Raw genomic sequence first — 44,910 nt, 5'->3', positions numbered from 1 at the left:
GTTGCCAAAAACGTCGCCCGACATGTCGCCAATACCGACGACGGTGAACGGTGTGGTTTGCGTGTTGACCGACAAGGCGCGGAAATGCCGCTTGACAGACTCCCAGGCGCCGCGCGCCGTGATGCCCATTTTTTTGTGGTCGTACCCGACCGAGCCACCCGACGCAAAGGCGTCGCCCAGCCAGTAGCCATACTCGGCCGACACGCTGTTGGCAATGTCCGAAAACGAGGCAGTGCCTTTGTCGGCCGCCACCACCAGATACGGGTCATCCGGGTCATGACGAACCACCTTGGTCGGTGGCACCACCTGGCCTTGCACCAGGTTGTCGGTCACGTCCAGCATGCCCGATAGCAGAAGTTTGTAGCAGGCGATACCCTCGGCCCTGTAAGCATCACGGTCACTGGCAGGTGGCGCCTTCTTCAGAACAAAACCGCCCTTGGAGCCCACCGGCACGATGACGGTGTTTTTCACGTGCTGGGCTTTGACCAAACCCAATATCTCGGTGCGGAAGTCTTCCGGCCGGTCTGACCAGCGAAGGCCGCCGCGGGCGACTTTGCCAAGGCGTAAGTGCAGGGCCTCCACGCGCGGCGAACAGACCCAGATTTCGAACAAGGGCTTGGGCTCGGGCACACCCGGCAACTCCCGCGGATTGAGCTTGAAGCTCAGGTAGGGCTTGCCGACACCGGCTTGCGTGGTTTGCCACGCGTTGGTGCGCAGGGTGGCCATCACGCTGGCATAGAACTGACGCAGAATTCGGTCTTCATCCAGGCTCGCGACGCCGCTCAGGAGAGCTTCAATGCGTTGGCCAATTCGCTGCTGCACATCGCTGCGATCCGCCTCGCGCGACGGGTCAAAACGGACCTCAAACAACGCGCTGATTTCCTGCGAGATCAGGGCATTCTTGTACAAGGTCGCTTCGATGTAGCTCTGACTGAAAGCAAACCCCAACTGCTTGAAGTAGCGCGTGTAGGCGCGCAGCACAGCAATGGCGCGGGCGTCCAGACTGGTGTTGAGAACGAGCTTGTTCAGGTCGTCACTTTCCACCTCGCCCTTCCAGGCTTGAACAAACAGCTCCTCAAAGCGGGATTTGATGACGGAAAGCTCGGTGCCGGTCGGCAACTGAAGCCCCAAATCATGAATCCAGAACACTTCACTCTCCCCCCCGTGGCCATGGCCGCTGCTGACACGGTAGGGCTGTTCGTCCAACACGCGCGCGCCCATGCGTTCCAGCACCGGTAGGGAATCAGACAAAGCGACTTTGGAGATGGTGTAAATCTTGAAACGCAGCAGGCCTGCTGCAGCGTCCAGCGGACGGTACAACTTGACGGCCAGCGGCGAACTGGTCGTCAAGGCGGCCAGCGCCTGCCCATCTTCAGCCCCAGCCTGGGTCGAAAAATCTTCACGGTAAGCGGTGGGGAAGGCATTGGCAAAGCGATGCGCCAGCGTCAAGCCTGCGCCCTCGCCATGGGTATGCAGCAGCTCTTGCGTGCAATCATCTTCCCAGCGCTGCGCCAGCCGGGCAATGCGCGATTCAAGGGTACGCAGGTCAAGATCTTTGGGCACCTGCTCCTTGGCCCGCACCAGGTAGTGGATGCGCGCCATCGGGCTGTCGGTGAGCATCGGCGTGAACTCAATCGACTGTCCGTCCAGGGCGCTGGTCAACTCCTGACCAATCTTGACGCGCAACTCGGTGTTATAGCGGTCACGTGGCACAAATACTTGCACCGAGGTAAAGCGCCCAAACGGGTCATTGCGCAGGAACACGCGCGTGCGCTGGCGCTCCTGCAACCGCAAAATGCCAATCGCATGCTCAGCGAGCGTGGCGGCATCGGTCTGGAACAACTCATCGCGCGGGTAGGCATCCAGAATCGACTGCAGCGACTTGGCGGCATGGCTGTCGGGCACCACGCCCGCGGCGGCAGTCACCTCGGCGGCGCGACGGCGCACTTGCGGAATGTCGCTGACAGGCGCCGAGTAGGCAGTGGAGGTATACAAACCCAGAAACCGCGCCTCGCCCACCACCTGACCCGCAGCATCAAAGCGCTTGACGCCGATGTAGTCCAGCCAGGCGGGGCGATGCACGGTGGCGCGCGTCATGGCCTTGGTAATGAGTACCAGTTGGTCGGAGTCGAGAAAAGCCACGGCATCGGCTGGAAGTTCACTGACCGGCGTGTGAACCTCTCCACGCAGCACGCCCAGGCCAGATTCGGGAATGGCAACCAGAGTCACGGCATCGACATCACGCACCACCCTGTAGTCACGTGCCCCCAGAAAGGTGAAGTGTTTGGCTTCGAGCCAGCGCAAGAACTCAACGCCTTCTTGCTGATTGACAGATGACAGCGGCGACTGTGCCGAGGCATCGGCCAAGGCTTGCAGCCGACTGAGCATCGGTCGCCAGTCCTGCACAGCAGCACGCACATCACCGAGGATGCGCGCCAACTCGCTCGCCATTGCGGCACGATCGGCCTCACTCACAATGCGGTCGCATTCCACCAGAATGAACGACGCCATCGGGCTGGCAGGCTCGCCGTTGTGCGCTGCGTTGGCGGTCTTGATCAAGTGGCCTTGTTGATCGCGTTGCACACTGAGCAGCGGATGCACAATCCAGTGCGCGGTACGGCCGCTGCGGTTGACGGCCATGGTGACAGAATCGACCAAAAAAGGCATGTCGTCGTGAACAATCTGAATGGCGGTGTGCTCGCTCACATAGCCATCTTCCGCCAGGGTCGGATTGAATACGCGAATCCTGGCACCTTGCGGTGCGCACGGACTGTCCGCCAAGCGCCAGTGCGCGTTGGCAATAGCAAACAAAGTCGCCGGCCCACGGGCCTGTATCTCATCCGGGTCAGCGCTCTCGAAATAAGCCAATACGAAATCAGCGAGCCGGTCGGCAGCAGGCCCAGCATGCTCCTGGGTATAGGTCAGCAGCTCGGTAAGCGCAGGATGGATCATGGTATCTCCGGTTGAACTTTGGTGATCCAAATTCTAGGCCTGCAGGCCTGAGTTGAGTCATCTTTGGTCACTGGCTCATGGCGTTATGCAAGAGTCGCATCACCCCGGCCCGCCAACGATGCAACAAGCCAACGCTACTGCAACTGACCCTTGAGGGCGACCGGCAGCGACAAGGGCATCACAGCAATGCCTTCCTCAATGAGTGACTCGGTTTCGGCGCGAGTGGCCTGGCCGCGAATGCCGCGCTCCTTGGCCTCGCCGTAATATATCTTGCGTGCTTCCTCGGCAAAACTGTCGCCGACGTCATCGGTGTTGGCCACAATGCGGCGGGCGAGCGCCATCCAGGCAAGTTGCATTTCTTGCTCTGCGCCATCCGGCCGGGCGGCGTCCACCGCTGGTAATGGCTCGCCGCGACCACTGCCCAAGTTGAGGCGCGGTGCGCTCAGCCGCTTGCTGATCGATCCGTCGCCACAGACGGGGCACTCAACCAGGGCCCGCTCGCGCTGATCCAGGAAGTCATCTTCGGATGCGAACCAGCCTTCGAAAACATGCTGGTTACGACACTGAAGGTTCAAAACTCTCATGGCGCCATTATCCAGCGCGAACCGGCACCGCCGCTGGATGCCAGTTTAAAACCCAGGCACCAGACAGAACGTTCTGCAACCACAAGGCCGCCGTCAGGGTTTTGCCGTCCGTGATCGTGCCATCCCGGCACCATTGCAGCAACTCTGTCGGGCTGGCTGTAAACACATCCAGAAACTCACCTTGATCGAGTTGTCGCTCGCCAGACGTCAAACCGCGCGCAAACCAGATATCGATGAATTCCGTTGAGTAAGAAACGACCGGGTGCAGTACACCCGCCCTCGCCCACTCGGACGCCGTAAAGCCGGTTTCTTCCAGAAGCTCGCGCTGGGCGCAAAGTTGAAGGTCTTCACCTGAATCGAGCTTGCCCGCGGGAAACTCGACCATCACCTGGCCTACCGGGTAGCGAAACTGGCGCTCAAGCACGACTCTGATTCCACCCCCTGCATCTTCAAGAAGAGGAACGATCATGACGGCGCCAGGATGCACAATATATTCGCGAGTGGCTGTCCCCCCATCGGGAAGTTTGACAGTATCGCGAAACGCGTGAAGAAAATGGCCTTTGACCAGCTCTTCACTGCTGAGTTTCTCTTCGACTAAATGGCGATGATCCATGACAGGTCGCAAGACTTGATCGCGCCAATCAAGAGGCAATATACGCCAGCACTGCGCACAGTTTGCGAGTGGCGAGACTCGATCTGCTCAATTCCAGCAGGCAGATCTGACGCCAAGCCCTTTATCAGGTGCCCAGCATTTGGACGACCGCGTTGGCGCACAAAGTCATAAGGCCACCGGGCAGAAGACCCAGCAACAGCAACAGTGCGCCATTCAGGGTCAACACAGCGCGAACGTCCAGCGGAGCCGATACGATGTTGGTCGACGTTGGCTTGTCGAAGTACATCACTTTGATCACACGCAAGTAATAGAAGGCACCAATCAATGACATCATGACGGCGAACACGGCAAGACCGATGTTAAAGGCGCCACCGGAAGCCACCAAGGCCTGTAACACCGAAAGTTTGGCGTAAAACCCAACCATGGGCGGGATGCCAGCCAACGACAAAAGACAAACAGCCATCACGCCAGCATAAAGCGGGCTGCGCTCGTTCAGTCCGGCCAGATCAGCGATCTCTTCACTCTCGAAACCGTCACGAGCAAGCAACAGGATGACCCCAAAACTTGCCAGCGTTGTCAGCACATAAGTGATGACATAGAACATGGACGAGCTATACGCATTGGCGGCATAGTGAATATCACCATTCACCACACCCGACATCAAACCCAGCAAAACAAAACCCATGTGAGAAATGGTTGAGTACGCCAGCATGCGCTTGAGATTGGTCTGTGCAATGGCCGCCAGATTACCAATCAGCAGCGAACCAACTGACAAAACCATCAACATCTGTTGCCAATCAATCGCCAAGGGCAACATACCCTCAACCAATAACCGAATGCAGATGGCAAACGCCGCCAGCTTGGGAGCGCCGCCTATCAGCAGGGTCACGGCAGTAGGTGCGCCCTGGTAAACGTCAGGGATCCACATATGAAAGGGAACCACACCAAGCTTGAAAGCCAGACCGGACACCACAAACACCAAGCCGAACACCAAAACCTGATGCTTGATTTGGCCTGAATTGATCGCCTTGAACACCGCATTCACATCGAGCGACCCAGTGGCGCCGTACATCATTGACAGCCCATAAAGCAGAAAGCCCGACGCCAGCGCGCCCAACACGAAATACTTCATGGCTGCTTCAGTAGCAGTGCCATTGTCACGCCGCAAGGCTACCAGCGCGTAGCTCGACAACGTCAGCAACTCAAGCCCCAAGTAGATGACAAGAAAGTTATTGCCGGAGATCATGACAAACATGCCCAGCAGACTAAACATACTCAAGGAGAACATCTCACCGCCGCGTAACATGTCACGATCGCCCGCATAGGGTCGGCCATAAACCAAGGTCACCATCATGGCAATGGAGGCAAAGCATTTGAGCCAGTTGCCCATCGGGTCGCTAACGACCATGTTATTAAAGCCATAAACGGTCACACCGCCAACGGCATAACTCGCCTGCAACGCAGCAACGATGGCCAGTGTCAGCAGGGACAGCACGTAGGTCTGCGTGCGCCGTGGACTTTTCACGCCAAGATCGGCCAGCGCGATGACGCAAGCCATGATGAGCAGGATGATTTCGGGATAAACCGAAATCCAACTGAGTTTGTCGATCATGTTCTATCTCTTAATTCAATTTGGTCGATTCAGACTGATCAAATCAGCTTGGACAGCGCTACGTGCTTGAGCAACTCCATCACCGATGCATCCATCACATCGGTAAATGGTTTCGGATAGACACCCATATACAGGACCGCGATTGCCAGCAGGGTCAGCATCAAGAATTCGCGACTGTTAATGTCTTTCAAGGCCTTGACGTGATCATTGGTGACCGGGCCGAGGTAAACGCGCTTGAACATCCACAGGGTGTACGCTGCGCCAAAAATGAGCGCACTGGCAGCGCCAAAGCCTAACCAGAAGTTGGCCTTCACGGCGCCCAGGATCACCATCCACTCGCCAACAAAACCGGCCGTGCCAGGCAAACCGCAATTCGCCATTGCAAACAGCAGAGCAAAGGCCGTGAACTTGGGCATCTTATTGACCACGCCACCGTAACTGGCGATCTCACGCGAATGAACCCGGTCATACAGCACACCGATCGACAGAAACATGGCAGCCGACACAAAACCGTGCGCAATCATCTGCACCACGCCGCCTGACACGCCCAGGTCATTGAAGATGAAAAAGCCCAGGGTCACAAACCCCATATGTGCAACAGAAGAATAGGCCACCAGCTTCTTCATATCCTTTTGCACTAACGCCACCAGACCGACATAAACGACAGCGATCAACGACAAAGCGATCATCAACCAGGCCCATTCCCGCGCGGCATCCGGCGCAATCGGCAATGAAAATCGCAAAAAGCCGTAGGCACCGAGCTTGAGCATGATCGCCGCCAGCACCGCCGACCCGCCGGTTGGCGCCTCCACGTGCACATCCGGCAACCACGTGTGGACCGGCCACATCGGCACTTTGACAGCGAATGCAGAAAGAAACGCAAAGAACAACATGGTCTGCGCCGTGCCACTCAGCGGCAGTTGGTGCCACGTCGCCAAATCAAAACTGCCACCTGACTTGGTGTACAGGAAGATCAAGGCAATCAGCATCAGCAGTGAGCCAAGCAAGGTATACAAGAAGAACTTGAACGCTGCGTAAATCTTGTTCGGTCCGCCCCAGATGCCAATGATTAAATACATCGGGACCAGCGTTGCTTCAAAGAACACATAAAAAAGCATGCCATCGAGCGCACAAAACACACCAATCATCAAGCCGCTCAAAATGAGGAAGGCGCCCATGTATTGGTTGACGCGCCGGGTAATTGATTCCCAACTGGCAATGATGACCACAACATTGATAAATGCCGTCAGCAATACAAACCAGATTGAAATCCCGTCAACACCCAGGTGATAGTTGACATTGAAGCGCTCGATCCAAGGCGCCTTCTCAACGAACTGCATGGCAGCCGTGCCAAGTTTGAAACCGCCATACAAGGGCAAGGTGACAAGAAAACTGACAATGGCGCCGATCAGTGCGATCCAGCGCACGGTGCGCGCCTGATCATCTCGACCAAGTGCCAGCAGCACGACACCAAAAACAATTGGTGTCCAAATAGCCAGGCTCAACAATCCCATTTTTCTTATTCTCCTACTTGAGCCAGACGAAATACGTCATCAGCACAAAAACACCCAAGATCATGACCAGCGCATAGTGATACAGATAACCTGTCTGCACCCTCCGAATCACGCCGGATACCCAAGCGACCCCTTTCCAAGAGCCATTGACAATCGCACCGTCAATCAGGGCTTCATCGCCACCCTTCCACAAGCCGGTGCCCAGAGCCCGCATAGCACGAGCCAAAATATTTTCATTGAACCAGTCCAAGTAATATTTATTTTCAAGCAGCGTGTATATTGGCTGGAAGCGGCGTTTGATGGCCGCGGGCAATGCAGGATTGACCAGGTACATGTAGTAGGCGCTGGCCACCCCTGCCAGGGCAAGCCAGAATGGCATGGTCCTGAGCGCATGCAAAGCCATTTGCACGGGTCCGTGGAACGCTTTGGCCAGCTCCTCCATGGCAGCGTGCTTCTCCGCATCAATAAAGATGGCATCCTTGAAAAAATCACCAAACAACATGGGCTGAATGGTCATGAAGCCAATCACCACCGAGGGGATCGCCAGCAGGATCAGTGGCACCGTCACCACCCACGGTGACTCATGCGGATCGTGATGTTCGTTGTGGTGACCATGATGGTGAGCCTCTGGGTTCTGATCGAAACGCTCCTTGCCGTGGAACACCAAGAAATACAATCGGAAGGAATAAAATGCTGTCACAAAGACACTGGCCAACACCGCAAACGAGGCGAAGCCCGCACCGGGGAGATGACTCTCCAGCACCGCTTCAATAATGCTGTCCTTGGAATAAAAACCTGCAAAGAAGGGCGTGCCAATGAGGGCCAGCGATCCCAGTAGCGTAGTAATCCAGGTTACTGGCATGTACTTGCGTACCCCACCCATCCAACGGATGTCCTGGTTATGGTGCATGCCCATGATCACCGAACCCGCAGCCAAGAACAACAGTGCCTTGAAGAACGCGTGCGTCATCAAGTGAAAGACCGCCGCGGAATAGGCAGACGCCCCAAGCGCCACCGTCATGTAGCCAAGCTGAGACAGCGTTGAATACGCCACCACACGTTTGATGTCGTTCTGGATGACACCCAAAAACCCCATGAACAAGGCCGTGATGGAACCGATCACCATGACGAAGTTGAGCGCCGTGTCGCTGAGTTCAAACAGGGGTGACATACGCGCCACCATGAAAATGCCAGCTGTCACCATCGTCGCCGCGTGGATCAACGCCGAGATTGGAGTGGGACCTTCCATGGAATCTGGCAACCAAACGTGCAACGGAAACTGGGCCGATTTACCCATGGCGCCAATAAACAGGCAAATACAGATGACTGTAATGAGCATCCAGTTTGTGCCTGGGAAATTCAGTTTTGCCAAGTCATCCGCGCGGGCGAATGCTTCTGTGTAGTTCAGTGTTCCTGCGAAAGCAACAATCAATCCAATTCCAAGGATGAAGCCAAAGTCACCGACTCGATTGACCAGAAACGCCTTCATGTTCGCAAATATGGCAGTCGGTTTGTTGAACCAAAACCCGATCAACAAATAAGACATCAAGCCGACTGCCTCCCAGCCAAAGAAAAGCTGCAGCATGTTGTTGCTCATGACCAGCATCAGCATGGAAAAGGTGAACAGCGAGATATAGGCAAAGAAACGGTTATAGCCTTCGTCCTCTTCCATATAGCCGATGGTATAGATGTGGACCATCAAGGACACAAATGTCACCACGCACATCATCATGGCGGTCAGGCCATCAACGAGGAAGCCGATCTCCATTTTGAGTCCGCCCACCACCATCCAGGTATAGATAGTCTCATTGAAGCGGGCGCCGTCAATTGCCACGCTCTTGAGCGTCAGCGCAGAGAGAACAAATGCCAGTAACACGCCCAGAATGGTCAGCGAATGCGACATGCGACGACCGATCCAGTTGCCGCCGAACTTGGTACCAAGAACACCGGCCAGAACGGCACCGACCAACGGCGCCAGTGGCACCGCCAGAAGCGTTGAAGCGGAAAGGGTTTGACTCATCTTATTAACCCTTGAGCGTATTAAGTTCATCCACATTGATGCTTGACTTGTTGCGGAACAACAGCACCAAAATGGCTAGACCGATTGCTGACTCAGCAGCAGCAACAGTCAGGATAAAAAACACAAATATTTGCCCATGCATGTCTCCCAAATAGTAGGAGAAAGCCACGAAATTGGTATTGACCGCCAGCAGCATCAGTTCGATCGCCATCAACAGAACAATTAAATTTTTCCGATTAAGAAAAATACCAATCACTGACAGCGCAAACAACATGGCGCCGAGCGACAGAAAATGTCCAAGGGTTAGAGTCATTCCTTTTTCTCCGCATTCATACTTGCCGCGTCGTCCATCAGCGCCACCTTGGTGGCGTCCATCTTGAGCACGACCATCCGATCTTTGGCTTTCACCCGCACTTGGACGGATGGGCTCATCTGCTTGCTGTCCTTGCGCTGGCGCAAGGTCAACGCAATAGCTGCAATCATCGCCACCAGGAGAATCGCTCCAGCAATTTCGAGTGGGTAGACATATTGGCTGTAAAGAATCTTGCCAAGTTCACGGGTATTGGATAACTCAACACCTGCCTGACCGATTGCGACGGCGCCTTGCGGCTCATCCATGACGCGAAATCCACCCATTAATACCGCAGCCATCTCAAGCGCAATAACGACGCCGACCATGGCTGCTAACGGGAAATGTTTCCAAAAGCCTTCGCGCAAACCATCCACTTTGATGTCCAGCATCATCACCACAAAAAGGAACAGCACCATCACGGCCCCGACATACACCAAAACCAGCGCAATCGCCAAAAATTCAGCCTTGAGCAACAGCCAAATTGCCGCCGCCTGAAAAAATGCCAGTACAAGGTACAAAACGGCGTACACCGGATTGCGAGAAGTAATAACTCGGAAGGCGGCAAATAGCAGCACGATCGAGAAAAAATAGAAAAAACCCGTCTTGACGTCCATGTGTCGTTACTTTTTTCCGGTGTTCAAAAGGTGAGAGCTGCGCATGAGGTGGCTAGCGGTATTTCGCATCAGCCGCCCGGGCTGCCGCAATCTGGGGTTCGTAGCGGTCGCCCACCGCCAGCAGCATGTCCTTCGTGAAATAGAGGTCGCTACGGGATTCGCCGTGGTACTCAAGGATCGAGGTTTCCACAATAGAGTCGACCGGGCAGCTCTCTTCACAAAATCCACAGAAGATGCACTTATTCAAATCAATGTCGTAGCGCGTCGTTCTCCGCGAGCCATCGGCGCGAACCTCTGATTCGATGGTGATCGCCATCGCTGGACAAATAGCTTCACACAGCTTGCAGGCAATGCAACGCTCTTCACCATTTTCGTAACGGCGTAGCGCATGCAGCCCCCGAAATCTGGGCGACAGGGGTGTCTTTTCTTCAGGGTATTCAAGGGTAATCTTGCTGCGAAACGCATATTTGCCGGTCAGCGCAAGGCCTTTGAACAACTCGCCCAGCATGAAACTGGATAAGAAATCTTTCAACGAGAATCCACTCTCGTTTGCGGTTTCAATAGCACTTGAAGTAGGGGTAGACATATACAACTCGAATTACTTCCAAATGTTCCATGAGGTTTGCATCCATCCCCCAACAACAACCAGCCAAACAAGGGTTACCGGAATAAATATCTTCCAACCCAGGCGCATGATTTGGTCATAACGAAATCTCGGAAACGAAACCCTTACCCAGACAAACATAGTCACCACAAAGAACGACTTAAGGCCCAGCCAGATCCATCCCGGAATCCAGTTGAATAAGATGCTATCGATCGGCGACAACCACCCGCCGAGGAACATGATTGTGGCCAAAACCGAAACCAGCCATATATTGGCGTACTCTGCCATCTGGAACATCGCCCAGGACATACCAGAGTATTCGACCATGTGTCCAGCCACAATTTCGGACTCGCCCTCAATCACGTCGAAAGGAAGGCGATTGGTTTCTGCCAGACCAGAAACAAAATAGACCACGAAGATTGGCAACAGCGGCAACCAGTTCCATGACAGGAAGTTAAGACCAATCTCTGCAAAGTAACCCTTGCCTTGACCGGTGACAATATCTGTCATATTCAGACTGGCCGATACCATCAACACCACCACAAAGCAGAAACCCATCGCAATCTCATAGCTCACCATCTGGGACGATGCGCGCAACGCACCCAAAAATGGGTACTTGGAATTCGAAGACCATCCGGAGATGATCACGCCGTACACTTCCATTGAGGTGATCGCCATCAGGAATAGCAAACCAGCATTGATATTGGCTAACGCGATGTCCGGGCCAAATGGAATCACGGCCCATGCCGCCATCGCTGGCATCACGGTCATGACCGGACCCATGTAAAACAAGAATTTTTCTGCCGCCGCAGGTCTGAGCACTTCCTTGCCCATCAACTTCAGAGCATCCGCAATGGGTTGCAACAAACCCCAAGGCCCCACCCGGTTTGGACCCATGCGAATTTGGGCCCAAGCCAGTAATTTGCGTTCCCACAGGGTGGTGTAGGTCACAGCGCCCATGACGATCATCAAGACCAGCGTCACCTTGATCAGAGCCCAAACCACTGGCCAGCCAATTGCGGCCCACCAAGGAGCTGCCAGCAGCCCTTCCCCGAAAGCGAAAATGGTGTCGATCATGCTGCCACCTCCTGCACCATATCATGTGGTTTGGCGTCAGCCGTGAGTTGCAAGCTGGTCGCACGACGCACAATCCCATCCAGCTCATAGATTCCGACAAACGTCGGTGCTACTGCAGCAGGCGTGAGGTCAGCAACAGCTTGCGTTGTATTGTTCAAGATTGCATGAGACAAAAGGACCTCGCCTTCAACTGGCAATCCAGGTACACGACTGAGCACATCTTGCGATGACTCGAACTCAAAATCTGGAACCTCAAGCAAGTTGGCCAATACTCGCAATACCTTCCAGGCCGGGCGGGCTTCGCCCAAGGGCTTAACGACCGCATGAAAGCTCTGAACGCGCCCCTCGGCATTGACAAAGGTGCCTGATGTTTCGGTGAACGGCGCAATCGGTAATAGGACATCACTGAAAGCCATATTGACTTTGAACGGACTCAGCGTAACCACCATCTCTGCCTTGGACAAACCACTTAGAGCCAAGGTGGCTGCGGCTGAATCAAATTCGGGTTCGTTGTTTAACAGAAATACCGCTTTCAGATCACCACGAAGCATTTGCCCAGCATTCAGACCATTTGGTCCGGGCAGGGCGCCCGCGACTTGGACACCCACCGTGTTTGCGGCCTCCGTCAAGTAGCCAACCGTAGCGCCAGTTTGGGTACCAATCCAGTTGGCGAGCGCCAACAGGCTTGAAGCCCTGGCATGATGCGCGGCCGAATTACCCAACAAAACCGCTTTGCGCTCGCCACTCAGCAAGGATTGGGCGATGGCTTTGGCTGCGTCGTCAGCATTGCCGGACACGGGCGACTCAACGCCTTTCTCGGCAGCGACGGCCGCGGCCACATCGGCCAGTGCCTGCACCCAGTTACGAGCGTCACGCTGCATCGTATTGGCTACAGGCATCGCCCAGTCTTCTGCTTTAGAAACAATAGCATTCACTGCACACCCCTTGCGGGCAGCTTGGCGAATCCGTTGGGCGAACAACGGGTGATCCTTGCGCAGACTGGACCCCACTACCAGCACACGCTGGAGATCGGACAAGGACGCAATGGAGGTGCCCAGATAGCGCACGCCTTCAGATGTAGGGAATTCAGAGTTGCGCAAGCGGTAGTCCACGTTCTCGCTACCCAGGCCGCGCATCAAAGCACTCGCCAGAAACGACTCTTCCAGGGTACTGTGCGGGCTGACCAAGGTGCCAATGCTTTGGGCGCCATGTTCTGCCTTGATCTGTTTCAGCCCATTGGCAACATATTCCAACGCAGTTTGCCAATCAACAGAATTCCAGACCCCACCTTGCTTAAGCATCGGGGTGGTCAGACGTTCGTCGCCATTCAATGCCTCATAGGAAAAACGGTCACGGTCTGCAATCCAGCACTCGTTGACCGCTTCATTTTCAAAGGGCACGACGCGCATGACTTTGTTGTTTTTGACCTGCACAATCAGATTCGCACCAGTGGAATCGTGCGGGCTGACGGACTTGCGACGCGACAATTCCCAAGTGCGGGCGCTGTAGCGAAATGGCTTGCTCGTCAGGGCTCCGACCGGGCAAATGTCAATCATGTTGCCGGAAAGTTCGGAGTCAATCGAGTGGCCAATAAAAGTTTCAATCTCTGCATGTTCACCGCGATGCGACATGCCCAACTCCATGACGCCGGCCACCTCTTGCCCAAAGCGAACACATCGGGTGCAATGAATGCAGCGACTCATCTCCTGCATGGAAATCAGGGGGCCAACATCTTTGACCGCCACTACACGCTTCTCTTCTTCGTAACGCGAAGAAGAAGCGCCATAGCCTACTGCGAGATCCTGCAATTGACACTCACCGCCCTGGTCACAAATGGGGCAATCCAGCGGGTGGTTGATCAGCAGGAATTCCATGACCGACTTCTGCGCCTTGATGGCCTTGTCGCTCTTGGTCCGAACAATCATGCCCGGAGCAACCTGAGTCGCACAGGCTGGCATGGGCTTCGGCATTTTTTCTACGTCCACCAAACACATGCGGCAACTGGCCGCAATGCTGAGTTTCTTGTGGTAGCAAAAATGCGGTATGAAGGTGCCGGCCTTTTCGGCTGCATGCATGATCATGCTGCCTTCAGCAATATCCACCTTCTTGCCGTCGAGTTCAATTTCAATCATGTAGGTATGCTCGCTCAGACGCTCGTTCAGACGTACAGCGGGACCATGCAGGTCTTGTGCTCTACGTGGTATTCAAATTCAGGGCGGAAATGTTTGATCATGGCGCGCACGGGCATGGCTGCAGCATCTCCCAGAGCGCAAATGGTGCGCCCCATGATGTTTTCTGCGACGTTGTCAAGCAAGTCGAGGTCCGTGACGCGACCATGACCATTTTCGATTCGGTCCACGACTCGAGACAGCCAACCAGTACCCTCGCGGCAAGGCGTGCACTGTCCACACGATTCGTGCATATAGAAGTAGCTCAAACGCTGCAGACTCTTGACCATGCAACGGCTGTCGTCCATCACAATCACCGCCCCAGAGCCCAGCATCGAACCGGCCTTGGCGATGGAATCGTAATCCATCGTGCAGTCCAACATGAGGCTAGCAGGCAAAACCGGCGACGAAGATCCACCAGGAATGACCGCCTTGAGTTGGCGCCCCTTGCGCACGCCACCCGCAAGCTCAAGCAATTGGGAGAACGGTGTGCCCATTGGTACTTCGTAATTGCCTGGAAGCTCCACATCGCCACTGACGGAGAATATTTTGGTACCTCCATTGTTGGGCTTGCCACACGCCAGATAAGCCTGCCCACCATTGCGGATGATCCACGGCACCGCCGCGAAGGTCTCCGTGTTGTTAATTGTGGTTGGTTTCCCGTAAAGACCAAAACTGGCCGGGAATGGTGGCTTGTAGCGAGGTTGGCCTTTTTTGCCTTCAAGCGATTCGAGCAATGAGGTCTCTTCACCGCAAATATAGGCGCCATAGCCATGCGCAGCATGCAATTGAAAGCTGTAATCACTGCCTAGGATATTGTTGCCAAGAAGACCGGCCGCACGAGCCTCATCCAGGGCCTCTTCAAAACGTAGATATGTCTTGAAAATTTCACCATGGATGTAGTTGTAGCCCACGGAAATGCCCATCGCGTAGGCTGCGATGATCATGCCTTCAATCACCATATGCGGATTGAACTGCAGTATTTCACGGTCCTTGCAAGTGCCTGGCTCTCCCTCGTCGGAGTTGCAGACAAGGTACTTTTGACCGGCATACTGGCGCGGCATGAAACTCCACTTGAGCCCGGTCGGAAATCCAGCGCCGCCACGCCCGCGCAAGCCAGACTCTTTGACGGTTGCAATCACTTGATCCGGCGTCATGCCAGCAGCAGAGTCATCACCGGCCGGGCCGCCGCTTTTTCCGAGCATTTTTCGCAGCGCCTGATAACCACCGCGCGACTCGTAGTCTTTCAAATGCCAATTGGAACCATTCAAATCTGCGTAAATCTGGGGATTGATGTGCCGACCATGAAAACAGGTCTGCACGCCGGTGGCCTGAAACTGGGCGAGTATTTTGTCAGCCAACATTACTTGTCCCCCGCCGCACGCAACCCATCGACCAGTTGATCGAGCTTGTCGTCAGTCATGAAACTGCACATGGTCTGGTCATTCACCAACAGCACAGGTGAATCAGCACAAGCCCCAAGACATTCACATTGCTGCAAGGTAAACATGCCGTCAGGCGTGGTCTCGCCCATTTTGATGTCCAACTTGTGTTCAAGATGCTTGAGGGCCTTTCCGCCATCGCGCAATTGACAGGGCAAATTGGTACAGACATTCAACTTGTATTTTCCAACCGGCTGTTGGTTATACATGTTGTAGAACGTTGTGACTTCATGCACCGCCATCGGGGCCATACCCAAAAATTCGGCCACCTCGACTTCGCTGTCGGCACTGACGAAACCGGCCTCCTGCTGAACAATCGCCAGACACGCCATGACGGCGGACTGCTTCTGGTCCTGCGGGTATTTAGCAACTTCTTGAGCGAAGCGCACTTTTGATTCTTCGGAAATCATCGATCAACTTCCCCAAACACAATATCCAACGAACCAATAATGGCCACCGCATCGCCAATCATGTGCCCCTTCCCCATTTCACCGAGCGCGGCCAGATGGGCAAAGGCAGGTGGACGAATCTTCATGCGGTAAGGCTTGTTGGCACCATCACTGACCATATAGATGCCGAATTCGCCTTTCGGATGCTCAATGGTCGCGTAGGCCTCACCTTCGGGCACAGAAAAGCCCTCAGTAAATAGCTTGAAGTGGTGAATCAATTCTTCCATGTTGGATTTCATGGACTCACGGTTCGGTGGCGCGATCTTGTGGTTGTCGGTTATGACCGGACCGGGATTGACACGTAGCCAATCGACACACTGCTTGATGATGCGGTTGGACTGCTTCATCTCTTCCATGCGCACCAGATAGCGGTCGTAGCAGTCGCCCGTCACGCCCACCGGAATATCAAAATCAAGCTGGTCATAGACCTCATAGGGTTGCTTTTTCCGCAGATCCCAGGCAATGCCGGAACCGCGCAACATCGGACCGCTGAAACCGAGATTCAGAGCGCGCTCTGGGGTAACCACACCAATGCCTACGGTGCGCTGCTTCCAGATGCGGTTATCCGTCAACAGGGTGTGATACTCACCCAGATAAGTCGGGAAGCGCTGCGTAAAGTCATCAATGAAATCAAGCAGGCTACCGTCACGAGCGCGATTGAGTCTTTCAGTGGACTTGGCGCTTCGAATCTTGTTGGGCTGATGCCGTGCCATGGTGTCGGGCAAATCGCGATAGACACCACCCGGTCGGAAGTAGGCCGCATGCATGCGCGCACCACTAACCGCCTCATACATATCCAACAGGTCTTCCCGCTCGCGAAAGGCATAGAGCATGACCGTCATCGCTCCACAGTCCAGCGCACCGGCGCCTACACACAGCAAATGATTGAGTAAACGGGTAATCTCGGCAAACATCACGCGGATGTACTTGGCGCGGGTGGGAACTTCCAGCCCCAGCATCTTTTCAATGGCCAGGCAGTACGCGCTTTCATTGCACATCATCGACATGTAGTCGAGACGATCCATGTAAGGCAAGGCCTGGATGTAAGTCTTGGTTTCGGCGAGCTTCTCAGTGGCCCGATGCAACAATCCGATATGCGGGTCAGCGCGTTGAATCACTTCGCCATCGAGCTCCAGCACGAGGCGTAAAACGCCATGCGCCGCCGGATGCTGTGGCCCGAAGTTAAGGGTGTAGTTTTTTATTTCAGCCATAAAACGCCTAGTGCAAGCCTCCGTAGTTGTCTTCACGGATGATGCGCGGTGTGATTTCTCGGGGCTCAATCGAAACGGGCTGGTACACGACGCGCTTTAGCTCGGCGTCATAACGCATCTCGACATGACCGGAGACTGGAAAATCCTTGCGGAACGGATGGCCGATGAAACCGTAATCGGTGAGGATTCGGCGCAAATCAGTGTGGCCCTCGAAGACAATGCCAAACAGATCAAAAGCCTCTCGCTCGAACCAGTTCGCAGAACTCCATAAATCACACAAGGACTGCACCACCGGCAGACTGTCATCGGGCGAAAATACCTTCAGGCGCACGCGCTGGTTCAGACTCACCGACAAAAGGTGAGACACCACGCAGTAACGCAGCCCGGTTTGCGGTTGATCCTTGTAGGCAGAGTAATCAACACCGCACAAGTCCATCAGTTGTTCAAACCGGCAATTGGGGTCATCCCGCAGGATCTGTGCTGCCTGCAAATAATTCGTACTGTCTACAACAATGGTCAATTCATCCAGTCGAAGCACACTGCTGATGAGCAGATCGCCCAAAGCAGCTTCAACATTGACTTTGATGGTTTCGGGATTCACAGCGAATGAAGTCATCACCAGTCCCTTATGCGCGTGCAATGGTTTGCGTGCGGCGAATCTTGTGCTGCAGCTGAATAATGCCGTACAGAAGCGCTTCCGCTGTAGGCGGGCAACCTGGCACATAGACGTCCACGGGAACGATACGATCGCAACCCCGCACCACCGAATAGCTGTAGTGGTAGTAGCCGCCACCGTTGGCACAGGAGCCCATCGAAATCACACGGCGGGGCTCACTCATTTGGTCGTACACCTTGCGAAAAGCAGGCGCCATTTTGTTACACAGTGTGCCGGCAACAATGATCAGATCTGCCTGCCGTGGACTGGCACGAAACACCTCGGCCCCGAAGCGGCTGATGTCGTAACGGGCATTCGCCGCATGCATCATTTCAACAGCGCAACAAGCCAGCCCAAAGGACATGGGCCAAAGCGATCCGGTCTTGGCCCAATTCATCACCGAGTCGTAACTGGTGGTGATAAAGCCTTCTTTTAATATGCCTTCAATCATCGCATCACTCCCAGTCAAGGGCTCCCTTTTTCCACTCGTAAATAAACCCAACGACGAGAATGGCCAAGAACACCATGACTGACCAGAAACCAAGCGCACCAATATCTTTCAGCGCCACCGCCCAAGGAAACAGAAAGGCAATTTCGAGATCAAACAAAATGAACAGAATGGCAACTAGGTAGTAGCGCACATCGAATTTCATTCGGGCATCGCCGAAGGCTTCGAAACCGCATTCGTAAGGCGAGTTCTTTGCAGCATCGGGGCGATTGGGTCCGAGGATGTACCCAATGATTTGTGGCGCAACACCGACACCGATGCCAACCAGGATGAATAAGAAGATTGGCAGGTATTGATCAAGACTCATAAAAGGAGATTGTGTTCCAAGTATTGGCTTGCTGCATTGATCCACATCAAGCATGTTTATTTGGTGCCGTCGGCGAGACTCGAACTCGCAAAGCTTTCGCCACTACCACCTCAAGATAGCGTGTCTACCAATTTCACCACGACGGCTCATTTGTGTCCGGAATGCACAAAATACCTTGTGCTTTTAGCCCTCCGGACAGAGGCATAGTCTACCCTCAAATCTGCAGATTCTCTGCGATGCCAGGCAATTTCAGCGGCGATTATTTCGATGGAATTTGTGCCGCACCAGACGCTGGCACTGAGGGCGGAACGACCACCGGAACAGGTACTGAAACTGCGGCACCATCAAGCACACTGCCCGAACTCACCGTTGGCCGCACCGTGCCGAAATAAGCAAGCAGCAAGGTGCAAACAAAGAACACCGTGGCCAGCACAGCCGTGGTGCGCGACAGAAAATTTGCACTCCCGCTGGCACCAAAAAGACTGCCCGAACCGCCGCTGCCAAACGCTGCGCCCATGTCTGCGCCCTTGCCGTGTTGCACCAAAATCAAACCCACCATGACAACCGCAGAAATCATCTGCACAGCGAGAAGAATAGTTAATAAAGCGTTCATTGAATACTCCTAGATATATAGCCGCCTATGCTTGAAATCAGCAAGCAGAAGCAATAATTGATAAAAAATCAGAAACCTTGAGTGCGGCTCCCCCCACCAGTCCACCGTCGATATCGGGCTGCGCCAGCAATTGCGCGGCGTTCGCCGCATTCATACTGCCCCCATAAATGATCTGAATGCGATCCGCTTGGTTGGAAGCGGCCTGCAACTGTTGCCGCAGCAGCGCATGCACTTGCTGCGCCTGCTCGGTGCTGGCCGTCTTGCCCGTTCCGATGGCCCACACCGGCTCGTAGGCGACGACGACCTCGCTAATGCAATGGCCATTGACGTGGATCACCGCCGCCAGTTGGCGCTTGACCACTTCTTCGGTCTTGCCAGCTTCGCGCTCAGCCAGCGTCTCGCCGACACAAACAATGGGCGTGATGCCACAGGCCAACGCCCGCTGCACTTTGGCTGCAACAAGGGCATCCGTTTCAAAGTGATATTGACGCCGTTCGGAATGACCAACGATGCAATAACGCACGCTGAATTCTTGCAGCATGGCACCCGAGATTTCGCCCGTGAAGGCGCCTGCCTCATGCTGGGACAGATCCTGCGCACCCAAACCAATGGCGCTGCCAGCCACCAGCGCCTGGCATTGGGCCAGATAAACCGATGGCACACACAACGCGACCTGGCAGGCTGGCGACCCCAGACCAGCCAGCAGACCTTTCACCAAGGCCTCATTGGCAGCCAGGCTGCCGTTCATTTTCCAGTTGCCTGCAATCAGCTTTTTCTTCATGCCACACCCCAAGTCAAAACAATTTTCCCGATGTGCAAATTGGACTCCATCAAGGTGTGTGCCTTGAATGCGTCCTGCGCAGCAAATGTGCTGTGAATGACCGGCTTGATGCGACCCAACTCTATCAACGGCCAGACACTTTTCAGCAGCGCCTGTGCTATGGCCGACTTGAAAGCAACCGGTCGTGCCCGCAAGGTCGAGCCCGTCACCGTGAGCCGTCGACGCAGCACCAGACCCGCGTTGATCTCACTCTTGACGCCACCCTGCACGGCAATGATTACCAGGCGACCATCCTCACTCAAGCATTCGATTTCCTTGGCCACATAGCTGCCAGCGACCATGTCAAGAATGACATTGACTCCCTGGCCGCCGGTCAACCGCTTGACCTCGTCCTGAAAATCGTGCGTCTTGTAGTTGATGGCGTAGTCGGCACCCAAGGCCAGGCAAGCAGCACATTTTTCGTCGCTGCCCGCCGTCACAATGACGCGGGAACCCAGCGCCTTGGCCAGCTGAATACCGGTGACGCCAATTCCACTGGAACCACCCTGAATCAACAAGGTTTCACCCGGCTTCAATTGCGCCCGTTCAAACACATTGCTCCAGACCGTGAACAACGTTTCTGGCAGCGAAGCCGCCTCAACGTCGCTCAGGCCGGCTGGCACCGGGAGGCACTGCCCCACCGGTGCCACGCAAAACTCGGCATAGCCGCCCCCGCTGACCAGCGCACAAACGCGCTCACCCAGCTTGAAGCCAAAGCGCGCCAATTCCTGCGCATCACCGCGTTCAATCGCGCCTGCCACTTCCAGCCCCGGAATATCCGAGGCACCCGGTGGCACCGGGTAGTTGCCCGTGCGTTGCAGCACATCCGGCCGATTGACCCCGCTGGCCGCCACGCGAATGAGCAGTTCACCCGCGCCAGGCACCGGCATGGGACGCTCACCCAGACGCAAAACGTCGGGGGCACCAAAAGCGGATATTTCGATGACTTTCATGATCATTTCAGGCGCTAGCCCCCGTGTTATATGCACAAGGTGCTATCAACTTCATATCAAAAAACAGACCATCAAGCGTGCTCAGGGCCGCCCTGACCCGGACGGTCCAGCAACACCTTCATGGACAGCTTGATGCGACCCTTTTCGTCCGTCTCCATCACCTTGACTTTGACGATCTGACCTTCGGACAAATAGTCTGTCACCTTTTCAACACGTTCGTGTGCGATCTGGCTGATGTGCAGCAAGCCGTCTTTACCCGGCAGCAAATTCACCAAGGCACCAAAATCCAGAATCTTGGTGATCGCGCCTTCGTAGATCTTGCCGATTTCAACTTCTGCCGTGATCTGCTGGATGCGGCGCTTGGCTTCTTCAGCCTTGGCCGGATCGCTTGACGCGATGGTGATGGTGCCGTCTTCGTCGATATTGATCTGGGTACCGGTCTCTTCGGTCAGTGCGCGAATGACAGAGCCGCCCTTGCCGATCACGTCGCGGATTTTGTCCGGATTGATCTTCATGGTGAACAGGCGCGGCGCGAAGTCGGACACCTCGGTCTTGGCCTCGGCCATGGCTTCTTGCATCTTACCCAGGATGTGCATGCGCGCTTCCTTGGCCTGCGCCAAGGCGACCTGCATGATTTCCTTGGTGATGCCCTGGATCTTGATGTCCATCTGCAGCGCGGTGATGCCGTTGGTGGTACCCGCGACCTTGAAGTCCATGTCGCCCAGATGATCTTCGTCACCCAGAATGTCAGTCAGCACGGCGAAGCGATTTTCGTCCTTGATCAGACCCATGGCGATACCCGCCACGTGGGCTTTCATGGGCACGCCAGCGTCCATCAAGGACAGGCAGCCGCCGCAGACCGAGGCCATCGACGAGGAGCCGTTGGATTCGGTGATTTCAGACACCACACGCATGGTGTACGGAAATTCTTCTTTGCTTGGCAGCACGGCCATCAGGGCGCGCTTGGCCAGTCGGCCGTGGCCGATTTCGCGGCGCTTGGGCGTACCGACGCGACCGGTCTCGCCGGTGGCAAACGGAGGCATGTTGTAGTGCAGCATGAAGCGGTCTTCGTAGTCGCCAGCCAGGGCGTCAATGCGCTGGGCATCGCGTTCGGTACCGAGGGTGGTAACCACCAGCGCCTGGGTTTCGCCGCGCGTGAACAAGGCCGAACCGTGGGTGCGGGGCAGCACGCTGTTGCGAATTTCGATGGCACGCACAGTGCGCGTGTCGCGACCGTCAATGCGCGGCTCGCCAGCCAGAATCTGGCTGCGCACAATCTTGGCTTCGATATCGAACAACATGCCTTCAACGGCGACGCTGTCAAACGGAACACCGTCGAGTTTCAGGTCAGCCATCACGACGGCGTACGCTTCGCGGCAGGCGCGGGTACGGGCTTGCTTGTTGCGAATCTGGTAGGCCGCAGCCAGTTTTTCGCTGGCCAGCGCGCCAACTTTGGCAATCAGTGGCTCGTTCTTGGCGGGCGCTTTCCAGTCCCACACCGGCTTGCCGGCGTCACGCACCAGTTCGTGAATCGCGTTGATGGCGATATTGCCCTGCTCATGACCGAACACCACAGCGCCGAGCATGATTTCTTCACTCAGTTGCTTGGCTTCAGATTCGACCATCAGCACAGCGGCTTCGGTCCCGGCCACTACCAGGTCCATGACGGAATCTTTGCGGGCAGTCTGACCAGGATTGAGCACGTACTCGCCATTGATGTAACCGACACGGGCGGCGCCAATCGGGCCGCTAAAGGGAATGCCGCTGACGGATAGCGCGGCACTGACTGCGATCAAGGCAGCGATGTCCGCGTCCACTTCAGGGTTCAAGGACAGCGTATGAACAACGACATGCACTTCGTTGAAGAAGCCTTCTGGAAACAGCGGACGGATCGGACGGTCGATCAAGCGGCTGGTCAGCGTTTCAAACTCGCTGGGACGGCCTTCGCGCTTGAAGAAGCTTCCCGGAATCTTGCCTGCCGCATAAGTTTTCTCGAGATAGTCCACGGTCAAGGGGAAGAAGTCCTGACCGGCTTTGCCTTCGGTCTTGGCAACGACCGTGGCCAACACCACGGTGCCATCCATGTCCAGCAGCACGGCACCACTGGCTTGCCGCGCGATTTCGCCGGTTTCCATGGTGACGGTGTTTTGACCCCATTGGAAGGTCTTCGTAACTTTGTTGAATATGCTCATTTTTATCTCCTGGTCAATTTGGGAAGTGCAGGCCACCTCGCCCGAGCCCGGATTACGCCTCACAGAACACGATGCCATTCCAGGGAAATTCAAATCGAATTCATCTGGAATGACACAGCTTCGCTCCGCTTTCAGCTTCTCCGAAGTAAAAAACGCCTGAGCTAGTAACCTAACTCAGGCGTTCATCATTTGATTCAACGATTACTTGCGCAGACCCAGCTTGGCGATCAAGGCAATGTAACGGTCAGCGTCTTTGGACTTCAGGTAGTCGAGCAACTTACGGCGACGACTCACCATGCGCAGCAGACCACGACGACCGTGGTGGTCTTTGGCGTGGGTCTTGAAGTGAGGCATGAGTTCATTGATGCGGGCGGTCAGCAGCGCAACTTGAACTTCGGGACTGCCGGTATCGCCGGCTTGACGTGCGTTGTCTTTAACGACAGCGGCTTTAATGCTGGATGCGATCATGATTATTTCCTGTTTGATGTGAACTTGCGTCAGGCGCTGGAACTGCCCCTGACGTGCACTGCTGCAATTTGCAGAGCCTTGGATTATAGCCAGCCCGCCAAACTGCCCCCTCATGCCGGTCTTGGCCACAGATAGGCGGCCCCTCCCCGCTTCGTTTATTCCAGAGGTCTCTGCATTTTGCAGGTGGTGGGCAACTCGGCGCGGCTGGCAGCAATGCTTTTGACCACCCGAAAGCCGTAGCCCGAACCTTCGACATCAAACTTCACGCCGGGCGCGCCTTGCCGGTCCATCACGCCCACCACCAGCGGCTGTTGAAACTGGTGGTCAAGCGCTCGCATCGTCCCGGTTTGTCCACCAAAAGTGACGCTAGCCCGCTCCAACTGGACCGCAACAGCTATTGAATCAGTAGTCCCCGCTTTCTCGATCGCCTGCGCCAGGGACTCCACCATCAGTTGCATGCGCATGTGCACATAGTCGTCGGCCGGCTTCGGGAAACGCTGCCGGAAGGACTGGTAAAAGGCTTCGCTTTGCTTTGTGGCCACATTGGGCAACCAGTCGGCCACGGCGACCACCTTGCCAATGCCCGCATCGCCAATCGCCGCTGGCGCACCCAGCGCGTTGCCGTAGAAGGTGTAAAACTTGCCCTCGAAGCCGACTTCTTTCGCCGCCTTGACCAGCAGCGTCAGGTCGTTGCCCCAGTTGCCGGTAATGACCGCCTGCGCGCCACTGGCCTTGATTTTGGCGGCATAAGGCAAGAAGTCCTTCACGCGACCCACCGGGTGCAGTTCGTCGCCCACCAGTTCGACATCCGGACGCAAAGCCCCGAGTTGGCGCCTGGCTTCCTGCGCCACGGCATGACCGAAGCTGTAGTCCTGGCCAATGAGGTAGACCTTCTTCAGGTCCTTGTCCGATTTCAGAAGCTCCATCAATGCGGTCATGCGCATGTCGGCATGCGCGTCAAATCGAAAGTGCCAGAAACTGCATTTCTCGTTGGTCAATATGGGATCGACCGCCGAGTAGTTCAAAAACAGCACGCGCTTGCCCGGCACGCGTTCGTTGTGCTTGTTGATGGCATCAATCAGCGCGGCGGCCGTCGCCGATGAATTGCCCTGCACGATGAATTGCGCGCCGTCGTCAATGGCCGATTTGAGTGCCGTCAGAGCCTCCTCGTTCTGGCCCTTGCTGTCGTAACGCTCAATGGCCAATGGGCGATTGCCCGCGGTCGAATCGGCAGAAGCCGCAAGCTTGATGCCGCCGCGCGCATTGACGCGCTCCACCGCCCAGATCAGGTTGCGAAACACCGCCTCGCCGGTGTTGGCAAACGGGCCGCTCAGGCCTTCGATCATCGCGATCTTGATCGGCGCTGGCACGGCTTGTGAAAACGACAGGGTTGACGTGCACAAAGCCGCCATCAGCAGGGCCAGGGCCTTGCGGGAAAACATGAACATACTGAAATCTCTCTGGCATACCGCCGTATCTGGCCCAGACGCGGCACCGGCGGTGCTTCTTGTTGAACGGCCGCGCAGTGTACTTGCTGTTCGTCGGATCAGGCCCCGTAGAGGCGCGCATCGGCTCGGGCGGGCGCGATCACAGGGGCGGCAGGTTGACCGACATCGGCTGCAGACGACCTAGCTTGTGCGCCAGCTCCACCGCCGAGCTGACGCCCATCTTTTCAAAAATGTGCGCGCGGTGAAACTCCACAGTGCGCGGGGTAATGCCGAGATGGTCCGCAATGTTCTTGTTGTAGTGCCCGCGAATCAGCTCATCGAGCACTTCGCGCTCACGCGGACTCAGGCTGACCAGCGCCTGCTTGAGACGATGCAACTCCAGATCCGTGTCGATGATCATGGATGCCGCCGCCAGCGCCTGCTCCACCCGATCGACCAGCTCATTGTCCTGAAACGGCTTTTCCAGGAAGTCCCAGGCCCCGCTCTTGACCGCCGCCACTGCCATGCCAACGTCGCCGTTGCCGGTCAAAAACAACACCGGCCAGGGACAGCCCAGCGCCTTGAGCCGCTCAAACGTCACCAGGCCCGACAAGGGTGTCATCCGGACATCGAGCAGCACGACGGCGTGGCCCCATTGACCCGGCAACGCCTTCGCAGCGTCCAGAAAGGCCAGGCCACCGTCCCAAGTGGCCGCGTGGTAGCCGCGGGAATCGAACAGCCAGGCCAGGCCATCCCGAATGTCGGGGTCGTCGTCAACAATATGAATAGCGGCCTGGTTCATGGGACTCCTGGGGCAACGAGCGGGGTGGGCAGCGTGGACGCCACGGCGGGACCATCGGCCAGCGGCAGCCACACCACAAAGCGGGCGCCGCCCAATTCGGGGTCACGTCCGACCTCGATACGCCCATGGTGGGCCTCCACAATCGAACGGCAGATCGCCAGCCCCATGCCCATGCCGCCTTCCTTGGTGCTGAAAAATGCATTGAAAATCGTTTCACGGTCGTCGTCCGATACCCCTGGGCCGGAATCAGCCACCACCAGACTGGCCAGACCCTGGCGCCGGTCGCCATCGACCTCAACGCGCACCTGGGCCAATCCCGAGCCCCGATGCGCCCAGTCAAGGGCGTTGGCCACCAGGTTGTTGATCAGATGCTCCAGCATCAATTCATCCGCGTCGATCCAGATCGATTGGCTCTTGTTCACCAGCAACACCTGGCCGCTCTGCACGTCCCCCATGCTGGCGAGAACACGGCGCAGAACGGCCACCAGTTCCAGGCGCTGACGGGACAATTCACGGCGACGCGCAAAGGCATTGACCCGCTTGATGATGCCGCCCGCGCGTTCTGCCAAGCGCGCCATGCGGGTCACCACCGGCTCCAGCTCATCGAGCGTGATGTTGCCCCCGCGCAGGCGATTGAGCAGCCCGTTGGCGAAGCTGCTGAGCGCACCCAGGGGCTGATTGAGCTCATGCGCCAGGGTGGAGGCCACCTCCCCGACCGCCACCAGCCGACCTGACGCCTCCAGCTTGTCCTGCTGCAATGCGGCCATGCGCTGGGCACGCTTGCGCTCGCTGATGTCCAGCACCGAACTCATCCAGCCCAGCTGCTCGCCGTCGGCAGTCGTCAGGGGGGCCTCATGAATCAGCACATCCAGCAGCGGCCCGTTGCGGTGTTGAAACTGCAGCTCCACGCCGTCGCCTTGCGTTCCCTGCGTGATGACGTCGCGATGCACCAGTTGCAGTTCATCCGCCTGGTCAGCGGGCCAGTACGGCAGCGGGGCAGACCTGCCCACCAGTTCGCTCGCCGCATAGCCCACCATGCTGCAAAACGCCTGATTGACATACAAGATTTTTCCGTGCTGATCCCAGGCGCGCAGGCCGATGGTGACCGAATTCTCCATGGCAGTGCGCAAGGCCACCTCGGCCTGCAAACGCGCCTGCACCTGCTGGCGTTTGACAAAATCGCGCCGCAGCGCCACCAGGCTCGTCAGCATCCCCGCCAGGAACAACAGCGCCACCAGAAAGAAGATACGCGGCACCGTGGTCGGCTGCTCGCCGATCGGGGCCACTTCCAAGAACAAGTCTGGCCCGGGCAAATTCATGCTGGCCCGGTACGGATGATCAGCAGACGCCGAGACGGGAATTGGACCCATATCGTCGACGACCAGCCGCACGCTGTGGCCTTGCGCGAACCAGGCCGGCACCAGGGAGCGCACCGCGCGCTCCAGCGACAAGGCCGCCAGGTAATTGCCGACAAACTGGCCCCGGTCAAAAAACGGCACCGCCAGCCAGAGCACATCCGTGAACGAGCCATCGGCCTGCTGCATCAGCCCGGCGTAGGCGGAGCGCCGCAGGCCGCGCGTGGTGTCTTGCATGGTGGCAAGCGCCTGCGCATTGGCCGGGTGGGCAGTCCAGTCCAGTTGCCAGCGCTCCGGCCCCACCCTGGCATCGTGCGTCAGGCCAGCGGCCAGCCAGCCATGCGACAACACCACGCCGGGCTCACGCCACAGCAGGCCGCCTTGGACTTCGAGCGTCTTGGCCCTCTGGTGCGGGGCATTGGCGTCGCCCAGCACCGTCTGGCGGGCCAGCACCAGCAAGTCGTCTTCCAGGCGGCGAAAGTGAAACTGCACGCTTTGCTCCAGCCACTGCGCATCCGCGGCACGCCGGCGGGTTTCTTCTTCGGCCTCAAAATTATTCAGGTACAGCACCAGGGTCACCACCGCACCCACCAGCAGCAGCAGCAAGCCCAGCAGCCAAAACAGCGTGCGCCGGCTGCGGCTGACATGCCCCGGCGGCAACTGTTGCAGCAAGGCAAAGTCGCGCGTCTGATCAGTGGGCAAAGGCTCGGTTCTGGTCACGGGTTGTTCCATCAAGTCCTCGCATAATAGCCAGCATGCCGCCTCCCGCCATTTCTGCCTGCCTCCCGCCGACTGGTCGCCGTCAGTGGCTGCGTGGCTTGAGCGCCGCCGCGCTGGCATCATCATCCTTGAGGGCGGCGCCGGCCCAGGGCATCACGCTGCGCCTTTCGCACGTGGTGGCCGAAGAAACCCCCAAGGGCCTGGCGGCCAACCGCTTCAAACTGCTGCTGCAGCAGCGCTCGGGCGGACGTATCCAGGTCCAGGTCTATCCCAATGCCGAGCTCTATGGCGACCACGACGAAATGCAGGCCCTGCAATTGGGTGCGGTGGACTTGCTGGCGCCTTCGCTGTCCAAGTTTGGCCGCATCGGTTTCCCCGAGTTCGAGCTGTTCGACTTGCCGTTCCTGTTTGACAGCGTGGCCGATGTGCGGCGCATCACCCAGGGCCGACTGGGCCAGCGTTTGCTGGCGCGCCTGAGCCACCAGGGGCTGGTGGGCCTGGGTTACTTTGACAACGGCTTCAAACAGATGAGTGCCAACCGCCCGTTGCTGGCACCAGCCGATTTTGTCGGCTTGCGCATGCGGGTGCAGGCATCGCGCGTGATCGCGGCGCAAATGCGCGCGCTCGGGGCACGCCCGGTCACGCTCGCCTTCAGTGAAACCCGCCGCGCCCTGGCCAACGGCGTGGTGGACGGCACCGAGAACCCGGTGTCCAACTTCTGGACCCAGCGCATGCATCAGGTGCAAACCGACCTGAGCCTGACCGAGCATGGTTACCTCGGTTATGCGGTGGTGGCGAATCAACGCCTCTGGATGAGCTTGGGCGATGACGACCGCAGCTTGATTGGGCAGGCGCTGCACGACGCGCTCGCCTTTGGCAACCTGATTGCCGACACGCAAAACGACAAGGCCCTGGCGGCTTTGCGCGAAGCCGGCACCACGCGCATCCACACCCTCACCCCGGCTCAGCGCGCGCGCTTGGCCAAAGCCGTTGAACCGGTGCACCAGGCGCTGGCACAGCGCATCGGTTTGCCCTGGGTGGACGAACTGCGCCAGGCCTTGAAGCAGCGTCACTCGGGTTAACCCTAGCTGTTGAACACCACAGTTGCCCCGCTCTTAACGGCGCCTTAACCTTCGCTCGTTGGTTTTTTTTAAATTATTCAGGAGACATTCATGAAATTGAACTTAGTCGCTGCTGGCGTTTTACTGGCCTTCGGCCTGGCTGCTCACGCTGCCCCGCTCATCATCAAGTACAGCCACGTGGTCGCAGACGTCACACCCAAAGGACAGGCCGCCATCAAGTTCAAGGAACTCGCTGAGAAAAAACTGCCAGGCAAGGTCGAGATTCAAGTCTTCCCCAACAGCCAGTTGTTTGGCGATGGCAAGGAAATGGAAGCGCTGCTGCTCGGTGATGTGCAGATCATTGCGCCATCCTTGGCCAAGTTTGGCAAGTACACCAAGCAAATCCAGATTTTCGACCTGCCATTCTTGTTTGACGACATTGGCGCCGTGGACCGCTTCCAGGCCAGCAAGGAGGGCCAGTCGCTGCTCACCTCCATGTCCAAGAAAGGCATCATGGGCTTTGGCTACCTGCACAACGGCATGAAGCAACTCTCGGCCAACGTGCCGCTGGGCATGCCGTCTGACGCCAAAGGGCTGAAGTTCCGCATTCAAGCGTCCGACGTGCTCGAAGAGCAATTCAAGGCCGTCGGCGGCAACCCGCAAAAGCTGGCCTTTGCCGAGGTCTATCAATCGCTGCAAACCGGTGTCGTGGATGGCACCGAAAACCCCTGGTCCAACATCTACAGCAAGAAGTTCCACGAAGTGCAAAAGTACGTCATGGACAGCAACCACGGCGTGCTTGACTACATGGTGATCGGCAACGCCAAGTGGTGGGCCGGCCTGCCCCCGGACATTCAAAAGGGCTTGACCGAAGCCATGAATGAATCCATCAAGTTCGGCAACAAGGTGGCCTTTGATGAAGACATGGCCTTCCGCGCCAAAGTCATCGCCGACAACAAGGCCAAAGTGCTGCCCATGAGCAAAGAGCACCTGAAGGCCTGGCGCACCGCCATGCAGCCGGTCTGGAAAAAGTTTGAAGGCGACATCGGCAAAGACCTGATGGCTGCCGCCCTCAAGGCCAACAAGTAAACCCCCGCTTCAAATGCATAGACCGCCCCGGCTTGTCCGGGGTTTTTTTGGAGTGTCAATATGAAAATTCTTGATCGACTGGAAGAGTGGATCATCTCCCTCATGCTGCTGGCCATGACGGCACTGACTTTTGCGCAGGTTGTGATGCGCTATGTCTTCAACAGCGGCCTTTCCTGGGCGCTAGAGCTCACGACCGTGTTCTTTGCCGTCATGATTTTTGTAGGCATTTCTTACGGCGTTCGGGTCGGCTCCCACATTGGCGTGGATGCCCTGGTCAAGATGCTCGGGCCGCAACCGCGCCGTGCGGTGTCGATCCTGGCGGTGTTGCTGAGCCTGCTCTACATCGGTTTTGTGCTGGCCGGTGCCAGCCATTACGTGCTCAAAATGCGCGAGGTCGGCATTGAATTCGAAGACATGCCGATTGAGCGCTGGCAGGTGCTCGCGGTGATGCCGCTGGGCTATGTGCTCACGGGATGGCGTTTTTTACAGATCTTTTCGGGGCTCCTCACCGGCAAGACTGACAGCCTGCACCTGGCTGACGAAGCGGCCGAAGCCATGAAACTCAAGTCAGAAGAGGCTCCCTCATGAATACCCTGGTTCTATTTGCCTGCCTGTTCTTCTGCATGGCCATTGGCATGCCGATTGCCATCAGCCTGGGGCTGTCAAGCCTGATCACCATCTTTTTCTTCTCGCAGGACTCGCTCGCCTCGATGTCGATCAAGCTGTTCGAGACCAGTGAACACTACACCCTGATGAGCATTCCGTTCTTCGTGCTGGCCGGGGCCTTGATGTCCACCGGCGGCGTGGCCAAGCGCATGGTGGCATTTGCCATTGCGGCGGTCGGCCACCTGCGCGGCGGACTGGCGATTGCCTCCATTTTGGCCTGCATGCTGTTTGCCGCGGTGTCGGGTTCCAGCCCGGCCACGGTGGTGGCGATTGGCTCGATCGTGATCGCCGGCATGGTGAAGAATGGTTACCCCAAGGAGTTCGCCGCCGGTGTGATCTGCAACGCGGGCACCCTTGGCATTTTGATTCCACCGTCGATCGTGATGGTGGTCTATGCCGCCGTGACGGAGGTCTCTGTCGGGCGACTGTTCATGGCCGGTGTCGTTCCAGGGCTATTGCTGGGCTTGATGCTGATGGTGGCCGTGTGGTGGCGGGCAGGCAAACTCAAAGTCAAGCCGCCCCCGAAGGCCAGCGTGACCGAGGTGTTGCGCACCTTCAAGGACTCCATGTGGGGGCTGGCGCTGCTGGTCATCATCATGGGCGGCATTTATGGCGGCATTTTCACCCCCACGGAAGCGGCAGCTGTCTCAGCCGTCTACGCCCTGGTGGTCGCCGTGTTCATCTACCGGGATCTGAGCGCCAAGCAGTTGCCTCATGTGTTTCTGGAGGCCGCCCGCACCACCGTGATGCTGATGTTCATTGTGGCCAATGCCTTGCTGTTTGCCCACGTGCTCACGACCGAGCGCATTCCGCAAGTCATCGCCGAGCAGATTGTCAGCATGGGCATGGCACCGTGGATGTTCTTGCTGGTGGTGAACCTGATCTTGTTGGTGGCAGGCAACTTCATGGAACCCACCGGCATCATTTTGATTCTGGCGCCCATCCTGTTCCCGATCGCCACCAAGCTGGGCATCGACCCGATCCACCTGGGCGTCATCATGGTCGTCAACATGGAGATTGGCATGGTGACGCCGCCAGTGGGGCTGAACCTGTTTGTCACCGCCGGAGTCACCGGCATGAACCTGGTGCAGGTCACGCGCGCCGCCATGCCGTGGCTGATGGTGCTGCTCACCTTCCTGGTGCTCATCACCTATGTGCCGCAAATCACGCTGGCATTGCCCAATATGATGTTCGGCAAGTAGGGCAGGCAAGCTGACGGGCGTTTCGTCAGCTCAAGCAGACAAGGAGCCACGCCGCAGATCAGTTGATCTGCGGCGTGGGTCAATGCATTGACAGGCCCACGACCGTCTATTTCTGCAATTTATATAAGAAATATGGCCCTAGCCCCTGTCAAATAAGCCTGAGTAGCTCTTATTTTTGCAGCAAATTAGGTTCACAACCAATCGCAAAGTCAAGTGGCTTTTTGACTGAAATCCATCATTGAACGGTGTTCAATCGCCAAAGCAGATCCCCAGATCGCGCCCGGTTTGCAGCGTGTCGCTGTCCAGCGGAACCGCCTTCATGCGACCCGCCACTTCTGCCAGTGCAACGTAATCGACGCCGCTCAGGCCAAGCGCCACCATGATGCCGGAATGCCCTGCGTCCAGCGCTCGTACCGCAGCGGCACCAAAGCGCAGAGCCGCCAGCCGGTCGAACGCGGTGGGGCTGCCACCGCGCAGCAGGTGGCCCAGCACCACCACACGCGTGTCTTTACCGGTGCGCTCGGCCAGCGCCTGGCCGATGCGCTCGCCAATGCCGCCCAAGCGCTCCGCATGGCCCCCCTCAGCGGGCGCCAGTAACTCGCGGTGCCCATCGCTGGGCCGCGCGCCTTCGGCCACCAGGACAATGGAATACAGCCGCCCTTCGCCATCGCGCGCCCGAATTTTGGCCGCCACCTGCTCCAAATCAAAACTGATCTCGGGCATCAAAATGGCGTGCGCATTGCCCGCAATGCCCGCGTGCAGGGCAATCCAGCCTGCATAGCGCCCCATCACCTCAACCACCATGACACGCTGGTGGCTCTCGGCTGTACTGTGCAGGCGGTCCAGGCACTCGGTGGCAAAAGCGACCGCGGTGTCAAAGCCGAAGGTGGTGAAGGTTTTGTCCAGGTCGTTGTCGATGGTCTTGGGCACACCCACCACGCGCAGGCCTTTCTGGTGCAAGGCGTTGGCTATGGTGAGCGAGCCGTCGCCGCCGATGGCCACCAAGGCATCGAGCTGGTGAGTGGCAAAGTAGGTCAAAATTTCATCCGAGCGATCGATCTCCCGGGTGCTGCCGTCGGGCATGGTGATCGGAAAATGCAGCGGGTCCCCTTTGTTGGTGGTGCCCAGAATGGTGCCGCCCAGATGCCCAATGCCACGCACCTTGTCGCGTGTCAGTCGGATCACGCCGCCCTCCGGGTAGCGCTCGGGAAACAAGATGCCATTGAATCCATCACGGATTCCATAGCATTCCCAGCCCCGGTTGGCGGCGGCAATCACCACCGACTGGATGACGGCATTGAGACCGGGGGCGTCGCCGCCGCCGGTATTGACGGCGATGCGCCGGATTGTGTTGGTCATGACGGGTCCTGCTGATGAAACTGAATATGAAGATGAAGGATACGCGCGAATCGGCTCAAACCCGGTTCAATCGGCCGACGCTTGCGCCAGCTTTTCGCTCTTCCAGTACACATCATCGCCCTGCGTGCCATCGGTGCGGTAGCGGTTGAGCACACGGGCCAGCACAAACATCAGGTCACTTAAGCGGTTGAGGTACTGGCGCGGCGTGTCTTTCAAGGCTTCCTGGCCTTCGAGCGCCACCACCGCGCGCTCGGCGCGACGCGCCACGGTGCGACACACGTGGGCCAAGGAGGCCGCGCGCGTGCCCGCCGGCAGAATGAACTCCTGCAGCCGTGGCAAGGCCTCGTTGTGCTCGGCCAGTGCGGCGTCCAACGCCAGTACGGCTTCTGGCTTGAGCAGTTCGAAACCAGGGATGGAGAGCTCGCCACCCAAGTTGAACAACTGATGCTGGATTTCAACCAAAAGTGAGCGCACGCTCTCTGGCATGGTCTCGCACAGCAAGACACCAATATTGGAATTGAGCTCGTCCACGTCGCCCATGGCGTGCACACGCAGGCTGTTTTTCGAGACGCGGGTGTTGTCGCCCAGCCCCGTGGTGCCGTTGTCGCCGGTGCGGGTGGCAATTTGTGTCAGGCGTTGTCCCATGAAATAGCTCCTGTAGTTGAGCTATTGTTGCAGCAAAATACCGACCACTGACCTTGCGGAACCGTCCGTAGCGAAGCGAAGCCGGTCCCCAACCCATTGAAAGAAGCCATGAACCCTTGCGCCCTGAACTCCCCCCTGCCACCGGCCATCCTGCAACGCGCGGTGCCCGACGCGTTTATCGCGGCATTGAAGTCGCGCTTTGCCGAACGCTGCGCCACCGCGTTGGTCGTGCGTGAGCAGCATGGGCGCGACGAGTCCTCCTTCGAAGCACCGCCACCCGCAGCCGTGGTCTTTGCAGAAAACACGCAAGACGTCGCGGACGCGGTCAAGTTGGCCAACGACTACGGCGTTCCTGTCATTCCCTTCGGCGTCGGCACGTCACTCGAAGGCCATTTGCTGGCCGTGCAGGGCGGCATCAGCCTTGACGTCAGTCGCATGAACCAGGTGCAGTCGATCAACGCCGAAGACCTGACGGTGACGGTGCAAGCGGGCGTCACGCGCAAGCAGCTCAATGAAGCGGTCAAAAGCACCGGCCTGTTCTTCCCGATCGACCCCGGTGCCGATGCGACGCTGGGCGGCATGTGCGCCACCCGCGCCAGCGGCACCAACGCCGTGCGCTACGGCACCATGCGCGAGAACGTGCTGGCGCTGCAAGTGGTGACCGCCAGCGGCGACGTCATCCGCACCGGCACCCGCGCCAAAAAAAGCAGCGCCGGCTACGATCTGACGCGCCTGCTGGTCGGCAGCGAGGGCACGCTGGGCGTGATCACCGAGGTCACTGTCAAGCTCTATCCGCTACCGGAGGCGATCTCGGCCGCGATCTGCTCCTTTCCGAGCATTGAGGCGGCGGTGCGCACCACCATCCAGATCATCCAGATGGGCATTCCGATTGCGCGCGTCGAATTGATTGACGCCAACACCGTGCGCATGGTCAAAGCCTATGCCAAGCTCGCGCTGCGCGAAGAGCCCCTGCTGCTGATGGAGTTTCATGGCTCGCCCGCCAGCGTGAAAGAGCAGGCCGAAACGGTACAGGAAATTGCCAGCGAATTCGGCGGCAATGCGTTTGAGTGGGCCACCACGCCGGAGGAGCGCACGCGGCTGTGGACCGCCCGCCACAACGCCTACTTTGCCGCCATCCAGTCCAAGCCCGGTTGCCGCGCCATTTCTACCGACACCTGCGTGCCGATTTCCCGCCTGGCCGACTGCCTGCTCGACTCGGTGGCCGAGGCCGACGCCAGCGGCATCCCGTACTTTCTGGTCGGCCACGTGGGGGACGGTAATTTCCATTTTGGCTATCTGATCGATCCCACCAAGCCCGAAGAACGCGACACTGCCGAAAAACTGAACCACGCGCTGGTGGCACGCGCCTTGGCGCTGGACGGCACCTGCAGCGGTGAGCACGGCGTGGGACTGCACAAAATGGATTTTTTGGTGACCGAGGCCGGCGCGGGCGCGATGGACATGATGCGCAGCATCAAAAAAGCGCTGGACCCGAACAACATCATGAATCCGGGCAAGATTTTTTTATTATAAATTTAATAGCTACCAGTCCTTACGGCGTAAGGGCTGGAGGCCAATCTACTTAATAAAATTCGGTTGACGAGCGGGTCGTCGTAGTTCAAAAACAAAAGGGGTTACAGACCTAAATCTGTAACCCCTTAGCTTTATTGGTGCGGCTGGCAGGAATTGAACCCACTACCCCTTGGTTCGTAGTCAATACAAAAATAGCTTTATTAGATTCAACCGCGTTCATACTATTTAACAAAATCGTTACAAATCAATAACTTACAACAACTTAGCGTCCAATGTCATCCCAAGATGTACAATGACTGCCAGTGAGAAACGGCAACCGAACGGCAACCAGCCGGGAGAAACGGCAACCGAACGGCAACTGGAAAGTAAGTCATGGGCATCATCACAGACAAAGAAATGGGGTCCAAACCGAACGGTGCAGACCAGTGGTTTACAGACCCTGCTCCGCGCGGTGCTGGCCGCTTCCTGGGCAGGATAACACCGGGTGGTGAGCGGTCCTTCTATTTTCGCTACACCACCAGCTCCGGCCAGCGCGACACCCTTGCGGTGGGTGCCTACGATCCCAAAGGCCGAGACGGCTATCTGACCCTTGCTGCTGCTCGCGAAAAGGCTGCGAGCTGGTCAAAACAATACAAAGACGGTGCACGCGATCTGCGCCAGCACTTTGCAAAAGTCGAGGCAGACCGCTTGCAAGCCAGCGAAGATGCGCGCCAGCAAGCGGACAAAGACAAACGCGCTGCGGAAACCGCCGAACAACAAGCCGAACTGGACCGGCAACGTCGGCTGACCGTCAAACAAGTGTTCGAGCGCTGGGCTGCCACCGAGCTGGCCCCGCACGTCGGCGGTGACGGCAAGCGCATCGGGCGCAAAGATGGCGGACAGTATGTACGTGAGCAGTTTGACCGGCGGGTTTTTGGCACTTTAGGTGAAATCGCCGTGATGGACGTGCGCAAGGCCGACATCCTCGCCATTCTGGATGCCGTCAAGGCCGAGGGCAAGCTGCGCACCGCCAATATGCTGTTGGCTGACCTCAAACAGATGTTTCGCTTCGCTGCCGAGCGTGAAATCATCGAACACAGCCCGATTGAGTTGATCAGCAAGCGCAAGGTCGGCGGCAAAGACATCAAGCGCGACCGGGTATTGTCAAACGACGAGTTGGCCGCACTGGTCAAGCAACTGCCAAACGCCAATCTCAGCAGACGCACCGTCCTTGGGCTTTGGCTGATTCTGGCAACCGGCTGCCGGATCGGCGAGCTGATGGGTGCGGTATGGGCCGATGCCAAACCCCAGCAGCAAGCATTACAGGCCACGGTGGACGCGCACAACGTGGCGCAAAAGTCTGGTGCAGTGCAGTTCGGTCTTGTTGATTTGCAAGCCCGCACCTGGTACTTGCCCACCACCAAGAACCAACGCGATCACCTGATCCACCTGAGCGACTTCGCCGTAAAGCAGTTCACCGAGTTGGCCACCCTGCGCGAAGCGGATCGCGTCACCGGCGAGCCCCTGGCCTGGGTCTTTTCCGACAGCCGTGGCACGGGGCCTGTGTGTATCAAGTCTTTTGGTAAGCAACTGGCGGACCGCCAAAGCAGCGAAAGCGCGCGCCTGCAAAACAGAACCAAGTCAGTTGATGCGCTGGTGCTGGAAGGTGGCCGCTGGACCGCGCACGACCTGCGACGCACCGCGTCCACCCTCATGAGTCAATTGGGCATCTCGAACGATGTGATCAACGAATGCGAGAACCACATCAAGCAAGGCATGAGCGGCGTTTACATTCAGGATCGGCGCGAGGCTGAACAAGTCAAGGCGTTCGATGCGCTGGGGCAAAGGCTGGCCACTTTAACAGCGGCGTGATCACCTTTTGGCTTCGCTCTGCCCAGCAGCCTTGAACTCCGAATACCTTTCAAACAATCTGTAACGCAGAACGTGCGCGTTGCGCCAACTTGTCTATCTGGCCACAGGGGTGGCGAGTGCCGTCTGGCGTCATGGCGGGCCTAAAACCTCTTTGCGGGTGATTTCCAAAAACTTCTGCAGCTCTTCCTTGCTAGGCAGCTCAAGCTGGTATTTGGAGACGAACAACTGGTTGTCCATGCTGGCGGTGGCGTACTCGACCAGCGTGTGGTCCTGGTCGGTGCACAGCAACAGGCCCACGGGCGGGTTGTCACCCGCCATCATCATGTGCTTGCGGTACCAGGTAACATAGGTGTTGAGCTGGCCGATGTGCTCATGCGTGAACTTATCCACCTTCAGCTCCACCAGCACATGGCATTTGAGAATACGGTGGTAGAACACCAGATCGACAAAGCTGCGCGTCTTGCCGATGAGGATACTTTTTTGCTGCGCCTCCAGACAAAACCCGTGGCCCAGCTCCAGCAAAAACTCGCGCAAATTGGCCACCAGCGCAGCCTCTAGGTCAGACTCGGCCACCGCATCTTGCGCCCGCAGGCCCAGAAACTCGAAGATATAGGGGTCCCGAATCGCCAACCGGGGCTCTGCTGCCTCGATGCCCTGGCGCACCATAGCCGCCAGTTTCTCTTTGTCTTTGGACAGGGCAGAACGCTCAAAATACAGCGTGTCGATCTGGCGCTTCAACGCGCGCACCGCCCAGTTGCCCCGGATGCATTCGATCTCGTAAAAGGCACGTTTCAGCGGGTCTTCAATGCTGATGAGCTCGGCCAGGTGGCTGAACGAGAGCGTGGTAAACAGCTTCTCGATGGGCGCCGCCAGCGCATGTGCCATTGCCCCGCCCGTCGCCCTATCGGGCGCGGCGGGCGCAACGGGTGAGATGGCAGACAGTGCCTGCCATATTGGGGGCGCAAGCTGGGTGGCTAGGGATTTGGCAGCCTCTGCCTGCCAAATCAACGGGTACACGGTGTAGAACTGGCGGCACTGGCGCAGCGTGCGCGGGGCAAGGTCGCGCATACCGCGCGCCGCCAAGGCCTCGGCCAGCCGGTTGATGATGGCTTCGCCATAGGTAGCCCGGTCAGCGCCTTGCTGCTCGTATTCACGGATGTACCAGCCGATGACCCAGTTGCGCAGCGTGAGCGTGGTGTTGATGGCGCGGCTGACGGCGGCAGCGCTTTGCGCATGCACCTGCCCGATGGCCGCCACCAGCGCGGTGAAATCCATGCTCAGCCGGCTGCTCTTGGCGTTGGCTGGCGGGGTGAGTGCGGTCTTCTTTCTGGTGTTCATATCATGCATTCTTCCGCGTCACATTCAATTGTCCCGCCTTCGACTCCAGCCGACCTGCCCGTGCCCGTGCCGACGGCAATCACCAGCGCATCGGCCTGCAAAATGAGTTCTGCGGCATGCATCAACTCGTTTTGAAAAACTGTGTCAGGCATGCCACTTATCCTCAATGCGAAGTTGTTCACACAATCGGCTACAACCCGGATGCATCCTAGTTTTCACAGCTATGTTGCTTTCGGGTCTTCTGACTCGCTCTGCCCTGCAGCCTTGAACTCCGAATACGCTTTATCCCAATCCACGTTGGGGAACGCGTCTTTGACGGACTCCAGAAAGTCCTTGCGATTCAAGGTCTCAAAGGTTACGTCTTTGTAGCGCTCATCCAGCTTCATTTCCTGTATCAAATCGTCGGCACTGGGGAAGACACGGTCTAACTCCCCATTGAGCCATTTTTTTGCTGTCGCCGTAGAAATCACCCCGTTAAGCGATTGTCCGAGCAGCGCATCAGGCTTTGTTTCTATGACAAGCGCTTGGAAATAGGCAACGATCTGATCCCTTGAAGTGTCAAGGTGCTTTTGCAAGTCGGCTGCAACAGTCTTTTGGTGCGCATCCAGCTTGGTACGAAATTCTGTCAATCGCTCGACCAAATACGGTTTTGCTGCTTTCAAAACCACACGCCCATGATCCTTGCCTAGCGACGGCGTGAAATTTTTACGTATCTCATTCAATGCGTCCTCCAAAGGTTTGGAAGACAGTTTGCTGCCCTTTTCAATCAACTCAAAGGTCGTGCGCAAACGGCTTTCCAAATCTTTGCTGCCACCCAGTTTCTGAATATTTGGCGGAATTGCCAAGCGGTGACGCTGGATGGCCGCGCCAGTCAGGCTCAGTTCAACGTATTGCAGATACGGCTCAAACACCCGTACTTGCCGGGCTAGATCGAAGCGCACTGGTGGTACTTCCTTCAAACTAGTCGTCACCTCGGCCAACTTCGCTTGGGTGATGGGCGCTGACACAACATCCACGGTTAAGGCTTCGATCTGCTTTTTTGCTTCAGGGGTTTTGGCTTGGGCCACAGCAATCACTTTGGCTGAAGGGGAAAGTCGCGCAAGAGCCTGCGCCACTTGTTCGCCAGACATCCGAATCGCGTTCGATGCTGCGTCATCACTGGGTTCGGCTTCCAGGTAAAGCGCAGTGGGGGTAAAAATGTAGCCCTCGTTGTCCACCACAACCAACGCTGTGCGCAAGCCTGGCGAGCTGTGTACCGAAATGCCAGCGTCAATCAATAGGGTGACCGCGCCCACATCGCCATAGCCCATCCGCATGACACGGTCATCAAAATCGAGACTCACGGTCAGCATCTCTTTGCCCAAACGCCCCGCCGCCTCGACCATTGCCTGCGCCAAGTCAAGCTGGATACCTGGCCCGGCATAGCAGACGGCTCGTTGGGCTGACCGGATTAACTCGGAAATCCGTGAGGGCGACAACGCGCAAAAAAGTGCATCAGTGTTCATAGAGAACCTATTTTGAAAACAGACCGAAAGCCCCAGCGCCGTTCACAACCGCCCAGCCTCCAGAAAGCTGAAGTACTCCACCCGGTTGAAGATGATGTGGTCCAGCAGTTCAATACCCAAAATTTCACCGGCTGCTTTGAGCTGGGCCGTGACCTGGTTGTCACTGTGCGAAGGCTCAACCCCGCCACTGGGGTGGTTGTGGGCCACGATGATGGCTGCCGCACGGTCTGCCAGTGCGTCGGCAAACACCTCGCGTGGATGCACCGGGCTGCGGTCAATCAGGCCAATGGACACCACCCGAATGTTCAGAATCTCATTGGCCCCGTTGATGCTGGCGCACAAAAAGTGCTCTTGCTTGCGGTCAGCGTAGTGCCGCACATGGGGCAGCAGGTCGGCGGGCGCCTCGATCCTTGAGCCTTCGGGTTTGATGCGGCGGCGAGCGAACTCGATAGCCGCCAGAATCAAGGTGGCTTTGGCGTCACCCACGCCATCAAATTGCGTCAGGTCTTGCGCCGTGACATGCAAACCCTTTTCGTCCACCAACCGTGCCAGCTTGGCTGCCAGAGTCATGACGTCCATGGTGGCGCTTCCTTTGCCAAGCAGCACCGCCAACAATTCTTGATCGCTCAAGGCCGACGCCCCCTTGCGCAACAACTTCTCGCGCGGGCGGTCGGCTTCGGGGATTTGCGCAATAGTCTTGCCCATGGCTTTAAGCGGCAGCGTGCAAATGGTGTTGAATCACCGTCATGGCCATGATGTCAAAAATCCCGGCCACATCGGTGTACTTGATGTCAGACAGCTCCTCAAAGCGCCCCATGTCGTTATAGACCGTCTGGATTGCGCCATTCACCTGCCCCCGGTACACGCCATTCAGATAAATGCCGTCTGAACGGTGCGCAACCACTGTTTCGCGGATCAACGGATCAGCGGCCTTTTCTTCGGTCACCTGCTTGATAAGAATGGCCTCCTCATTGGTGATGGGGAAAGTAGTCAGAATCTTGGCGATCATTTCCTGAATCGACACCTTGAGCGGCGGTGGTCCAGCGCCCGGCCTGCCGTTGCCAGGTCTGAGCCTGACCGGCCCAGCGCTGGTGGTAACGCCCTGGTACACAACATTGGCTTTGATGACTTCGGTCTGCCGAATCTGTTTCATCAACTCCGACACGCCGCCTGCTTTGAAGAGCTGCGGCCCCACGTATTCTGCAAACCTGGCCAACTCTTCGACCTGCTGATCAAAGGTAAAAAAGCAGGTAAGAAAGTGAAAGCTTTTTACCAACTTGGCCAGCAGGTAAACGAACGTCTTGCGTTCCTCCATGTCGCTCCACTGGGCCTGAAAGCGAGTGCGTAGTGCATTGACCAAAAACTGCACCTGCGCGTCCGTGCCAGCGGCCAACAACTTACCCAAATCATCGGCGTCCTTCTGCGTGAACAGCCCCGCCGCCAACACCTCGGCATACAGTTTCAGGCACTGCGCCTGGTCGGGCTCCTCCGGCTCAAACGGTGTGCCTTTGCGGTACTTGATGAATGCCTTCAAAATGGCCTTGGCGTTGTTGGTGAAGTCCACCACCACGACCTTGTCTTTTCCCTCATGGCAGCGGTTCAGCCGTGACACGGTCTGCACCGCATTGCGGTCAACTACCCCTTTATCCAGAAACATGCCCGCCAACAAAGGCTGGTCAAAACCCGTCTGGAATTTGCTGGCCACAATCATCAGCCGGTAGTCATCCCCTTCAAACCGGTTTTCAATCAGCTCCCCCTCAGCAAGCCCATTGAGCGCATGCTCGGTGATCGCGGCGTTGGTTTGGGGGTGGGTAAAGTCCGAGAACGCATACAGCGCACGGTAGGCCGCGCCGCGTTCTTTGAGCTTCGCCGTTATGATTTCAAAGTAGCGCAACCCCGCCACACGGGAGCTGGTCACAATCATCGCCTTGGCCCGCCCGGCTATCAGCGGCATCACGTCTTTCTCAAAGATGCGCAGCATGACCTCGGCCTTGTACTGAATCAAGCCGTCGTCCTGATAGGCCACATTTTTCAGCGCCTTGGCCACCACGCCCGCCGGGTAGCGCGCTTCATCCTGCGGTTTGGGCACTACCGCGCAATGCAGGTTGTACAGCGTCTTGTAGGAAATGATGCTGGCCGCCACGTCCACGATGTAGCCCTCGGCAATCGCCTCAGACTCGGAGTAGGTGTCAAACGCCTCGCCAAACAGATTGACCGTGGCAGGCGCAGGCGTGGCGGTGAACGCCACCATCAACTGGTTTAGGTCGTGCTCACGAATGATCTTGGCGATTTGCTCCTGCGGGTCGGCAGCATCATCATCAGCAGCAGCATCTTCGGCATCGGGTTCATCCGCTTTGCGAAACGGCAGTCGAATGGCCGCGCCCATTTGCCCTTCTTGCGAGCGGTGCGCCTCGTCAATCAAAAAAGCCACGCGCAGCGCCTTCAACACCGGATTGTTTTTGGTCTCGTCCAGCACCCAGGCAAACTTTTGCTGTGTGGTCACAATGATCGACTTGCGCTGCGCCATAAAGCGCGGCAGGTCATCCGCCTTGCGCGCCAGCCCCACCACATCTTTCAAATGGGTGAAGTTCTCCAGGTCTTCCCGAATATTGGTGTCCAACGACTTGCGGTCCGTCAGGATGAACACCATGTCCACCAGCTTTTCGCTGGTGCCGGGCTTGAACAAGCTATGCAAGCGGTCTGCCAGCCAACAAATGGTCAGCGTCTTGCCGCTGCCCGCCGAATGGTTGATCAGGTACTTGCGACCAATGTCGCCCGTATCGGCAAAGTGCGCGGCAATACTGTGCGCCACCTTGTGCACCGTGCGGCTCTGGTGGTAGCGCGGAAACAGCGTGAAGGCAGCGCGCTCCGGCTTGTCGTCCTGCGCATCGCGCTGCGGCACGCGCACCAAGAAGAATGACAGCGCCTCCATCAACGCATCCGGCCCCAGCACCTCGCGGTACAAAAACTCTACCGGGTATTCAGAGTCGTTGGTGGCCTGGTTGGTCAGCCCCATGTTGTGCCAGCGAAAGTTCTCCTCCCGGCGCGGGTCGGTAGCGGCCTTCACGTCGCTGGTATCGGCCGCCAGGTACAAAAACGGGTGCTGAAAAATCTTGCGCGTGGGGTCACGCCGGGTGAACTGCGCCACCGCGTCATGCACCGTCTGGTTCTTTTCGTGCTTTAGCTCCAACGCCACGATGGGCAGGCCGTTGAGGAAGAAGACGAAATCAATCTCCTGATTGGTATCGCCAAAGTAAAAATGCGGCCTGAACGTGATGCGGTTCTGCGCGTACTTTTGCGCAGCGGCACTCTCGCTGGAGCGCGCGCGCGGGTAAAACAGGCGCAACTCCAGCCCCCGCACCTTTAGCCCGTGGCGCAGCAGCATCCACAGCGGCGTGTGGGCCAGTTCACTGCGCAGGGCTTTGAACACTTGGTCGCGTGTATCGGTTCCATAGGCGGTCAATCTTTCGAGCGAATCCCCCTGCGTGGCGGTCAAAAAAGCCCAAAGCTGGTCTTCGGCAATGTTGTGCTCGGTATCGGTAATGTCAGCCTGTTGAAGAACGCCGTAGTGATGCACCCGCACCAGAAAATCTGCAATGTGCTTTTGAAACTTCAACTCCGGTGCTTTAGTCATGATCAGCCCTCACTGCCTTTGATTTTCTTCACCTTCTTGGCCGCCAACTGCTTGAAATTGTCTGGCGATATCACCGGCTTACCGCTTTGTTTTTCAATATCCTTGCGCGTGCGCCCGGCCACGGCACCGCCGTCTTTGGCATCCTTTTTGAGCGGTGTCATGCCTTTGGAACCCCGATCACGGTGCAACTTGGTGGTGGTGGCCTCGCCCAGCATGGTCAAGATCAGCTCAATGTCGGTCATGTGGTCGCGCAGGTTCTCACGGGCCAGGGCCTTTACCTGCTTGTACTCATCTACCTTGAGTGCAAAAGTGCCCTGCATGATTTCATTGGTCAGAATGGCGAACTCCTGGCTGCTGGTCACGCCGCGCGCTTTCCATTCATCGGTCAGGTCTTGGCGCACGGCAATGCCGCGCAGGCGTTTATCTATCCACTCCTTGGGGTAGCCCTTTTTCTCATACAGGTCTTGCATGCGGCCCATGGCCAGCTCGGGGTTCTCAATCTCGTCCAGCCGCTCTTTGCCCACTTTGGCCAACCAGCGCTTGAACGGCTCGGCCCTGGGGCTGGGAATGGACTGGATCAGGCGAAAAATACCCTGCGTATTCCAGCACTGCAGCTTTTGCGGACCACCGGCCGTCTCAAAGCTGAACCCAAGGGGGGGTACAAATTGTCCCCCCCCTTGGCTGTCCAAGCCTAAAGCGGGGTCACGCCTGCGCATCTTCTTCCAATAGTCCGCCGGGTTGGCGCTATCCGTCAGGGCCGCCACCACGTCTGTAATGACAAACCACCACTCGTCGTTGTGCAGGGTGCGCCGTATCTCCTGGCTCTGAAACAGGGCCACACGGGCGGGCGGTTCAGTTGCAGATGAATTCATTGCTTTCCCCCAACAATTTATACAAAACAGGCCTGTAGCCCTCTACAGGGACTTCCCACCAAATCAAGAGGTATTGGATTTATTTTTTGATAGGCGGTATTCATTGCATTGATGTAAACGAAA

General features: G+C 57.3%; 39 protein-coding genes and 1 tRNA gene. 6 read left to right on the top strand and 34 right to left on the bottom strand.

What is annotated here, in order from left to right:
* The 26 genes from GZ093_RS07590 to GZ093_RS07465 form a co-directional block, all read right to left on the bottom strand.
* On the bottom strand, window positions 1–2,952 hold a 2,952-nt coding region (locus GZ093_RS07590; RefSeq protein WP_296484310.1), incomplete at its 3' end, for an NAD-glutamate dehydrogenase domain-containing protein.
* Window positions 2,953–3,086: 134 nt separating this feature from the next.
* Window positions 3,087–3,536, bottom strand: a complete 450-nt coding sequence (locus GZ093_RS07585) for a DUF1178 family protein (RefSeq protein ID WP_296484308.1) — start codon at window positions 3,534–3,536, stop codon at window positions 3,087–3,089.
* Window positions 3,537–3,543: 7 nt separating this feature from the next.
* A complete protein-coding gene (locus tag GZ093_RS07580) occupies window positions 3,544–4,149 on the bottom strand; it encodes an NUDIX hydrolase (RefSeq protein WP_296484305.1) in 606 nt (201 codons plus the stop codon).
* A 124-nt stretch (window positions 4,150–4,273) separates the two neighbouring features.
* Entirely contained in the window at window positions 4,274–5,761 is a 1,488-nt protein-coding gene (gene nuoN / locus GZ093_RS07575; protein WP_296484303.1) for an NADH-quinone oxidoreductase subunit NuoN, read from the bottom strand.
* A gap of 38 nt (window positions 5,762–5,799) precedes the next feature.
* Complete coding sequence (locus GZ093_RS07570; protein ID WP_296484299.1) at window positions 5,800–7,275, bottom strand: NADH-quinone oxidoreductase subunit M; 1,476 nt, start codon at window positions 7,273–7,275, stop codon at window positions 5,800–5,802.
* Between the two features lie 13 nt (window positions 7,276–7,288).
* Window positions 7,289–9,295, bottom strand: a complete 2,007-nt coding sequence (gene nuoL, locus GZ093_RS07565; RefSeq protein ID WP_296484296.1) for an NADH-quinone oxidoreductase subunit L — start codon at window positions 9,293–9,295, stop codon at window positions 7,289–7,291.
* Window positions 9,296–9,299: 4 nt separating this feature from the next.
* Window positions 9,300–9,608, bottom strand: a complete 309-nt coding sequence (gene nuoK / locus GZ093_RS07560) for an NADH-quinone oxidoreductase subunit NuoK (protein ID WP_011463804.1) — start codon at window positions 9,606–9,608, stop codon at window positions 9,300–9,302.
* Complete coding sequence (locus tag GZ093_RS07555) at window positions 9,605–10,261, bottom strand: NADH-quinone oxidoreductase subunit J (protein ID WP_296484289.1); 657 nt, start codon at window positions 10,259–10,261, stop codon at window positions 9,605–9,607. The genes nuoK and GZ093_RS07555 overlap by 4 nt, the downstream gene beginning before the upstream one ends.
* Before the next feature lie 52 nt (window positions 10,262–10,313).
* Window positions 10,314–10,847, bottom strand: a complete 534-nt coding sequence (gene nuoI / locus GZ093_RS07550; protein ID WP_296484286.1) for an NADH-quinone oxidoreductase subunit NuoI — start codon at window positions 10,845–10,847, stop codon at window positions 10,314–10,316.
* A 12-nt stretch (window positions 10,848–10,859) separates the two neighbouring features.
* Window positions 10,860–11,942 (bottom strand): NADH-quinone oxidoreductase subunit NuoH, encoded by a 1,083-nt coding sequence (gene nuoH, locus GZ093_RS07545; RefSeq protein WP_296484283.1) that lies wholly within the window; start codon window positions 11,940–11,942, stop codon window positions 10,860–10,862.
* A complete protein-coding gene (nuoG, locus tag GZ093_RS07540) occupies window positions 11,939–14,074 on the bottom strand; it encodes an NADH-quinone oxidoreductase subunit NuoG (RefSeq protein ID WP_296484280.1) in 2,136 nt (711 codons plus the stop codon). The genes nuoH and nuoG overlap by 4 nt, the downstream gene beginning before the upstream one ends.
* 26 nt (window positions 14,075–14,100) lie before the next feature.
* Window positions 14,101–15,474, bottom strand: coding sequence for an NADH-quinone oxidoreductase subunit NuoF (gene nuoF, locus GZ093_RS07535; RefSeq protein WP_296484277.1), 1,374 nt, complete (start codon window positions 15,472–15,474; stop codon window positions 14,101–14,103).
* A complete protein-coding gene (nuoE, locus tag GZ093_RS07530) occupies window positions 15,474–15,962 on the bottom strand; it encodes an NADH-quinone oxidoreductase subunit NuoE (RefSeq protein WP_296484276.1) in 489 nt (162 codons plus the stop codon). The genes nuoF and nuoE overlap by 1 nt, the downstream gene beginning before the upstream one ends.
* Complete coding sequence (locus tag GZ093_RS07525; RefSeq protein WP_296484316.1) at window positions 15,959–17,212, bottom strand: NADH-quinone oxidoreductase subunit D; 1,254 nt, start codon at window positions 17,210–17,212, stop codon at window positions 15,959–15,961. Before GZ093_RS07525 ends, nuoE begins: the two co-directional genes overlap by 4 nt.
* Before the next feature lie 7 nt (window positions 17,213–17,219).
* A complete protein-coding gene (locus GZ093_RS07520; RefSeq protein WP_296484274.1) occupies window positions 17,220–17,828 on the bottom strand; it encodes an NADH-quinone oxidoreductase subunit C in 609 nt (202 codons plus the stop codon).
* A gap of 10 nt (window positions 17,829–17,838) precedes the next feature.
* Entirely contained in the window at window positions 17,839–18,318 is a 480-nt protein-coding gene (locus tag GZ093_RS07515) for an NADH-quinone oxidoreductase subunit B (RefSeq protein WP_296484272.1), read from the bottom strand.
* A gap of 4 nt (window positions 18,319–18,322) precedes the next feature.
* A complete protein-coding gene (locus GZ093_RS07510; RefSeq protein WP_296484270.1) occupies window positions 18,323–18,682 on the bottom strand; it encodes an NADH-quinone oxidoreductase subunit A in 360 nt (119 codons plus the stop codon).
* Window positions 18,683–18,743: 61 nt separating this feature from the next.
* A tRNA-Leu gene (locus tag GZ093_RS07505) sits at window positions 18,744–18,828 on the bottom strand.
* A 113-nt stretch (window positions 18,829–18,941) separates the two neighbouring features.
* Window positions 18,942–19,295, bottom strand: a complete 354-nt coding sequence (gene secG, locus GZ093_RS07500; RefSeq protein WP_296484268.1) for a preprotein translocase subunit SecG — start codon at window positions 19,293–19,295, stop codon at window positions 18,942–18,944.
* A 37-nt stretch (window positions 19,296–19,332) separates the two neighbouring features.
* Window positions 19,333–20,076 carry a triose-phosphate isomerase gene (gene tpiA, locus GZ093_RS07495; RefSeq protein ID WP_296484266.1) on the bottom strand — a complete coding sequence of 248 codons (744 nt, stop codon included), beginning with the start codon at window positions 20,074–20,076 and terminating at the stop codon, window positions 19,333–19,335.
* The gene (locus tag GZ093_RS07490) at window positions 20,073–21,068 is read right to left on the bottom strand and encodes an NAD(P)H-quinone oxidoreductase (protein WP_296484264.1); all 996 of its coding nucleotides are present in this window, start codon (window positions 21,066–21,068) and stop codon (window positions 20,073–20,075) included. The genes tpiA and GZ093_RS07490 overlap by 4 nt, the downstream gene beginning before the upstream one ends.
* Window positions 21,069–21,139: 71 nt before the next feature.
* Window positions 21,140–23,260 carry a polyribonucleotide nucleotidyltransferase gene (pnp, locus tag GZ093_RS07485; protein WP_296484262.1) on the bottom strand — a complete coding sequence of 707 codons (2,121 nt, stop codon included), beginning with the start codon at window positions 23,258–23,260 and terminating at the stop codon, window positions 21,140–21,142.
* 201 nt (window positions 23,261–23,461) lie between these two features.
* Window positions 23,462–23,728: a 30S ribosomal protein S15 gene (rpsO, locus tag GZ093_RS07480; RefSeq protein ID WP_296484260.1), complete on the bottom strand. Its 267-nt coding sequence runs from the start codon at window positions 23,726–23,728 to the stop codon at window positions 23,462–23,464.
* A 155-nt stretch (window positions 23,729–23,883) separates the two neighbouring features.
* Entirely contained in the window at window positions 23,884–25,140 is a 1,257-nt protein-coding gene (locus GZ093_RS07475; protein ID WP_296484313.1) for a branched-chain amino acid ABC transporter substrate-binding protein, read from the bottom strand.
* Between the two features lie 175 nt (window positions 25,141–25,315).
* A complete protein-coding gene (locus tag GZ093_RS07470) occupies window positions 25,316–25,957 on the bottom strand; it encodes a response regulator (RefSeq protein WP_296484258.1) in 642 nt (213 codons plus the stop codon).
* Window positions 25,954–28,032, bottom strand: coding sequence for a PAS domain S-box protein (locus GZ093_RS07465; protein ID WP_296484256.1), 2,079 nt, complete (start codon window positions 28,030–28,032; stop codon window positions 25,954–25,956). Before GZ093_RS07465 ends, GZ093_RS07470 begins: the two co-directional genes overlap by 4 nt.
* A gap of 35 nt (window positions 28,033–28,067) precedes the next feature.
* Here GZ093_RS07465 and GZ093_RS07460 point away from each other — a divergent pair, with 35 nt between their 5' ends.
* From GZ093_RS07460 to GZ093_RS07445, 4 genes are all read left to right on the top strand, one after another.
* The gene (locus GZ093_RS07460) at window positions 28,068–29,114 is read left to right on the top strand and encodes a DctP family TRAP transporter solute-binding subunit (RefSeq protein WP_296484254.1); all 1,047 of its coding nucleotides are present in this window, start codon (window positions 28,068–28,070) and stop codon (window positions 29,112–29,114) included.
* Between the two features lie 90 nt (window positions 29,115–29,204).
* Entirely contained in the window at window positions 29,205–30,182 is a 978-nt protein-coding gene (locus tag GZ093_RS07455) for a TRAP transporter substrate-binding protein (protein ID WP_296484252.1), read from the top strand.
* A gap of 60 nt (window positions 30,183–30,242) precedes the next feature.
* On the top strand, window positions 30,243–30,770 hold the full coding sequence (locus GZ093_RS07450) for a TRAP transporter small permease (RefSeq protein ID WP_296484249.1): 528 nt from the start codon (window positions 30,243–30,245) through the stop codon (window positions 30,768–30,770).
* Window positions 30,767–32,050, top strand: coding sequence for a TRAP transporter large permease subunit (locus GZ093_RS07445; protein WP_296484246.1), 1,284 nt, complete (start codon window positions 30,767–30,769; stop codon window positions 32,048–32,050). The genes GZ093_RS07450 and GZ093_RS07445 overlap by 4 nt, the downstream gene beginning before the upstream one ends.
* A 249-nt stretch (window positions 32,051–32,299) precedes the next feature.
* Here the strand turns inward: GZ093_RS07445 and GZ093_RS07440 are convergent, their stop codons facing one another.
* Entirely contained in the window at window positions 32,300–33,409 is a 1,110-nt protein-coding gene (locus tag GZ093_RS07440) for an ATP-dependent 6-phosphofructokinase (protein WP_296484241.1), read from the bottom strand.
* Window positions 33,410–33,475: 66 nt separating this feature from the next.
* On the bottom strand, window positions 33,476–34,054 hold the full coding sequence (locus GZ093_RS07435; RefSeq protein WP_296484238.1) for a cob(I)yrinic acid a,c-diamide adenosyltransferase: 579 nt from the start codon (window positions 34,052–34,054) through the stop codon (window positions 33,476–33,478).
* A 108-nt stretch (window positions 34,055–34,162) separates the two neighbouring features.
* On the opposite strand from GZ093_RS07435, the gene GZ093_RS07430 reads away from it, so the two are divergent.
* Entirely contained in the window at window positions 34,163–35,587 is a 1,425-nt protein-coding gene (locus tag GZ093_RS07430; RefSeq protein ID WP_296484235.1) for an FAD-linked oxidase C-terminal domain-containing protein, read from the top strand.
* 372 nt (window positions 35,588–35,959) lie between these two features.
* Complete coding sequence (locus tag GZ093_RS07425; RefSeq protein WP_296484233.1) at window positions 35,960–37,438, top strand: integrase family protein; 1,479 nt, start codon at window positions 35,960–35,962, stop codon at window positions 37,436–37,438.
* Window positions 37,439–37,567: 129 nt separating this feature from the next.
* On the opposite strand, the gene GZ093_RS07420 is transcribed toward GZ093_RS07425, so the two are convergent.
* From GZ093_RS07420 to GZ093_RS07395, 6 genes are all read right to left on the bottom strand, one after another.
* Entirely contained in the window at window positions 37,568–38,776 is a 1,209-nt protein-coding gene (locus GZ093_RS07420; RefSeq protein WP_296484229.1) for a PDDEXK nuclease domain-containing protein, read from the bottom strand.
* Window positions 38,773–38,928: a hypothetical protein gene (locus GZ093_RS07415; protein WP_296484227.1), complete on the bottom strand. Its 156-nt coding sequence runs from the start codon at window positions 38,926–38,928 to the stop codon at window positions 38,773–38,775. The genes GZ093_RS07420 and GZ093_RS07415 overlap by 4 nt, the downstream gene beginning before the upstream one ends.
* A 69-nt stretch (window positions 38,929–38,997) precedes the next feature.
* Window positions 38,998–40,281 (bottom strand): hypothetical protein, encoded by a 1,284-nt coding sequence (locus GZ093_RS07410; protein ID WP_296484225.1) that lies wholly within the window; start codon window positions 40,279–40,281, stop codon window positions 38,998–39,000.
* A gap of 42 nt (window positions 40,282–40,323) precedes the next feature.
* A complete protein-coding gene (gene radC / locus GZ093_RS07405) occupies window positions 40,324–40,986 on the bottom strand; it encodes a DNA repair protein RadC (protein WP_296484223.1) in 663 nt (220 codons plus the stop codon).
* A gap of 4 nt (window positions 40,987–40,990) precedes the next feature.
* Complete coding sequence (locus GZ093_RS07400) at window positions 40,991–43,915, bottom strand: DEAD/DEAH box helicase family protein (RefSeq protein WP_296484221.1); 2,925 nt, start codon at window positions 43,913–43,915, stop codon at window positions 40,991–40,993.
* 2 nt (window positions 43,916–43,917) lie between these two features.
* On the bottom strand, window positions 43,918–44,787 hold the full coding sequence (locus GZ093_RS07395) for a Bro-N domain-containing protein (RefSeq protein ID WP_296484218.1): 870 nt from the start codon (window positions 44,785–44,787) through the stop codon (window positions 43,918–43,920).
* Window positions 44,788–44,910 lie beyond the last annotated feature (123 nt).

Source organism: Rhodoferax sp. (assembly GCF_010365055.1).
Taxonomy (GTDB): domain Bacteria; phylum Pseudomonadota; class Gammaproteobacteria; order Burkholderiales; family Burkholderiaceae_C; genus Rhodoferax.
The sequence above is the reverse complement of the archived record's forward strand: the minus strand, read 5'-3'. Positions and strand labels throughout refer to the sequence as shown.

Bases quoted from the DNA above. Each gene is read 5' to 3' on its own strand.
- GZ093_RS07525 (WP_296484316.1), bottom strand. From the start codon at position 17,212: ATGGCTGAAATAAAAAACTACACCCTTAACTTCGGGCCACAGCATCCG.
- nuoG (WP_296484280.1), bottom strand. From the start codon at position 14,074: ATGATTGAAATTGAACTCGACGGCAAGAAGGTGGATATTGCTGAAGGC.
- nuoI (WP_296484286.1), bottom strand. From the start codon at position 10,847: ATGTCTACCCCTACTTCAAGTGCTATTGAAACCGCAAACGAGAGTGGA.
- GZ093_RS07455 (WP_296484252.1), top strand. From the start codon at position 29,205: ATGAAATTGAACTTAGTCGCTGCTGGCGTTTTACTGGCCTTCGGCCTG.
- GZ093_RS07435 (WP_296484238.1), bottom strand. From the start codon at position 34,054: ATGGGACAACGCCTGACACAAATTGCCACCCGCACCGGCGACAACGGC.
- GZ093_RS07445 (WP_296484246.1), top strand. From the start codon at position 30,767: ATGAATACCCTGGTTCTATTTGCCTGCCTGTTCTTCTGCATGGCCATT.
- nuoF (WP_296484277.1), bottom strand. From the start codon at position 15,474: ATGTTGGCTGACAAAATACTCGCCCAGTTTCAGGCCACCGGCGTGCAG.
- GZ093_RS07410 (WP_296484225.1), bottom strand. From the start codon at position 40,281: ATGAACACTGATGCACTTTTTTGCGCGTTGTCGCCCTCACGGATTTCC.
- GZ093_RS07420 (WP_296484229.1), bottom strand. From the start codon at position 38,776: ATGAACACCAGAAAGAAGACCGCACTCACCCCGCCAGCCAACGCCAAG.
- GZ093_RS07400 (WP_296484221.1), bottom strand. From the start codon at position 43,915: ATGACTAAAGCACCGGAGTTGAAGTTTCAAAAGCACATTGCAGATTTT.
- GZ093_RS07520 (WP_296484274.1), bottom strand. From the start codon at position 17,828: ATGACTTCATTCGCTGTGAATCCCGAAACCATCAAAGTCAATGTTGAA.
- GZ093_RS07470 (WP_296484258.1), bottom strand. From the start codon at position 25,957: ATGAACCAGGCCGCTATTCATATTGTTGACGACGACCCCGACATTCGG.
- nuoL (WP_296484296.1), bottom strand. From the start codon at position 9,295: ATGAGTCAAACCCTTTCCGCTTCAACGCTTCTGGCGGTGCCACTGGCG.
- GZ093_RS07395 (WP_296484218.1), bottom strand. From the start codon at position 44,787: ATGAATTCATCTGCAACTGAACCGCCCGCCCGTGTGGCCCTGTTTCAG.
- nuoK (WP_011463804.1), bottom strand. From the start codon at position 9,608: ATGACTCTAACCCTTGGACATTTTCTGTCGCTCGGCGCCATGTTGTTT.
- rpsO (WP_296484260.1), bottom strand. From the start codon at position 23,728: ATGATCGCATCCAGCATTAAAGCCGCTGTCGTTAAAGACAACGCACGT.
- nuoH (WP_296484283.1), bottom strand. From the start codon at position 11,942: ATGATCGACACCATTTTCGCTTTCGGGGAAGGGCTGCTGGCAGCTCCT.
- GZ093_RS07475 (WP_296484313.1), bottom strand. From the start codon at position 25,140: ATGGCGGCTTTGTGCACGTCAACCCTGTCGTTTTCACAAGCCGTGCCA.
- GZ093_RS07415 (WP_296484227.1), bottom strand. From the start codon at position 38,928: ATGCCTGACACAGTTTTTCAAAACGAGTTGATGCATGCCGCAGAACTC.
- GZ093_RS07555 (WP_296484289.1), bottom strand. From the start codon at position 10,261: ATGGACGTCAAGACGGGTTTTTTCTATTTTTTCTCGATCGTGCTGCTA.
- nuoN (WP_296484303.1), bottom strand. From the start codon at position 5,761: ATGATCGACAAACTCAGTTGGATTTCGGTTTATCCCGAAATCATCCTG.
- GZ093_RS07570 (WP_296484299.1), bottom strand. From the start codon at position 7,275: ATGGGATTGTTGAGCCTGGCTATTTGGACACCAATTGTTTTTGGTGTC.
- GZ093_RS07450 (WP_296484249.1), top strand. From the start codon at position 30,243: ATGAAAATTCTTGATCGACTGGAAGAGTGGATCATCTCCCTCATGCTG.
- nuoE (WP_296484276.1), bottom strand. From the start codon at position 15,962: ATGATTTCCGAAGAATCAAAAGTGCGCTTCGCTCAAGAAGTTGCTAAA.
- GZ093_RS07580 (WP_296484305.1), bottom strand. From the start codon at position 4,149: ATGGATCATCGCCATTTAGTCGAAGAGAAACTCAGCAGTGAAGAGCTG.
- GZ093_RS07430 (WP_296484235.1), top strand. From the start codon at position 34,163: ATGAACCCTTGCGCCCTGAACTCCCCCCTGCCACCGGCCATCCTGCAA.
- GZ093_RS07490 (WP_296484264.1), bottom strand. From the start codon at position 21,068: ATGAAAGTCATCGAAATATCCGCTTTTGGTGCCCCCGACGTTTTGCGT.
- GZ093_RS07460 (WP_296484254.1), top strand. From the start codon at position 28,068: ATGCCGCCTCCCGCCATTTCTGCCTGCCTCCCGCCGACTGGTCGCCGT.
- secG (WP_296484268.1), bottom strand. From the start codon at position 19,295: ATGAACGCTTTATTAACTATTCTTCTCGCTGTGCAGATGATTTCTGCG.
- GZ093_RS07425 (WP_296484233.1), top strand. From the start codon at position 35,960: ATGGGCATCATCACAGACAAAGAAATGGGGTCCAAACCGAACGGTGCA.
- GZ093_RS07440 (WP_296484241.1), bottom strand. From the start codon at position 33,409: ATGACCAACACAATCCGGCGCATCGCCGTCAATACCGGCGGCGGCGAC.
- tpiA (WP_296484266.1), bottom strand. From the start codon at position 20,076: ATGAAGAAAAAGCTGATTGCAGGCAACTGGAAAATGAACGGCAGCCTG.
- radC (WP_296484223.1), bottom strand. From the start codon at position 40,986: ATGGGCAAGACTATTGCGCAAATCCCCGAAGCCGACCGCCCGCGCGAG.
- pnp (WP_296484262.1), bottom strand. From the start codon at position 23,260: ATGAGCATATTCAACAAAGTTACGAAGACCTTCCAATGGGGTCAAAAC.
- GZ093_RS07585 (WP_296484308.1), bottom strand. From the start codon at position 3,536: ATGAGAGTTTTGAACCTTCAGTGTCGTAACCAGCATGTTTTCGAAGGC.
- GZ093_RS07510 (WP_296484270.1), bottom strand. From the start codon at position 18,682: ATGAGTCTTGATCAATACCTGCCAATCTTCTTATTCATCCTGGTTGGC.
- GZ093_RS07515 (WP_296484272.1), bottom strand. From the start codon at position 18,318: ATGATTGAAGGCATATTAAAAGAAGGCTTTATCACCACCAGTTACGAC.